The sequence below is a fragment of the Agrobacterium sp. DKPNP3 genome, from assembly GCF_052686535.1.
The window spans coordinates 57,672-114,166 of the sequence record NZ_JBQYSN010000003.1 but is presented as its reverse complement, the minus strand read 5'-3'; the positions used below and the strand labels follow the sequence as shown (position 1 = coordinate 114,166).

Here is a 56,495-nt window from a genome sequence, read left to right as displayed (position 1 = left end):
AACCGTCTGCAGTCTCCTGGATCAACCAGATCAAACCGCATATGTTCGGCCATATGCCCAGAGGTGGCGCTGAAGCATCCGACCTTGCCGAAGTCAAACAGACCATCAACCGGGAGAAAAGCTGATGCCGACACGACGCACTTTCCTCGGCGCGGCATCCAGTCTCGCCTTTTCGAATCTGTTTTCACCGGCTAAGGCCGCTGATCCCATCAAGAGCGGAGCTTCGTCCATGCATCCAGATACCATCCTTCACAATGGCCGCGTCACGACACTTGATCGTGGCAATCCGAATGCAACGGCAGTCGCGATCAAGGATGGCCTGTTTCTCGAGGTGGGAAGCGATGCCGAGGTCATGGCCCTTGCCGGGCCGGAAACGCAGATCATCGATCTCAAGGGCAAGCGCGTGCTGCCCGGTCTGATCGACAACCACACTCACGTCGTGCGTGGGGGGCTGAACTTCAATATGGAACTGCGCTGGGACGGCGTGCGCTCGCTTGCAGATGCCATGGACATGCTGAAACGCCAGGTCGCGATAACGCCAGCTCCGCAATGGGTGCGCGTCGTTGGCGGTTTTACCGAGCACCAATTCGTCGAAAAGCGTCTGCCGACCATCGAAGAGATCAATGCGGTGGCGCCGGATACGCCGGTGTTCCTTCTGCATCTCTATGACCGGGCGCTGCTGAACGGTGCCGCCCTTCGCGCTGTTGGCTACACCAGGGATACGCCGAACCCGCCCGGCGGCGAGATCACCCGCGATGCCAACGGCAATCCCACAGGCCTGCTGCTCGCCAAGCCGAATGCCGGCATTCTCTATTCGACGCTTGCCAAAGGGCCGAAGCTGCCGCTCGACTATCAGGTCAATTCCACCCGCCATTTCATGCGCGAGCTGAACCGGCTGGGTGTGACCGGCGTGATCGACGCCGGCGGCGGCTTCCAGAACTATCCTGATGATTACGAGGTAATCCAGAAGCTGTCGGATGAGAACCAGATGACAGTTCGGCTGGCCTACAACCTCTTCACGCAGAAGCCGAAACAGGAAAAGGAAGACTTCCTCAACTGGACGCAGTCGGTCAAATACAAGCAGGGCAACGATTATTTCCGGCATAATGGTGCGGGTGAAATGCTCGTCTTTTCCGCGGCCGATTTCGAGGATTTTCGTCAGCCGCGGCCCGATATGCCGCCGGAGATGGAAGGCGAGCTTGAAGATGTTGTCCGGATACTCGCGGAAAACCGCTGGCCCTGGCGTCTGCATGCCACCTATGACGAGACCATTTCGCGGGCGCTGGATGTCTTTGAAAAGGTCAATCGCGATATCCCGCTCGCAGGGCTTAACTGGTTCTTCGACCATGCTGAAACCATCTCCGATCGCTCCATCGACCGTATTTCTGCGCTTGGCGGCGGCATCGCCACCCAGCACCGCATGGCCTATCAGGGCGAATATTTCGTCGAGCGTTATGGCCAGGGGGTAGCTGAAGCCACACCACCGATCCGGCGCATGCTCGACAAGGGTGTGAACGTTTCGGCCGGAACGGACGCAACGCGGGTCGCCTCCTATAATCCGTGGGTGTCGCTGTTCTGGATGGTAACCGGCAAGACAGTCGGCGGCATGCAGCTTTATCCGCGCGCCAATTGTCTCGACCGCGAAACGGCGCTGCGCATGTGGACGGAAAACGTCACCTGGTTCTCCAACGAAGAAGGCAAGAAGGGGCGCATCGAGAAGGGCCAGTTCGCCGATCTCGTGGTGCCGGACAAGGACTTCTTCTCCTGCGCGGAAGACGAAATCTCCTTCCTCACCTCGGAACTGACCATGGTGGGTGGCAAGATCGTCTATGGCGCCGGCGACTTCAAGGCACTGGACGAAAGCAATATTCCGCCGGCCATGCCCGATTGGTCGCCAGTGCGCAAGTTCGGCGGCTATGCAGCCTGGGGTGAACCGGATGGCGCGGGCGCCCGCTCGCTGCGCCGCACGGCCATCTCCACCTGCGGCTGCGCCAGCGATTGCGGTGTCCATGGTCATGACCATGCCGGTGCCTGGACATCGAAACTGCCGATTGCCGATCTCAAAGGTTTCTTCGGTGCCTTGGGCTGCTCCTGCTGGGCAGTATAAGCCTGATCCACAAAGGAAACCCACTCATGGGCGGCACATGTGCCGCCCATGGGAAAAGACTAATAGCCAAACAAAGAGAATATTTCAGAATACGCAATTATATCGAAACTATTGATGCAATTGTTGTCGATAATCCATTGCGCCAATATCGCTCCATCAGATGAACGCAAACGCCGCTCGAACCGACCGGCCAGATCGCAGGAGCACTTTATGACCGAGCCATCTTCAACCCTTCGCCTTCGGAGCTTCCTTGCGGATATCGTTGCCGCACCCGCCACAAAAACCCTTGCGCTTCTTGCGCTTTGCTCGGCCTATATTCAGGGGCCGCTGACGAAGATTTTCGACTTTCCGGGGGCGATTGCCGAGATGAACCATTTTGGGCTCCAGCCGGCATTCGCATTCGCCGTCGTCGTCATCCTGTTCGAACTCACTGCCTCCGCTCTGGTCGTGTCGGGCTTCCTGCGCTGGGCCGGAGCCTTGGCACTCGCAGGCTTCACTCTTCTCGCCACCTTCATCGCTCTCCGCTTCTGGGAAATGGCGCCCGGCATGGATCGCATGATGGCCACCAATGCTTTCTTTGAACATCTTGGCCTTGCTGGCGCCTTCATCATTGTCGCTGCAATCGATCTCACGAAAGGAACCGGCAAATGAGCGCCGCAAAATCCTCGGCGAGCAGTTTTGCTCCGCTTGCGCAACCCGTCTTCGCGGTCCTCTGGGCCGCCACGGTACTCGGCAATACCGGCAGCTTTATGCGCGATGTCGCCAGTTCCTGGCTGATGACCGATCTATCTGCCTCTCCGGCTGCCGTCGCCATGGTGCAGGCAGCCGGAACCCTGCCGATCTTTCTTCTGGCGATCCCGGCCGGCGTGCTGACCGATATTCTCGACCGCCGCAAGTTCCTGATCGCAGTTCAGCTGTTGCTGGCCTCCGTCAGCGTCACCCTTATGGTCCTTGCGCACACCGGCCTGTTATCCGTCAGCGCCCTGATCGGTCTCACCTTCCTCGGCGGTATCGGTGCCGCCCTGATGGGGCCGACCTGGCAGGCCATCGTGCCGGAACTGGTGAAGCGCGAGGATATCAAGAGCGCCGTGGCTCTGAACTCGCTCGGCATCAATATCGCCCGTTCTATCGGTCCGGCTGCCGGCGGCATCCTGCTTGCGGCCTTCGGCGCGGCCTTTACCTATGGCGCCGATGTCGCCAGTTACTTTGTCGTCATCGCCGCCCTTCTGTGGTGGCCGCGGGTAAAGAACGCTGATGATGCCCTGGCCGAAGGTTTCCTCGGCGCATTCCGGGCCGGCCTTCGGTACACCCGTGCCAGCAAGCCATTGCATGTCGTGCTGCTGCGGGCGGCGATCTTCTTTGCTTTTGCCAGCGCCGTCTGGGCGCTGCTTCCCCTTGTTGCCCGGCAATTGCTCGGCGGAGACGCGAGCTTTTATGGCATCCTGCTCGGTGCTGTCGGCGCTGGCGCCATCGGCGGCGCGCTGGTCATGCCGAAGCTGCGCGAACGTTTCGATGCAGATGCCCTGCTTCTCGGTGCTGCCGTCATTACCGCCCTGGTCATGGCCGCGCTTTCACTCGCTCCGCCAAAGTGGCTTGCGATCATCGTCCTGCTGTTCCTCGGCGGCGCATGGATCACGGCCCTGACGACGCTGAATGGGGCAGCCCAGTCAGTTCTGCCGAACTGGGTGCGTGGCCGTGGCCTTGCTGTCTATCTGACCGTCTTCAATGGCGCAATGACAGCCGGTAGCCTTGGCTGGGGTACTGTTGGTGAAGCCACGGGCGTGCCGGGAGCATTGCTGATCGGCGCTGCGGGACTGCTGGTTGCGGGCCTTATCATGCACCGCCTCAAACTGCCTGCGGGCGATGCGGATATGGTGCCTTCCAACCACTGGCCGGAACCGCTCGTCGCCGAGCCGGTGGCCCATGATCGCGGCCCGGTTCTGATCCTGATCGAATATAATGTTGAAAAGCATCACCGCTCCGCTTTCCTGCATGCACTCGACGAACTCTCCCAGGAACGTCGCCGCGATGGCGCCTATGGGTGGGGTGTGACGGAAGACTCCGCCGATCCACAGAAGATCGTCGAATGGTTCATGGTGGAATCCTGGGCGGAACATCTTCGCCAGCACAAGCGGGTCTCCAATGCCGACGCAGATTTGCAGGGCAAGGTGCTGGCTTATCATTCCGGGCTGGAAAAACCTGTCGTGCGCCACTTCCTGACGATCAACCGTCCGGGCAAGGCGTAAGCAGAAGGGGCCGAAAGGCCCCTTCCTGTTCCTGCGGTTGTAACGATTGCTATCGCGTAATCCGCTGGAGCACGCGGCTCAATGCCTCTTTCAAGGCCTTTGAACCGCCTTTCCCGTCGAAGTCGTTGAGCACTTGTTCGTTGAGGCCGCCTTTGGTGGCGAATTCACGGCTGATCTCGTGAAAGTCCGCCTTGCTTCCGGCCAACACCGCAACCTCCGAGAGGCCGGCAAAGAGGGGGGCAAGATAGGCACGCGCCTTTTCTTCCGGCAGTCCGTTTTCGGACAACCATTCCGTTGCTGTCTGCATGATGCCGAAATAAGTAGCCATCAGAGCACTGCCGGCGGCCAGAAGGTCGTATTCGGCCTTGGTTTCACATTCCACAGCACCGCCGAGGACGTTGAAAATTGCGGCCGTATCCCTATCGACGGGATAAATGGCGGTAACGCCTTTACGGCGGGCAACGAAGGGCAGCGGGATCGCCTGGGTTAGATGCACATCCGCATCGATCCAGTCGAGAAGGGCTTCCCTGCTGGTTGCAGCCACGACGCTGATGACTTTCTGTCCGTCCCTGAACCGTAACGGCCGGACGACCTCTTCGGCGATCTGGGGACGGATTGCCAGCATGACGGTGTCGCAGCCATCGACGATAGCCTGATTGTCGCTTGAGACGATTACCTGCGAAAAATCGGCGGCCAATTCAGCCGAAACATCTGCGCTGCGCTGGGAAACCATGACATGTGGTACGGCGGCGGGTCTGGCAAGCAGGCCGCGGACCATCGCGTCGGTGATGGCGCCTGTTCCGATAAAACCGATTTTTTGGGGAAGGGGCATGAATACTCCGCTGTGGCGATTGGAACGTGAGATGATCGGTTTTTCCGGTTTCGCGCGATGCTAGATTTTCCACCGGTAAATGTCGACAGGCGGGTGGGCTATCTGTAACGCCAAGGCAGTCAGGTCGGTCGATGCTCGCGAAAAGCGGCAGCGAGTGTTCGCAACGCCTCACGCGACCTGCTGTCCGTCAGGGTCGAGAACATGATGATTTCGGTGGAAGGCAGGGAAGGCAGCCCAAAACGCTGGCTCACCTCCACGGTGCCGGGTGGGGCAAGGCGGCAGGAGAAGGCGGAAATCGCAAGTCCGGCCGAAACGGCGGCGGTTACCATGGACGATGTGCCGCCCAGGAAAACCTCCGTCCAGGCTATGCCAGCCCCGTCCAGGGCGCGGCTGGCAATATCACGCACGCCACACGCGGGAGACAGTGCCGCAAGACGCAATGGTTCACCTTGGCGATGCACGAATTGTGGAGCGGCGTACCAGCCGAAATGCTCCGGCCCGAGCACTTCGCCATCCCGCCGATCATCCTCCCGCCTGATGATGGCTGCGTCAATTTCTCCCCTGTCAAAGGCATCGAGCAGGGAACGGGAGTTATCCATCCGCACTTCAATCGTCAGGCCGGGATCGTGGTCATTGAGACGCGCAAGCAGGGCCGGAACCTCAGGTCCCGCCACATGTGCTGCAATGCCGAGGCCAAAGCGCCTGCGTGGGGCGGAAAGTCCTGCCAGCGCCCTGTCGTGCGCAGCCAGAAACTCACGGGCGGGCGCTAGAAAGACCGCCCCTTGGGCGGAGAGACGCACAGAACGCGGCGTGCGTTCGAGCAACCGATGGCCGACCCTGTCTTCCAATCGCTTGAGCTTGACGCTGATCGCGCCCTGGGTCGTACCCAGCGCTTCGGCCGCACGGGTGAAACTTTGCATCTCGGCGATCGTGACGAAGGCCTCGACCGCCTCCACATCCAGCGCGATCATATCGATCATTCCTATTTGTTGTCTCTGAAATAGCCAATCATCCAATTCAGTTATGGTCAAGCTTTGTCTAGCCTGTGGCCCTCCGCAGTTGCGGGCCCACCAAGAAAGGCTGACATATGACCATTACTATCAGCGAACGAACGACGAGCCGGAGCGCCATGGCGCTCACTGCCGTTTGTCTTTCCGCTCTGATGTTCGGACTGGAGATCTCCAGCGTTCCGGCCATCCTGCCTACACTTGAAGAGGTGTTAAAGGCGGATTTTCGTCAGCTTCAATGGATCATGAACGCCTATACGATCGGCGTGACCATGGTGCTGATGGCGACGGGCGCACTAGCCGACCGCTTCGGTCGCAAACGAGTCTTTATTTCAAGTATTGCCGCTTTTGCGCTTTCCTCCCTCGCCTGTGGAATGACAAGTAACGTATCAGTTCTGATCGGCGCCCGTTTCCTGCAGGGTTTGAGCGGCGGAGCGATGCTGGTGTGTCAGATCGCCATCCTGTCGCATCAGTTCCGTACCGCGCGGGAGCGCGGCATGGCTTTCGGCTGGTGGGGCATCATCTCAGGCGTGGGGCTGGGTTTCGGCCCAATCATCGGCGGGGCCATGGTTGCCCTTTGGAGCTGGGAATGGGTGTTCCTCGTCCATGTGGCACTCGGCATTCTAACGTGGCTGCTCGCTGCGGGCGGTGTCCGAGAATCGCGCGATCCGGAGGCGGCGCGCCTTGATCTTGCCGGAATGGCCACGCTTTCGCTCGCCGTTTTTTGTCTTGCCTTCTTCATCACGCAGGGGCCCGAGCTCGGTTTTTCGAGCCCGATGGCGCTTCTCATCCTTGGAGTCTCGGTTGCAAGCTTCATTGCCTTCGTGTTTGCTGAAAAGCGCACGCAGAGGCCGATGTTCGATTTCTCCGTGTTCCGCATCCGGTCTTTTTCCGGGGCGATCATTGGTTCTGCGGCGATGAATATCAGCTTTTGGCCGTTCATGATCTATCTGCCGATCTGGTTTCAGGCGGGTCTCGGTTATGACAGCGTCACCGCCGGCCTCGGCCTGCTTGCCTATACGCTGCCGGCGCTGGTGGTGCCACCCTTGGCGGAACGTCTGTCGTTGCGTTATCAGCCGCGCCTCGTCATTCCGGCAGGACTGTTCACCATCGGCCTGGGTTTTATGCTGATGAAATTTGGGAGCGGCATCGAACGTGCGAGCTGGCTTACAATGCTGCCCGGCTGCATCCTCGCCGGCATCGGGCTCGGCCTGACCAATACGCCGGTAACCAACACCACCACAGGCGCGGTTTCTCCCGCCCGCTCCGGCATGGCGTCCGGCATGGACATGAGCGCGCGCATGATCTCGCTTGCAATCAACATCCCCATCATGGGCTTCATTCTGGTGGAAGGCGTCCGTGCCTCGCTGCGGATCAATCTGCCCGCCGGTCTCGATACCAAAACGCTTCAGGCGGTTGCGGAACGGATCGCCGCGGGCACTGCCGGCGCCTCGGCGCAGGGCATTTCGGAGGAAGTCGTCCATCAGGCGCTTGCGGACGGTTTTGGTCTGGTCATGCTTTACGCATGCATCAGCGTCTGGATACTCGCCGCCATCAGTTACATAATCTTTGGTCCAGCGCGGAAGGATACTGCTCGTCTTGCGAGTTGGCGATAGTCGGAGACATTTGCCTGGCTTCATTCAGCCTCGATCCGGATCGATTGCGTCGAAGAAGCGGGTCAGGGCGTCCTCGCCTTCGACCGGTTCGCTCCCTGCCATGACGGCACTCGACAGGCCGATCAGGGATGACACCGGGTTATGGCTCGTTGCGCCCGCGCGAAGGTTCATCACCAATGCCGGGCACAGGAAAAGGCCGAGACGGACAACACGGCGCCAATCAGCGGGCAGCATGTTACGCGCCTTCAGCTCGGCAAGGAGCGGCCGCCACATCGCCTCGCCCTTCACGGTAAGCAGGTCGCGCCGAACTGCACTGGGCTCGTAGCTGGTGGTGATCCGCAGCATGTTGCCGTCGAGCGTGGCGCTCGCCGAATAGCTTCTGGCTGCAAGGGCTGGATCGTAGAGCCAGAACGGATGGGCGAGGATGTTGTGGAAGGTCGTCTTCACTTCCGCGAGGAGCGTCGGAATATTCTCACCGGCGAAAGCGGGGTCAAAGAAGGACAGGCGGGCGTCGCTGCCATCATCCTCATACCAGACATTGGCATTATGGGCATCGCCATGGGCGGTGACGCCGGCGGCATCGGCGAGCTTCGCTGGCTTCAGCCGTTCATGCGCCTCGTCGAAAAGCGCCGCAAGACTGTCGCGATATGCAATGCCGTTGACGCAGAAGCGAAGCCCGGAGAGGGTTTGCCAATCCAGCGTCATGTCCGGCAGATCGAACGTCTTGTCGACGTAGAAATTTGCCAGCCTGCCACCGGGATAGATGCCTGTGGGGGGATCGATCAGGCGCTCATAGAACAATCGATGAACCGGCTCGGCGGCCACTTGCGTGGGCGTGACGCCGTGCAGCGTTTCCAGATACACTTTCAGAACCGCCTCATTCAGCCTGCACTCGGCTTCCACCGCCTTTGCGCGAGCTGCCGGATCGTCCTTGAGGTCCAGCGTACGCAACACATCGGAAAAACGCGGGTCGCTGCGGCGGCGATAGACGAGGATCTGTTCACCAGGCAGCACGGACATGAGCAAAGGCTGGTCGACCGGCAAACCGGCGCGGGCAAGAATGTCAGCACGGTAATATTCACCGCTCATGGCCTCTTCGCCTTCCTCCTGATGGAACTTGAAGAAGAACTCACCCTCGCCGGTATCGAAGAAGCCATTGAGGGAATTGAGGCTGTACTGATCCTGATTGATCGCCACATTCCTTGCTTCGATGCTGAAAAGGTCACGCAGCAGGTCGGCAAGCATCTTTTCCGCTCTGCCATCGGCGGCCTTGGCGATTTTTCGGATTTCCGCGGTGCGGCTGGCGGGCTGGGTCATGGCAATTGTTCCGGATGTTGTCTTATTTGCCGCCGTGCAGATAGCGGCTTCCAAGCGAGTAGCGGCTGCCGACATAGGTCAGCGTGTTGACGGTCGCGACGATCGGACCCGTCCAGGTCTTGCGGTGCAGAACGAGGCAGCTGTCGCCGACCCGGATCTGCAACAGACGCGCATGGGCCTCGCTGGCCGGCAGGGCGCTGATCAGGTGCTCCACTTCGGTGAGCGGTGTTGCGTTCTGGAGGTAGTCGTAGGTTGCCGCCATGGTGAAGTCCTGCTCGACATAACCCGAAACGAGGCCGGGATTGACATAGCGTTCCTCGAGCTGCACCGGCAGGTCGTTTTCAAAATGAATGACGACCGAATGGTCCACGGGCCGGCTGGTCTCAAACTCGAAGGCAAGCAGGAGTTCGGGTTCTGGCCGGGCGATGCGTTCCAGCACCACAACCTCGGCGCGGTGGCGACCACCACGGGCTCTGATTTCGGTCATGATGTTGCTGATCTCGATCAGCGTCGACTGCGGTTTTGGCGGCGCGACAAAAGTGCCTACGCCCTGGATGCGGCGCAGATGCCCTTCCGACGTGAGCTCCCGAAGCGCCCGGTTGACGGTCATGCGCGAAACGCCGAGCGTCGAAACCAGCTCGTGCTCCGAAGGCAAGCGGCTGTTGCGCGCCCATTTGCCGCTGCCGATGTTGCCGAGAACGAAGTCCTTCACCTTCTCGTAGAGTGGTGAGGCGGAATCTGAAAGTGCAGTCATGGCCACTGTCTCCGCCTCCGCGTCGTCGCGCCGGCATTGTTGAAGTCAGGTGTCAGGTCTATTCCGACACGTCAATTATCGTCTTCAAAACGTTGCTTTCACCCCTCAGCAATCGGTCATAGGCGGCGGGGACATCATCGAGTGAGGGCAGCACCTCGATAAAGCGGTGAAGAGCCGGCGCGAGTTCGGTCAGAAGCGCCGTCGCCTCCGGCAGTTCGTCACAAAAGGCGTGGCAGCCGATCAGCGAAACTTCGCGCTCGACAAGAACATTGGGATCGAAATCAAGCTTGCCGTGGCTGATGCCGACAAGCGCCAGACCGCCACCACCGGAGAGCAATTCGATGGCCCGGCTTATCGCCTGAATGCTGCCGGTGGCGTCAAGCGCATAACGAAGGCGGCCACCCGAAAGCGTGGCGTCTATCGCAGCCGTGTCGAGTGTCACGAGCTTGCCGCCTGTCACGTCACTGACACGTCGGGCTCGTTCCGCATTCAGGTCGGCGAGCAGAAGCGGGCCGTTGTGCAGGCGGGAGAGGATGAGAGCGCAAAGCCCGCCGATTGTGCCGCAGCCGATGACGAGCACCGGCTCCCCTCTAGGAACAGAAAGGCGACGCACCGCATGCAGTGCCACAGCGAGCGGTTCTGCCATGGCAGCGATATGTGGCGAGAGGTGCGGATCATGGCGAACCAGGAGCTTCGCCGGCACCTGCACCTCATCGGCGAAACCGCCATCGCACACCTCGCCGACAAAGCCCAAGCTTTCACACACATTGCTGCGGCCACTCAAGCAGGCAGGGCAGAGGCCGCACCACATGCGGGAGTCCGATGAAACAACATCGCCTATGGCAAAATCAGTCACACCGTCGCCGATTGCCGTAATGCGTCCGCAGAACTCATGACCGGCGGTGGAGGGACGACGGGAGATCCATTGTCCGGTGCGGTAATTGTGCAGGTCGGAACCGCAAATGCCCGCTGCCCTGACTTGCAGATTGACAAAGCCTGCCGGCGGCGAAGATGGGGAGGCCATCTCCTCCACACGCAGGTCGTTCGCATCGTAAAGCCGCACCGCCTTCATGGAATCAGGAACCTTTTTTCAGATAGGCGTCGCGCACCGGAGAAACCGCCAGGGCATGCGAGGAAAAGCCTTCGTAAAGAGCGAGGTTACGGGAATGTCTGGCGAATTCCGGATAGGCTGGCGGCGTGACATAGCCGATCGAACTGCGCTTCACGAAGTCGGTCACCGAAAGCGGCCCGAAGGTGCGTGCCCAGCGGCTGGTCGGCAGAACGGCGTTCGGCCCGAGCGAAAAATTGGCAATGCTGACCGGCGTGTGGGTGCCCATCAGAATTTCGGAGGCTTCGGTGATATGCCCAAGGTGTATGAACGGCTCTTCCGAGAGTAATTCAAGATGTTCCGGCGCATAGGCGTTGACGAAAGCGTAGCTCTCTTCAATCGAGGACGTCAGGACGATGCCGCCGGTCTTGCCGGTGAGAACGGTCTTGGAGAAAGCGACGCGCTGCTCCGACATTTTGGCCCAGTGTTCGGGCAGGGCTGCAATCGCCTCTTCAACGACGCGCCGGCTATGGGTGACGAGATAGGCCGAAGAATCGGGGCCGTGTTCTGCTTCAATCAGCAGGTCAAGCGCGGCAAGGCCGCCATGGACCGTATCATCGGCAAGGATCATGACTTCCGAGGGACCGGCCGGCAGGCCGGTATCGATGACGCCCGACAGCGAACGCTTGGCGGCGACGACCCATGGGCTTCCCGGACCCACGATCTTGAGCGCTGGCTTGACGGTCTGCGTACCGTAGGCGACGGCGGCCACCGCTTGGGCGCCACCGACCTTGTAGACCGTATCGACGCCGGCGAGGCGCGCGGCGACGAGCGTAGCCGCATCGACCGAGCCATCGGGCGCAGGCGGTGTGACGATGGCGAGGTTCGGAACGCCGGCAACCACCGCAGGCACAGAGGTCATCATGGTAACTGACGGAAAGGAGCCCTTGCCGCGCGGAACGTAGAGCGCCACAGACTGGATTGGCGTGAAGCGGTCACCCGCAAAGGCGCCGGGACGAATTTCCTTCAGCCACATGGCTTCCGGCTTCTGCTCCTCATGGAAATGGCGGATATTGTCGATGCCGAACTGGATGGATTCGATGACACTTGCATCGACAAGCTTGAAGGCCGCATCGAATTCGGCTTCGGTAACTTTGAGATTGGCTTCGGTCACGTCGGCCTTGTCGAGTTCGCGACCGAAGCGAGCCAGTGCACTGTCGCCTTCGGTGCGAACGGCTTCGAGGATGGGGGCAACCTTTTCGATGAAGCTCGAGATGTCGCTTTCCGAACGGCGCAGCAGGGCGGCCTTCTCATCGGCATCGAGCTTGGAATAGTCATAGAAAGACACTGATGTCATCGTCTTGTCCTTGATGGCTGGCCAAACGGCCGATTGGTCACTTCGATTTCAGGAAGATGTCGAGGCCGACGAGGCGGTCGAGCAGCGCGATCGCGATCCCGGCGCAGGCGATGAAGACCACGGAAATGGCGGCCAGGTCCGGCGTGATGATCGAGCGGATGGAGTTATAGATCTGCACCGGCAGCGTGACGCTTCGCGCGTCGACCAGAAGCAGACTCACCAGGAATTCGTTCAGCGCCAGAATGAACATTAAGAGCGAACCCGTGATCACGCCCGGCAGGACGGCGGGAAGCGTGATGTAAAGGAAACGCTGCAGGGGTGGCGCGCCGCAATTTGCAGCGGCGAGCTCCAGATCCGGCGACAGGTTGCTCGCGCTTGCCGTCACTGCCCAGATCATGAAGGGCAGGTTGATCACCGAGCAGGCGATGCCGACTGGCCATAGTTTGCCGAGCACACCCATCTCTCCAAAGGCGAGCATCATGCCGATGCCAGAACCGATCAGCGGAATCGTGAAGGGAAGCAGCAGATAGATCTGGATGGAGCGGGCAAACCGCACCCGATATTTGGCGAGCGCGATACCGGCGAGCGTGCCGACGGGAATGGATACCAGGGTGCAGATCGCCGCGACGATCAGTGAGCGGAAGAAGGCTTGCCGCAGATCGGTGGCGTGGGCGATCTTGCTGTACCATTGCAAGGAAAACCCATCTGGCGGAAAGGTGATGATGTTGCCTGAGGTGAACGAGGCACCGAGAACCACGATGGTGGGTGCCGACAACATGACCAGCGCGGTCGCGACGAAGGCCCAGATGACGATGGATTTGCTGCGGCTGCCCGTCATTTGCGGTCGCCCCCCATGGCAAGCGTGCCTGCACCGAAGACCATGAAAACCACACCGACGAGAATGGAGCCGACGGCGACGAGCAGCAGCGAGAGCGTCGCGCCGAGGCCTTGGTCGGAGGTGCGGAAAAACTGGTCGTAGATCGCGTTGGCGATGAAATCCTGTGTCCCCCCGCCAAGGATGGCGGGAATGGCAAAGTCCGTGAGGGAGAGCGTGACCACGACGAGACCGGCTCCGACGAGGCCGGGGCGGGAAAGCGGCAGGACGACATGACGGAAGGTGCGAAGCCAGCTGGCGCCGAGGGAGGCGGCGGCGGCCTCGAGTTCCGCCGGAATGGCGGTCAGGGCAGGTGCCAGCATCAAAACAGCGAAGGGCAGCATATATTGAACAAGGCCGAACAGGACGGCCGGGTAGTTATAGAGAAGGCGTATCGGTGGGACACCGACCAGGCCGAGAGCCTCATTCACCATGCCCTGGTTGCCGAGGATTATCAGCCAGCCATAGGCGCGCACCACCTGACCGATGAAGAAAGGCAAGAACAGCGCAACGAGCAGGAATTTGCGCAGTGCCGAGGAGGACGTGCGCACCATGAGATAGGCGTAAGGGAAGGCGAATATCAGCGTGATGACGGTGACGATCAGCGAGCCTATCAGGCTGCGGCCGGCGACGGTGGCAAAGAATTTTTCCGTCAGCGCCCGCTGGTAATTTGCGAGCGTATAGGTCTCGGACATCAGAAACGTATTCGTGTCCAGCGTCCGAAGGCTCGTATCGCCGATCTGGATGAGGCCGAGGACCAGAAGGCCAACCAGCACGATGGCCGGCAGCAGCATCAGATAGGGCAGACCCTTCTTGAAGCTGGAAGGCCAGAAAATGGCCGCAAGTCGTTCGAGCATATCCATGACGCGCCACGCCAGGGGATATGCGACACGGGAAGCGCGCATGAATACCGATCCTCGAGCGGTCCCGGCAAAAGCTAGGGCGCATTTGCCAAAGCGACCGCGTTATCTCTTATCCTCAGGTGGAATGCCCGCCACCTGAACGAAGCGGCGGGCGTGGCAAGGTTTCAACCCTGCATGATCTCCTTGAACTTGGCGAACCACTGGCTCTCGTTTTCGACCTGGATCTTGGACGAAACCCGGATCAGGTGTTTGAACTCTTCTTCCGTCGTCGGATAGGAAGGATCGCCCACGAGGTCGGCCGGCGGTTTGACGCCCGGAATGACGCCGGGAAGGCCAAGGCCATCAAGCCAGACCTGCTGGGCTTCCTGGGTCAGGGCATGGTTGATGTACTGCTTCGCCCAGTAGAGTTCGTTCTCCGGCAGGCCCTTCGGGATCCAGAGGCCATCGGTATCGAATTTCGCGCCTTCCTCCGGAACCACCCATGCGATCTCGATGCCGTTCTTCTTGGCTTCACGCGCATTGGTTGAAATGGTGCAGGCAGCGTCAATCTCGCCTTTCTGAAACCAGGTGGTGAAATCGGGGTCTTCGCCCAGCAGCGGCTGCTGCGCCTTGATCTTCGAAATGAAGTCCCAGGCGGGCTGCATGTTCCCGGGAATGTCCTCGAGCTTGCCGCCACCTGCGACCTGCGCCGGGAAATGGAAGCCAATGCCGTCATTATAGAGCGCGATACGGCCCTTCAGCTTCGGGTCGAGAAGGTCCTTCCAGGACTTCGGCGCTCCGTTCGGGAATGCCGAAGGGCGATAGGCCAGCACATAGACATACCCATAGGTATTGACGATCGGATAGCCATCGAGACCGACGGGCTTGGCAAGATCGGTGGCGTTCTTGAGATTGGGCAGGTCCGAGAGGTCTTCGGTGACGCCACGCAGGGCCGACTTGGTGGCATTCGTCGTCGTGTCCCAGTTGATATGGATCGGCGGAACGCGCTTCTGGGCGACGGCGGCCCAGACCTTCGGCTGGATTTCGTTATCCTCGGTCAGATCGTGGCGCACCGCGATGCCGGTTGCCTTGGTGAAGCTGTCGGAGACGCCCGCTTTCAGCGCATCGACCCAACTGCCACCCCAGGCGCGAACGATGATTTCCGCTGGTTTTTCCGGCTCCTGCGCAAAGGCGCGGCTGACGCCGAGCGTGGACAGGCCGGCATAAGCGCCGGCTGCGGAGAACGACGCCAGCAACGTGCGACGGCGAAGCTGGGCTGTCAGAAATTTATCATGCGACATTGAACATTCTCCTCTGGTCCGACCTTCTGAGGGTCATTTTTGAAAGATATGCATATCCCGTGCATTCCAGCCCAGGCGAACGTCGTCGCCCGGAGCGAATTGCAGGTGTGATTCCGGATCATGATCGAACACGCGCATCACAACGCCGCCGAGAGCCTGGACCCGAATTTCATAAACCACGCGCTCGCCTTCGAAAATGCAGTCTTCGACCTTGCCGTCTACGACGGTTGACAGTCCTTCGAGGCGACCATTGGTAGGGGCGATGCGAATTTGCTCTGCGCGAACCGCCCCGGCACAGGCCGCGCCGACCGCGACATTCTCATCCGAAGCGACACCGACAAGATTGATGCCTGCCGCCGTGATAGTGACATTGGTTGGTGCGACTTCGGCAACGCTTCCTTCGATGAAGTTGGTGACGCCGATGAAGTTTGCAACAAAGGCATTCGACGGCGCGCGATAGGCTTCCACCGGCCGTGCCTTCTGCTGTATTTCGCCGTCGTTCATCACGATAACCTCGTCGGACACAACCAGTGCCTCGCGCTGGTCGTGAGTAACGTTGATAGTGGTGACGCCGAGTTCCTTCTGAATACGGCGGAACTCCAGCTGCATTTCCTCGCGCAGCTTGCGATCAAGTGCCGCGAGCGGCTCGTCGAGCAAAAGCAGATCCGGTTCGAACACCAGGGCGCGGGCAATGGCGACACGCTGTTGCTGGCCGCCCGAGAGTTCGTTGATGCGGCGATCACCGTAACCGCCGAGGCGAACGAGGTCGAGATACCGCTCGACCTTCTCAGGGATGGTGCGGGCATCATGTCGGCGCATTTTCAGGGGAAAGGCGACGTTTTCGGCGGCGGTCATGTGCGGAAAAAGCGCGAGCTTCTGGAACACCATACCGATGGCGCGCTGGTGTGGCGGCACGGCGCTGACCGGCTGTCCATTGATGAAGATTTCGCCGCTGGTCGGGCGATCAAAGCCGGCAATCATCCGCAGCAGCGTCGTCTTGCCTGAACCGGAAGGACCCAGGATGGTCAGGAAGCGGCCCTTGGGAAGATCAAAAGAGGCGTGCTTGACGGCATGAACATTGCCGAAGGACATTCCCACGTCCTTAACGGATACTGCGATGGGGTCAGCGGAAGGATCGACCGGACGAAGTGCTGCTGCCTCCATGACATTTCCCCCTGTCGCGCGTTGATGGCCGCTAATCGCCTCAAAGCTGTCTGTACGCCTTCGGCGATGTGTTGTCGCCGGGTTATATGTACTTGTATATACATATATGTACAACCTGCGTCAATTGGATTTGCGTAATTTTTCGCCTGAAATCGTGTTGCGCAATATTTGTGCAGGTGCGGAAAAGTTTATCGGTCAATTCAGCGACTTTGTTTCTCATCGCGCCGAATGGCAAGCGCCGAAGACCTCTATCCGGTACTATTTCACAGTCGTTCCAACGGGAGGTTTGTCCGCATCAGATCGAGGCCAGATAGCCGCCGTCCACCGGAATGCAATGACCTGTAATGTAGGCGGCCGCATCGCTGCAGAGAAAAACGGCAACGCCGCCAATGTCGCTCTCCTTGCCGAAGCGTCGTTGCGGGATCTTCTCCAGCATCCGCGATTGCCAATCGTCATTTTCGTAGAAAACCTTCGTCATGGCTGTGCGGAAGTAGCCCGGGGCAATCGCGTTTACCCTGATGTCATGCGCCGCCCATTCACTGGCAAGGGCGCGGGTTATGCCCAGCAGCCCGGATTTCGAAGCGCCGTAAGGAGCGGCGGTTGGAATGCCGACATAGGATGTCAGCGAGCAGAGGTTAACGATGGCGCCCCCGCCGCTTTCGGCCATGATGCGGCCGGCTGCCTGCGCGCAGAAAAATGCGCCCTTCAGGTTTGTTGAAAGGATCGACTCCCAGAGTGCTTCGTCAACATCGAACGACGCGCGAACGTTTTCGAAGCCGGCGTTGTTGATGAGGATGTCGAGGCCACCAAGTTTTTCCGCGGCTTCTGTCGTCACGCGGGTGCATGCTTCAACGTCGCGAACGTCCTGCGCGAGCGTCACGCAGTGTCGGCCAAGGTTGCTGATGCGCGCATGCGTTTCCGAGAGCGCCTCGACCGTGCGTGCGGTGATGGCGATATCGGCGCCAGCCTGCGCCAGGGCGACGGCAATGGCCTGGCCGATGCCGCGGCTTGCGCCGGTCACAAGCGCACGGCGGCCGGAGAGATCGAAGTTCGGCTGAGTCATGGCGGCCCCTTTGTTTGTTCACCCAGGATGACATCATTTTCGTCTTAAAATGTCTATACATATTTACGAATGTGATTTGCGGGCTTATGACTGGTTCATCCGCATCTCATGGAGACTGCAAAATGGAAAAGCCTTCAAGCCCCATTCGCGACGAAATCCGCGCCATTGCCCCCTACAATGCAGGTCTGACGATTGAAGAGGTGCGGGCGAAATATGGCGTTGGCACCATCGCGAAGCTGGGCTCCAACGAGAATCCGCTTGGGCCATCGCCTGCGCTACGTCACCTTTTTCCCGATATCGGCGAACTGGCGCGCCTCTATCCCGATCCGCAGGGGCGGGCCTTGTGCGGTCAGCTTGCTGCGCGGTTCGAGGTGGATGACAGCCAGATGATCCTCGGTAACGGCTCGGAGGATCTGATTGCAGTTATCTGCCGATCAATCGTTCGCCAGGGCGATATGGTCGCGACGCTTTATCCCTCTTTCCCGCTGCACGAAGACTACACCACGCTGATGGGCGGCGTGATCGACCGTGTGCCTGTGAAGTCCGATTTGACGATCGACGTCGATGCATTGCTCGCGGCCATCGCACGCAAACCGCGCATGCTGATCTTCTCGAATCCGATGAACCCCGTTGGTTCATGGCTGACGCCGGCTGAACTCGGTACGATCATCGCTGCGCTCGACAAGGACACAATAGTCGTCATCGACGAGGCCTATGCCGAATATGCGGCTGGCGAGAACTATCCATCCGCTGTCGAGATGCTGCGGGATGCGAATGTGAACTGGGTGGTCCTTCGCACTTTCTCCAAAGCCTTCGGCCTTGCGGGTCTCCGCATCGGTTATGGCATCGTCAGTAGCGGGGAGCTCTGCGATTTTCTCAACCGCGCCCGCACGCCCTTTAACACCAACGCCATCGCCCAGACTTCGGCCATTGCCGCTCTCAACGATGAAGCGCACTTGCGGAAATCCGTCGAACTGGCTCTTACGGAGCGCGGGCGTGTCGCAGGCGCACTGAAGGGGCTGGGTTACCGCATGGCGCCGTCGAAATGCAATTTCCTCTTCATCGATGTCGGGGTCAGCGCCGTGCATGTGGCGGAAAATCTGCTCCGCCTTGGCGTCATCGTGAAGCCATGGAAACAACCGGGCTTCGACACCTTCATTCGTGTCAGCATTGGCTCCCGCGAGGAGAATGATCACTTCCTCGACGCTTTCAGGCAAATCGCGGCTGGATAGGGCGCTGGAACCAGACCCTTCTGGAAGCGCATTCACCAAGTAACAAAAGGGGCAGAGATTTCCCGCTGCCCCTTCCGTTCACTCTGCGGCGATGACGACTGTCTTATTTCACCTGTGCGACGACAAGCTTGCCGTCGGCGCGTTCGGCGATGAACTCGATGTTGGCGCCTTCCTTGAGCTTGGCGAAGATGGCATCGTCCTTCACGCGGAACACCATGGTCATACCCGGCATGTCGAGGTTTTTCAGGTCTTCATGGGTGATGGTGACCTTCTTGCCGGCAACATCCACCTTCTTTACCGTACCTTTGGTGAACTCCTGGGCAAAAGCGGCGAGGGGTGCGGTGAGCAGAAGTGCTGCGGCCAGGGTGATGTTAACGATGGTTTTCATAGTCGTTATCCTTTTTGAATGGGTTACTTTGCCGAAACTTTAAGGTCGCCGCGCATGCCGGCTTCGTAATGCCCCGGTTTCAGGCAAGCGAATTCGAACATGCCGTCATTGGTGAATTTCCAGACGAGTTCGCCGCTTTCACCAGGCGCGAGGCTGATGGCGTTTGGGTTGTCGTGCTCCATCTCCGGCGCCTTTGCCATGACGGCCTTATGCTCTAGATTGGCCTTTTGCTCGTCCATGATGAATTCATGGTCCAACTCGCCGACATTTTTCACGGCAAAACGCACTGTCTTGCCCTTCTTGAATTCGAATTTGGCGGGCGTGAACATCATCTTGCCATCAGGCGTTTCCTTCATCGTCACCTGAATGGTCTGGGTCACCTTGGACTTGTCGCCGGGTTCGCCAACCGCCATCGCGTTGTCGCCGCCGGAGTGGGCGCCGCCTGCGAAAACAGGGGTGGCGAGCGCGGCGAGAAGCAGTGCAATTTTCAGTCTGGTCATTTTATGGTTTCCTTGGTTCTGGTGGGGGTGTGTAATCTGGACGATCAGCCGTGTTTCATCGGTTGCGGCGTGATCTGCGTTTTTGGGTCGGTGTTTTTTTGGCTGTCCGGCAGCTCGCCGGTCCATTCCCACGCCTGGGTGCCGGGCGGGTTTTCGTACCAGCCGGGATCGGTGTAATCGCCCGCCGAGATGCCTTCGCGAACCTTCACGACGGAGAACATGCCGCCCATTTCGATGGGGCCGTGCGGCCCCCAGCCGTTCATCATCGGAACGGTGTTCTCAGGGATTTCCATTTCCATCGCGCCCATATCGGCCATGCCGGCGGTGCCCATCGGCATATAGTCCGGCCGGACCTTGCGGATCTTTTCGGTGACGGTTTTCTTGTCGACGCCGATGAAGGTGGGAACGTCATGTCCCATGGCATTCATCGTATGGTGCGACTTGTGGCAATGGATCGCCCAGTCGCCGACATATTTGGCGTCGAATTCATAGGCCCGCATGGCGCCGACGGGGATATCGATGCTGACCTCCGGCCAGCGCGCCTCGGGTCGCACCCATCCGCCATCCGTGCAGGTCACTTCGAAATCGTAACCGTGCATATGGATCGGGTGGTTGGTCATGGTCAGGTTACCGACGCGGACACGCACCCGGTCATCCTTGGAAACCACCAGCGGATCGATGCCCGGAAACACCCGGCTGTTCCATGACCACAGATTGAAGTCCGTCATGGTCATGATCTTCGGCACATAGGAGCCGGGATTGATATCATAGGCGTTGATCAGGAACACGAAATCGCGGTCCACAGGCATGAAGGCCGGGTCTTTCGGATGGATCACGAAGAAGCCCATCATGCCCATCGCCATCTGCACCATCTCGTCCGAATGCGGGTGGTACATGAAGGTGCCCGACTTCACGAGGTCGAACTCATAGACGAAGGTCTTTCCGACGGGGATATGCGGCTGCGACAGTCCACCCACGCCGTCCATGCCCGATGGCAGGATCATGCCATGCCAGTGGATCGTCGTATGTTCCGGCAGCTTGTTGGTGACGAAAATGCGCACTCGGTCGCCTTCGACGGCCTCGATGGTCGGGCCGGGCGACTGGCCGTTGTAACCCCAGAGGCGAGCCGTCATGCCCTCGGCCATTTCGCGCTCCACCGGCTCGGCAACGAGGTGGAATTCCTTGACGCCGTTGTTCATCCGGAAGGGCAGGGTCCAGCCGTTCAAGGTGACGACCGGATTATAATCGGGACCGGTTGTGGGCTTCACCGGCGCCTGCGTTGCCGCGGTTTCCATCACTGCCGCTTCCGGCAGGCTGCTGTTGGAGGTTTTCGCCCAGGCCGCCGTGGAGACCATCGCGGCGCTGACGCCCAGAAGTTGTCTTCTATTGAACATGATGGTTCTCCTTTCTCAATGTCCACCGCCGCCGCCGGAGGCGGCGGCAACCTCGGTCTCTCCGCCAGCTGCACCCGAACCGCCCCCATAAATGGCCGGAACGAGCCCTGCTTCGGCGAGCCAGAAGTCGCGTTTGGCATCGATGGCGAGTAGATTCGAATTGACCTTTTCGCGGCTGTCGGCCAGCAACTCGAAAGTGTTGGTCAGCATGCCATTATAGGTCCGCATCGATTCTTCCTCGATCCGGTTGCGCAGCGGAACCACGCTGTTGCGGTAGTGCCGGGCGATGTCGTAGGTGGACCGATACGCCTGATAAGCGGAGCGGGCTTCCGAGCGGACATTGACCGCCTTTTCCGCCAGCAGGTTGGCGGCGCGCATATAGGCGAGTTCGGATTCCCGCATGCGGGCCTGACCGGAATCGAAGATCGGAATGACGAATTCCAGTTCGGCGCGGCCGGTCGTTTGTTTGTTTATGCGGTCTTCATCTTTTTCACGCTCGGTCTCGAAACCCGATCTGAGTGCGAGATCGCTGACGTACCGGGTCGCTTCGGTGAGCTTGAAGGAGCGGGCGGTCGCCTCCAGGTCGAGCTTGGCCATCTGCAAGTCCACCCGACGCTGCAGCGCCTCGGCCTCGATCATGTCACGCTGGGCGAGTGCCTTGGGAAGTGACGGCAGACGGGTGGGGATGCTGTATTCGATATCTGATCCCCAAAGTCCCATCAGTCGCGTCAGTTCCTCCCGGGCAAGACGGGCTTCCAGTCTTGCCTTGGCGATCTGGCCCGTCAGTTCGGCATAAAACACCTGCTCACGGGCTTGGCCTTCCTTGTTCATCGCGCCGGACTCACCGAGTTTGGTGGCGAGTTCCGAAGCGGCGGCCGCAGCGGTCTGCGCCTGAGCCAATTGGCCGACGTTTTCCGAAGCCGCCACGGCGGAAATCCATGCGCGACGTGTATCCGCAGCCAGTTGCAGCGTTCTCAACGCCGCGCCCAATTGCGCCTTGCGAAAGCCGGTATCGGCGATTTCGACATTCTTTTTGAGCGTGGCGAGTGCCATAATATTAGTGGTGAGGACGCCTTCGATTGTCTTGTAGGCCCTGAGGCCTGGCGTGCCGATACCCGTCAGCCCCAGGCCGATGCTTGGGTTGACCAACAGAGTCGATTGCCATGCGGTGGCAGCTGATTCGCCCAGATCGGCGTAAGCCGCCTGCAGGCCCTTATTGTTCAGCAGCGCGACCTGCACCGCCGTTTCGACGTCGAGCGTCTTGCTGGCCGCCATCAGCGATTTGACACGGGCCTCTGTTGCCTGTGCCTCGGCCCGGTTCTGAACCCATGCGGTCTGTTTCCCTGTCGCCTCTGTTGTCTTCGCCGAGACAGTCGTGAAACCGGCCTCCCGGGAGGCATATTGTGCGGCAGATACGCAGCCGCTGAGAAAAAGCGGCAACGACAGGATTGCCGCGAGTTTTGATGCGAGTGGGAGTGAGCGTGGCATCATGATGCACCTCCTTTCGGAGCCTGCGCATCGTTCTGGTTACGCCACGGCTTCGGATCCGCCGGCATGCGGGCGGTGTAGCCCGAGACCGGCGTCTGATAACGAAGCGGAGGGGCGCCAAGCGTCGGGTTCGCCGCGTCGTCATAGGAGGCGGCGTCGTTCATCATCGATGTGGCAGTGCAGCCGCCCAGTAACAGGGGCGCTGCAACCACGATATAAATCGGGTTCATAGGTATTGTCCGAACAGGAGATATAACGGCGCGAGGGCGCTAAAGCCGCTCACGCACGGTCATTGCCCAAAGGCGGGCTTTGCCTGTTCAGATATTTGGGGGGCGTTGAAGCAGTGGGGTTTGGCCCAGGGCTTTGTCGTCGTCAGGGAAGGTCCTGATGGTGCTGGCCACTCGCGTACCGATGGCTGAATGGCTCAACAGCACCGCCATGCCGAGGCAGAAATCGCCGCAGCATTGCGGTTTTTCGGTCTTTTTGACGTCGCCATCAGTGTCGGCCATGTTTTGGTGGTCGTGACTGGCCTTCTTCATCTCAGAGCCGCCATGATCCATCAGCTTGCCATGATCCATCATGCCGGATTGATCATGCCGCATTCCCCCTCTGTCGGGACCATGCATGGCAGCATTGACGGTGGAAACGCTGTAGCCGGCCAGTGAAAGGATCATCACCAACCTGAACAATAGAGCCAGCAATTTCGATGCTCGCAACGTTCCACGCATGTGATTAGAAAAGCTGGTGTCTGCTGATTTGTCAATGGATATACATCATAACCATTGTCGAAAGCTTCTGGTGAGCCCGTCGGCACCCTCTTGCTTGCGTGACCGCTGGCGAATGGGTCGTGCGGAATGGGCAGGTCTTCCTGTGCGAAACGCCAGGTCATCGCCCCCCTCTTTCTCTTCCTGACGTACAACTTCCAAAAAAGTGCTTGCAAAAGGGCGCGATAAAAAAATAGATAAAAATAACTTCTATCTATTTTTATTCCGGGAAAGTCATCCGATGCACTCATTCGCCCCGCAAATTTCGGAACCTATAGCGCCAAATGGAATCTCTCCATTGATTTTGTCAGTCGAAGACGCTAAAATTATCTATAATTTATCGTTCAATGATCTCTTGTTCCGCGCGCAGCAAGTTCACCGCTGTCATTTCGACGCCAATGCAATCCAGATAAGTCGTCTGTTGTCGATCAAGACCGGCGGTTGCCCTGAAGATTGCGGCTATTGCAGCCAGTCAGCCCGAAGCCCGACTGGCCTCAAGGCTTCCAAACTGATGGAGGTGGAGCGTGTGCTGGCAGAGGCGCGCAAGGCAAAGGAAGGCGGGGCGACGCGTTATTGCATGGGCGCGGCGTGGCGTAATCCCAAGGAGCGAGATATGGAGGCTGTTGTCGCCATGGTGGAAGGCGTTAAGGCGCTTGGCATGGAAACCTGCATGACACTCGGCATGCTGACCACCGAACAGTCCGAACGGCTGGCGGATGCCGGGCTCGATTATTACAATCACAACATCGACACGTCAGAGCGGTTCTATTCAGAGATCATCACCACCCGCACTTTCGAGGACCGGCTCGAAACGCTCGCCAATGTTCGCGATGCCGGCATCAAGGTCTGCGCCGGCGGCATTCTCGGGATGGGGGAAACGGTGGAAGACCGTATTTCGATGCTGGTGACACTGGCCAATCTGCCGGCCCCGCCGGAGAGCGTGCCGATCAACATGCTGATCCCGATCCCCGGCTCGAAACTGGCCAATGCCGATCCTGTCGATCCCATTGATTTCGTGCGTACCATTGCTCTTGCCCGCATTCTCATGCCGCGTTCGCACGTGCGGCTCTCGGCCGGGCGCTCGGATATGAGCGACGAGACGCAGGCGCTTTGTTTCCTCGCTGGCGCTAATTCCATCTTCATTGGCGAAACCCTGTTGACGGCGGATAATCCGGGTGAAGACCACGATGCGGCGCTTTTCCGCCGGCTGGGCCTGAAGCCAATGGAGTTACCACCCGGGGAATCGAAACCCATGGAGGTGGGAGGCTGCCGGTGAACCTCACAGTGTTTTCCCAGTACGAGGCGAAGCTCGCTGGGTTGGAGCGGAAATCGCGGCTGCGCGCACTCGCTCCCCGGCAAGGGGTCGATTTCACCTCAAACGACTATCTTGGCCTTGCATCCGCACCACGGCTGAAGGCCGCTTTTGCCGACGCGATGGAGATGGGCGTACCGGCGGGGGCCGGTGGCTCGCGGTTGCTGCGCGGAAACCACTGCGAACATGAAGCCCTTGAGCTGGAAGCAGCTGCTTTCTTTGGCGGCGAAAAAGCGATCTATTTCAACAGCGGTTTTGCCGCCAACCTTGCGCTGTTCGCCACATTGCCGCTGCGGCAGGACCTCGTCCTTTACGACGCCCTGATCCATGCCAGCGTCCATGATGGCATTACGGCCGGCAAGGCGCAGGCGATTGCCGTTCCGCATCATCAGGTTGAGGCATTCGAACGGGAAATCATCCGCTGGCGGGGGCAAGGTGGCAGGGGCCGCCCATGGATCGCCGTTGAAAGCCTGTATTCCATGGATGGGGATCGCGCGCCCCTTGTGGCGCTTGCCGATCTTGCCGAAAGACACGATGGTTTTCTCGTTGTCGATGAGGCCCACGCCACCGGCGTCTTCGGACCCGACGGACGTGGTCTGGCCGCGGAACTGGAAGGACGCCGTAATGTGCTGGCGTTGCACACCTGTGGAAAGGCGCTCGGTCTTTCCGGCGCGCTGTTAAGTCTTCCAGCGGTTTTCGCCGATTATCTCATCAATCGCGCCCGCGGTTTCATCTACTCCACCGCGCCTTCGCCTTTGATGGCAGCGGCGGTGCGCGAATCCTTGCGCATGATCGCCGATGAACCCTGGAGACGCCTGCGGCTGGCGGAACTCGTAAGTTTTGCTGGCGAGGAACTGCGGCGGCGGCTCGGCATAACGCCCAGCGGCTCGCAGATACTGCCGGTTATGATCGGCGACAATGCCCGCTCGCTCAGGATCGCCGCATGCCTGCAGCAGGGCGGTTTCGACGTGCGGGCGATCCGCCCGCCCACGGTGCCAGAGGGAACGGCGCGCCTGCGCATTGCCGTCACGCTAAACGTCGATGAAAGTGAGATCGCCGCTATGGCTGAACTGCTTGCTCTGGCGTTACGGGAGGAAGCGGCATGAGCCCTCGCTTTGTTGTTTCCGGCACCGATACTGGTATCGGCAAGACGGTTTTTGCAGCAGCGCTAACCCACGCCCTTCGAGCCCATTACTGGAAGCCCGTGCAATCCGGGCTGGAGGAGGAGACGGACAGCGAGACGGTGCAGCGGCTGGCTGGTGTACCGCAGGCACGCATCCTGCCGGAGGCTTACCGTTTGAAATTACCAGCCTCGCCCCATCTGTCTGCCCGCCTTGAGAACATCATGATCAATCCGGCTCTGCTGTTGCCCCCACAGACGGACCGACCGCTGGTTATCGAAGGGGCGGGCGGGCTTCTGGTACCGCTGACGGAACGGGTGGTCTTTGCCGATATCTTCGCGCGCTGGCAAATTCCGCTTATCCTGTGCGCAAGGACGTCGCTCGGCACCATCAACCACACACTCCTCTCCCTTGATGCGTTGCGGCACCGCGCCATTCCCGTGCACGGCGTGGTTTTTATCGGCGACGAGAACAGGGAAAGCCAGGAAATCATCGTCAGTCTCGGCGCTGTTCGGCAACTCGGTCGGTTGCCGCATCTGGAAAAGATGACTTCTCAGGCGCTGCATCAGGCATTCGCCGACCAGTTCAATCTTTCGGATTTTCGGGAGGTGCCGGCATGAGCCGTTCTCCCGTATGGCACCCTTTCACCCAGCATGGTCTGGAACCGCCGATGAAACGTATCGTATCAGCGGAAGGGGCCTTCTTGACCGATGAGGACGGCAACCGGCTGTTCGATGCCATCTCGTCCTGGTGGGTCATCACCCACGGTCACCGGCACCCGGCAATCATGGCGGCGATCCGCGCCGCCACCGAAACCTTTGATCAGGTCATTTTTGCCGAATTCTCCCACGAACCCGCCGAAACTCTGGCGCGCGGGCTGATCGAGCTTGCGCCTGCCGGACTGAGCCACGTGTTCTATTCCGATAGCGGCTCGACGGCCGTCGAGGTGGCGCTTAAAATGGCGCTTGGCTACTTCCACAATTGCGGCGAAAAGCGTGACCGTATCGTGGTTATGGAGGACGGCTATCACGGCGACACCATCGGCACCATGTCCACGGGCGAGCGTGGCGTGTTCAATGCTGCTTATGAACCGCTCCTCTTCGGTGTCGACCGGGTGGCTTTTCCGGAAGCGGGCAATAGGCAACATACGCTCGACTTGTTCGAGAGCTTCTGTCGTTCAGGTCGTATTGCCGCGCTGCTGATAGAGCCGCTGGTGCTCGGGGCGGGCGGCATGAAGATGTACAATCCGCATGTTCTCGCGGGGCTGAGAGAGATCGCCAGACGCCACGGCTGCCTCCTCATCGCCGACGAGGTGATGACGGGTTGGGGAAGAACCGGCAGCCTGTTTGCCTGCGAGCAGGCAGGCATTTCGCCGGATATCCTCTGCACCTCCAAGGGCCTGACCGGCGGTTCCCTACCGCTTGCGGCGACACTCTGCAGCGCGGCAATCTTCGATGCGCATTTTTCGACCGATCGGCGCAAGACCTTTTTTCATTCCAGTTCCTATACGGCTAACCCGATCGCCTGCGCTGCCGCGGTCGCTAATCTTGACGTCTGGCGGGATGAGCCGGTGATGCAGCGTATCGGTCAGTTGCAGCAGGCTCTCAGCGTAAATCTCAAGCGATTTGCCCATGACCGGCGTTTCACCGATGTGAGGCAAATGGGGACTATCGCTGTCCTTGACCTCGCGGTTCCTGCGGGGGGGTATCTTGCAGAGGCGGGGCCACGCATGCGGTATTTGTTCCGAGACCACGGGTTCGTCATCCGCCCGCTCGGCAATGTTCTTTATCTGATGCCGCCTTATTGTTCGACGCTGGAAGACATTGCGCACGCTTTTGACGCCATCGATGAGGTGACCGGGATCGTTACCGAAACCGCATGAAATCGCGCTCGCTCGGCACCGCGTGAAAACAGGGTGCGTCGATGTTTAGCCTGTTCCAGAACCGTCTCCGAAAGTCCTGACAATGCAGACCCGCTCTTCCCGCATGGCCGGTTTTGGTCATGCCGTTCCGTCTCGATGTGTCGACAATGCCGAGATAGAGGCGAGTCTCGGGCTGGAAGCCGGCTGGATCGAGCGGCGCACCGGCATCCGTACGCGTTATTGGGCGCAAGAGGGCGACAGTCTTAGCGGCCTTGCGGCGGGAGCCGGCCGCATGGCGCTGGAAGATGCGGAAATCGCCTCCGACGACATCGCATTGACGCTGCTTGCGACTTCCACGCCGGATCATCTTCTGCCACCCTCGGCACCGCTGCTTGCCCACGGGCTGGGCCTTGCCCGATCCGGCGCGATCGATCTCGCCGGGGCCTGTTCCGGCTTTCTTTATGCGCTCACCCTTGCTGATGGCATTGTCCGCACTCACGGCCGCTCTGTCCTCATCGTTGCTGCCAATATATTGAGCCGCCGCATCAATCCGGCGGAAAGGGCGAGCGCCGTCCTGTTCGCCGATGCCGCCGGTGCGGTCGTACTCAAGCCCTCCAGCGAGCCGCAACGCGGGCTTTTGTCGGCCGATCTCGTTGCGGATGGTGGCGGTTACGATCTAATCCAGATAGCGGCGGGAGGAAGCAGCCAGCCCTTTTCTGGCGACACATCCGCAGAAGACGCGTTGATGACGATGCGTGACGGCCGTGAGGTTTTCTCCCGCGCTGTGGCACTGATGACGCAGACCTCGCAAAAGGTGCTGCACGACGCCGCAATGGCCGCAGCCGATATCGACCGGTTTGTGCCACATCAGGCCAATGCCCGCATGTTCGACGCCGTCTGCGGCAATCTCGGCATCGACAGAAAAAAAACGGTCCACACAATCGAAACCTTTGGCAACTCTTCCGCCGCAACCATCCCGCTCTCCCTCTCCGTCACAAATGCGGAACGCGCCTTCGCAGAAGGCGAAACCCTGCTTTTGACGGCGGCTGGTGCGGGCATGACCGGGGGAGCGGCTGTCTATCGTGTTTGATCGAAAGTCATTACGATTTCATGCTGAAAAGCGTCAAATCATAAGAAGCAGATTTTGTTTGAAGAGATTGGCTGGGGAACCTGGATTCTCACATGATTTCAAAGGATTAGAAGAAAGGCCTTGAGATTCCCTCTGTTTTCCCATCGCGAGCGACCGTGGATGCCACCTTTGTGCCCTGGCTTTGGGCATCAGTCAATTGGAGGCGCGAGCGGAAATAATTTCCGCTTTCGAACCTGGGCTTTGCGGTGCCGCAGCGATGAGGCGCACGGCAGCTTTGGGCCACCCATTCGGTCGTTCGAGTCGGCCTTGAACCATCTGCAAACTGGACACTGATGATTCAATCGACGGCTTTACCATCACGGCCTGTTCGCTGGTACGGCGCACCTGTTTTCATTGATACCTACAGCAGGCTCGGCGAGTATCATTAAATGACCCGGCCATTTCCGGCTCCACTACGATCAAGGATATCAGCACGACGCACGTCTATATGGAGCCTGACCTTGCGATAAGGAGGACGCGCTCAGTCGGCTTAAGTCCGTCAACGCGACGGTTGTTTGCTATTGGCCGCCCGACAAGCTGATGGCATTCCTGCAGGCGCCGTAAGCCAGTCGCTCCCGGCCTGGCGTCCGGCAGCGCACCAAATTGCGCGGCTCAAACACAACACTTCGACGTGCTCGCTGGTCCGCAGCAGGACGATTTGGCCTGCTCCTCCGCCAGCCACCGATCCCGCGGCTTGCAGCTTGCTTGTCGAGCAGCAAGGGACACCTCGAAGGTGCCGGCGACAAGCCGCGGTGCTGACGCGCAGTAGAGGGCCATCGGCCGCTCTCCGTCACTGACCTCGAACGTGAGTTTTGCCGTTGGCTCACGCTGCACATGGTCGCAGACTTTGCGGATGATCGCGGCAAACTTGCCGGCCGGCATGTGTGTGCGGCCATCCTCGTCGATATCCCAGAGCTGCACGAAGATCTCTGTCCAGGTTTCCGGGTTGGCACCGCAATCGAGCGCCGAAAACTGCCCCGCCTTCACCTCGGTGACGTGGTAGCCAGGCCGAACGGGGTTCCCGTCATAGCTGAAGACCAGCGGGGCATCCGGCGCCACCGCAAGCGCATCGAGGAGATGGCCGAGACTGATATCTGTCGAAATTGTCTTGTCGAGCGCGTTCATGTGGGCTATCCCTCAATCCAATGATTCAAGGATTATTGAAGTATGGATGAACGTCAAGCCCTTTCCTCATTCGCGGCGCTGTCCCAGGAGACGCGCCTCGCCATCGTTCGGGCTTTGGTGGTAGCCGGCCCAGACGGTCTGGCTGCAGGCGTGATTGCCGAACGCATGGGCGTTTCGGCGACAAACGTCTCGTTCCATCTGAAAGAGTTGGAGCGGTCGGGCCTGATCTCCCAGCGGCGGGAATCCCGTTCGATCATTTACAGCGCCAGCTACGAAGCCTTGGCCGATCTCGTGAAATTCCTGATGGAGGACTGCTGCGCTGGTCATCCGATCATCCGGGAAAACGTCGAGCGGCGTGATGGTTGCTGCGCCCGGGAAGAGACCGCCGCCAATAAGGATACCATCGGTGCATAGTCGAAAGGTCCCTGCGGACATCGTTTGCGCACTCGGCCTGACCCAGATCATCGGCTACGGCACGCTCTACTATTCGTTCAGCATCCTAGCACCTGGCATCGCCAACGACCTCCGTCTGTCACTTGCGCAGGTGTTCGGGGTCTTTTCCGTCTCACTCTTCATTGGTGGCCTTTCTGCCACCTGTATCGGAAAGCAGATGGACCGGGTCGGGGCTGCAACGGTTATGACGGTCGGTTCGGCACTCGCAGGACTAACACTTGCCCTCTGTGCCTGGTCGCCCTCGATAGCAATCTTTGCCATCGCCATCATTCTGCTCGAAGTGTCGTCTGGCATGGTCCAGTATCAGGCGGCCTTCGCGGCGCTGGTGGAACACGATCCGAAATCCGCCTCTCGAAGCATCACCTACCTGACACTGATTGGCGGGTTCGCTTCCACCATTTTCTGGCCCATCTCGGCCACGTTGCTCCACGTCCTTTCCTGGCGCGAAATCTTCCTGGTCTTTGCGGCTTTGAATCTAATTCTCTGCATGCCACTGCACTTCTGGATCCGAAGCCTCGGAAAGAAGGTAGGCGAAGCATCCATCCGGCCGCGCGAGACGGTCATCGGCGCGATCCCGACGCACGCCCGGCGCCGCGCGATGGTGATCGTCTCCTTTGCCTTCGCGCTCCTAGGATTCACGCTTGCCGCGATCCTCGCGCATATGGTGCCGATGCTTGGTTCCATCGGGCTGGGAACTGCTGCCGTGGTGATCGGATCCCTGTTCGGCCCTGCACAGGTCGCAAGCCGCCTGATCAACATAGTCTTCGGAAAAAACCTGTCGCCGCCGGCACTAGCTGTGGTGTCCGCAGTGCTGATCGTGTTCGGCATCCTGATCTTGCTGGCAAGTGGAGACTGGCTGCCGGGGGCTGTCGCGTTCGCCATCTGCCTCGGGCTCGGGTCTGGCATCAACAGCATCGCGCAGGGCAGCCTGCCGCTCTATCTGTTCGGATCGGATGGATATGGCGCGATCACGGGCAAGATGGCGGCGGCTCGACTTGCGCTCGGAGCCGGGGCGCCCTTCGCGTTCTCCGCGGCCATGGAGAGTATTGGGCTCAGCATGTCGCTCGCCGCGAATGCCCTCCTTGGCGCGATCAGTATCGCGGCATTCGTCACGGTGGCGGTTTCCTGTCGACAACCCGCCACCGTCAAGGCATGATCCGTCAGATCGACTTGAGCGACACCCGTTTCTCCAACTCGGCGGCCGCTTCCTTCCGCTCGCTAAAGCGGTCGGTCAGATAATCGGAGGCGTCACGGGTGAGGATTGTGAACTTCACCAGTTCCTCGCAGACGTCGACGACGCGGTCATAGTAGGAAGATGGCTTCATTCGGCCATTAGAGTCGAATTCCTGAAACGCTTTGGCCACGCTGCTCTGGTTTGGGATGGTGATCATCCGCATCCAGCGGCCGAGGATGCGCAACTGGTTCACGGCGTTGAAGGACTGGCTGCCGCCGGAAACCTCCATCACCGCAAGAGTCTTGCCTTGGGTGGGGCGGACGGAGCCGACCGAAAGCGGAATCCAGTCGATCTGAGCCTTCATAATCCCGGTCATGGCACCGTGGCGTTCCGGGCTGATCCACACCTGGCCTTCCGACCATTGAGAGAGGTCGCGGAGTTCCTGAACCTTGGGGTGGGAGACAGGCGCCTCGTCCGGGAGCGGCAATCCGGCCGGATCGAATATGCGCACCTCGCATCCGAGACGCTCGAGAAGGCGACGGACTTCGAAAGCTAGCAGGCGACTGTATGACACTTCCCGGAGCGATCCATAGAGGATCAGGATCCGTGGCTTGTGGGTGGAGAACGCCGGGCGAAGGGACTCTGGCGAGATCGGCTGAAGATGGTCGTCGTGCAGTGCGGGAAATGTCTCAGACAATGCGCTTTCCTTCCTGATCGAGGACCTGTTCGCCGTCCTCCTTCGTGAAAGGTCCCTTGAAGGCGTCCGCCGGCAAGATGTCGAGCACGACCTCCGAGGGGCGAGCAAGCCTGGTACCGAGCGGCGTAACGACGAGCGGTCGGTTGATCAGGATCGGGGTGGCGATCATCGCGTCCAGCAACTGGTCATCAGTCAGGGCTGGATTGTCGAGGCCGAGTTCCGCATAGGGCGTGCCCTTCTCACGGATCGCTTCGCGGACAGTCAGGCCGGCATCTGCGATCATCTTCGAGAGCTGCTCGCGCGAGGGCGGGTCCTGCAGGTATTCGATGACGGTAGGTTCGATCCCGGCGGCGAGGATCAGCGCCAGCGTATTGCGAGACGTGCCGCAGGCGGGATTGTGGTAGATGGTGGCGTCCATGGTCAGGGCCTTTCGATGATGGTGTTGCGGGAAACGGCGGGCGATGCCTCGTACCAACCCTTGGAGCGGTTCACGATCCAGACGACTGACAGCATCACCGGCACCTCGATCAGTACACCGACGACGGTGGCGAGTGCCGCGCCCGACTGAAATCCGAAGAGGCTGATGACGGCGGCAACCGCGAGCTCGAAGAAGTTGCTTGCACCGATAAGGGCGGACGGCCCCGCGACGCAATGGCGCTCTCCCGACATCCGGTTGAGGAGGTAGGCAAGACCGGAGTTGAAATAGACCTGGATCAGGATCGGAACCGCGAGCAGAGCAATGATGGTTGGCTGAGCGATGATCTGCTCACCCTGGAATGCAAATAGAAGCACAAGGGTGGCAAGCAGCGCGCCCAGCGACATCGGCTGGAGCTTGCCAAGGAAGCTGTCGAGTGCTCGGGTGGTCCCGTCAGCCGTCAAGTAGCTCCGCAGCACCTGAGCGATGATGACGGGAACCACAATGTAAAGCGCGACCGACAGGGCAAGCGTCGCCCATGGCACGGTGATGGCCGAGAGACCCAGCAGCAAGCCGACGATCGGCGCAAAGGCAACCACCATGATCGCGTCGTTCAAAGCGACCTGCGACAGGGTGAACAGCGGCTCGCCTCGCGTTAGGTTTGACCAGACGAAGACCATGGCCGTGCAGGGTGCTGCGGCAAGTATGATCAGGCCTGCGATGTAGGAGTCGATCTGATCCGCTGGCAGATAGGGCCGGAAAAGCCAGCCGACGAACAGCCATCCAAGCAGAGCCATCGAGAATGGCTTGATCGCCCAGTTGATGATCAGCGTGACACCGATGCCGCGCCAGTAGGAGCCGACCTGCGTGAGCGACCGGAAATCGATCTTCAGCAGCATCGGAATGATCATCAGCCAGATCAGGATGGCGACGGGGATGTTGACCTTGGCGATCTCGGCGCCGCCGATGACCTGGAAGACGCCGGGCATCAGGTGGCCGAGGGCAACGCCGACGGCGATGCAGAGGAAGACCCAGATGGTCAGGTACCGTTCAAAGGTGGACATCAGGCTGACTTTCCTTGCGGCGATGTCGAACCCTCCATCGCGCCGATCTGGCGGAGCTTTGTCTTCAGCGACAACCGATCGATGGACGCCAGCGGCAGGTTCACGAATGCGAGGATACGGTTCTTGAGGAAGCGTGCCGCCTGAGCGAAGGCGCGCTGCTTGTCCATGTCGAGGCCGGCAACCGCGGCCGGATCCTCGACGCCCCAGTGGGCGGTCATAGGATGGCCGATCCAAACGGGGCAGGCCTCGCCGGCGGCGCTGTCGCAGACCGTGAAGATAAAGTCCATCTCCGGTGCGCCGGGTGCGGCGAATACATCCCAGCTCTTCGAGGAGAAGCCGGTTGATTGATAGCCGAGCGTCTCAAGTTCCCTTAGGGCGTGCGGATTGACTTCGCCCTTCGGCTGGCTGCCGGCGGAATAGGCCTTGAACCGGCCGCTGCCCTCTTTGTTGAGGATGGACTCGGCGAGAATAGAGCGAGCGGAATTGCCCGTGCAGAGGAACAGCACGTTATAGGTCTTGTCAGTCATGGTCGTGGTCCGTGTAAGTTCGGTGGATTCTTGCTGTTCGAGTCACCCGCCCGCGATAGTGGGCTGGTTCAACATGACCTGACCTCTGAAACGCAGCATGGTGTCAGTTCTGCAATCAAAGGCTGACAAAGTTCGGAGGTGCCGCCGCAACAGTCCTTAAGCAGGAACAGCATGAGTTCACGAAGGCCGTCGAGATCAGCGCGATAGATAATCGATCGGCTCTGCCGATCACTTTTCAGGAGACCAGCACGCGAGAGGGTCGCGAGGTGCGCGGACATCGTGTTCTGCGGGACATCGAGCATCCGCGCTAGTTCTCCGGCAGGGATGCCTTCTGGTTCACGACGCACGAGCAGGCGGAACGTCTCAAGCCGCGTAGTCTGAGCCAAGGCCGCGAGGGCCGATATCGCATATGTTTTTTCCATATATCCAGATTAATAGATGCATTTAGGAAGTCAACCTTGCACCAATCAAGATTGGCTCCTGGGACGTCTCAATCCGAATCCGAGTCAAGCCCGCGTTGAACCAAAACTTGACCGTTACACGTAAAACTGTACAGGAAAGTCGACAGACACTTCCCGGCCCCGTAAAGAACATTGCTTGCGGTCCCCAGCCGATTTTGCGAGACCCGTCTAAGCACGATGTATGAACTGAAGAACAGCAGCCAGAATTGCTCAAGTTGTTGAGAAGACGCCGCTTTTTTCTGTAAGAAACAGTCGCTGATTGTCGGCCGAAAACAGACGAAAAATTGCCTGCCTGGAGAACCTGGATTCTCACATGATTTCAATGGCTTAGCAGAATGGCCTTAAAATTCCCTCTGTTTTCCTGCCGCGAGCGACCATGGATGCCACTTTTGTGCCCTGGCTTTGGGCATCAGTCAATCAAAACCGTCAGGCGGAAATAATTTCCGCCTCAGCAACAAAAATGGCGATCAAAGGCGGGTTACATTGAGGCTTACTCCGTTCAAAATGGGGCAGTGATTTGTGCATCCGGCATCTCTTTTACGGGATATCCCTCTTCGCTGTAGTTGCGCGGAGAGTTCCCACGATCTGCTGTAATGCTGCGCTGGAAGGCGCGCTATCAGCTAACTGATCGAGTACGGGAAAATTATGAACTGCACCTAGATATCGTGTCGCAGTTACGCTGACACCAGCCTTCATCAAGGCACGCGCAGCGTCTTCACCTTCGTCGCAAAGCGGATCGTATTCTGCCGTAATGATGACAGTCGTGGGAGCTCTATCCAGATGTCGTTTCTCCGTGAAAGGCATCGGAGCCGAAGACGTCTCTTTGGTTGTCAGACTCGGATGAGCGAGCATCGCGCGCACAACGTCCATGGTGAGCCAAGGCCCCGAACCAAACCTGTCTCGTGACAAGCTGTCGCGGGCGCCTATGATCAACGGGCAGATCAGTATTAAAGCTGCCGGCTGGGAAATGCGTTTGCCATAGACTTGGAGGCACGCCAAGACCGCAAAATGTGCGCCCATGCTATCTCCGGCGAACGCATTTCGTGTTGGGTCAATACGCAAATCACCTGCATGATATTTCAACTCTCGTATCACGGCCTCAGCGCGCTCGATCCTGATCTGCATCCCACCGTCTTCTGGAAGAGCGTCGTCCAAGCTGGCTACAGCCATGCGCGCCTCTACGGCGAGTTGTCTAAGCCATCGGTCATGAGAATGTGGTTTGCGTGGCGACCATCCTCCACCATGAAAGTAGAGCAAAAGTGGCAGCGTCTCTTCCGTTCTTGGCCGAACGAGGCGGAAGGGATTTTGTGTTGCATTTTCCGATGCAGGCTGAATGAAGGTCGTATCAACGTCTGCTTCATATAGGTCTGGCATTTGCAGCCCCACTAGGTCCGAGCGAAAAGACTTGAGGTCGCTGGGTAACTGGCTGATACTTTCCACGAACCTCTGAGCATCAGCGTCGAGGGGAAAGCTTTCTGTCCCTCTTACAAGATTAAGGGGCGATGGTCCGGATTGTAGGGTCATAGTTCAAATCAACCCTTGTCTGTGGTGAAAGATTTACGCCACTGACTGGGCGACATCCCAGTAGTCTTACGGAAGATGCGTGAAAAATGTGCCTGATCACACAAGCCGCAGTCGAACGCGATGTCAGCCAAAGACGCGTTCGACGTCAGCATCAGATCCTTCGCGCGCTCAATCCGTTTAATCTGCACATGTGCAAGAGGCGATGTGCCAAAGCTTTTCTTGAATGCCTTGCAAAAGTAGCTTGGCGACAGGCGCACTTCGTCAGCAAGATCAATCAGTGTGATCCCAGTAGCCAGCTCTTTTGCAATGTAGCGTTCGATTCGCTTGATCTGCCATGGTGCCAAACCGCCAGCGGTGCAAGCTGGAGCCGATAAAAGGGCGCGGGCACGGCTGATATACTCGAACGCTGGGTTGTTGCTCCCCAGGGCAGACCGCTCGGCTTGTTCGAGCAAGACTGCGAGATCGGGGTAAACGGACTGGGAGCTAGCTTCGATGCGAACGGCAACGACGGGCGACATACCGAGGTCTGAAACGTGAATAGACATTTGATCTTCTCGCTTTTCGGTTTGGTTGTTTGCAGGTCCAAGCTAGCGAACCAAAGCGAAAGACGGTAATTAAGCGCTATTAAACGGTATTAAGATGTGTCGGCCTCGACCATCGGTTTAAGAGATTTCTGCCTAATGAACCTCCTTCCGCCCGACGTCATCTCGTTTGACAATTTTGTGCTTTCGTTGCGTGAGCGCACGCTAAGCGAGAATGGACAACCCGTGCGCATCGGATCCCGGGCGCTTGATATCCTCTTTGCTTTAGTGGAGCGAGAAGGCGAGTTGGTAACGCGTGCCGAACTGATGGCCAAGGTTTGGCCCGATACGACGGTAGATGAGAATGCACTGCGGGTGCATCTTTCTGGCCTCCGCAAGGCGCTCGGCGAGAAACCCGATACCAACCGGTTCATCCTGAACGAAGCGGGGCGCGGCTATCGCTTCATAGGTAAAATTCGGCAAATTGCCTCCTCTGAGGCTTCTGCGTCTTCTGACAATCCGCCTCAGCCGGAGGTTCATCTTCCTAAAAATCTTGGACGGGTCATTGGGCGCGAAGAGATCACTTCAGGGCTGGTGAAGCTTCTCGATGAGCGGCGCTTTCTAACCATTGTCGGACCCGGAGGCATTGGGAAGACCACCGTTGCAATTGCAGTGGCTCAAGACTACGCCGCGCGACACCGCACGTCTGCTTACTTTATCGATCTTGCGCCGCTTTCCGACCCGGCGCTCGTGACGACGGCGCTTGCGACCCAACTGGGACTTGCGGCCTCTGTTACGGGAGTGGAGCAAGCTATCTTGAATTGCCTACGCTCCGAGAAGGCGCTTTTGCTGTTCGACAATTGCGAGCATCTGGTCGAGGCCGTCGCAGCCTTGACTGAAACAATCCTGCAAGGTGCGCCGGACCTCGTGCTTTTGGTGACAAGCCGCGAACCCCTAAGAGCCGAAGCGGAATGGGTCTTTCGCCTTCCTTCCCTTGAGGCGCCGGTGGAGGATGTTAAGACTGCGCAAGACGCCATCCGCTATTCTGCTGTCCAATTATTCTGCGAAAGGGCGAAGGCCAGCTATCATGAATTCGAACTCTTGGACGCGGATGTCAGTGCCGTGAAACGCATCTGCCGGCAACTCGACGGCATTCCGTTGGCGATCGAGATGGCTGCTGCCCGCATGGACTCACTAGATGCCAGCGATATCGCCGCGCGCCTTGATGACCGGTTTTCCTTATTGACCAAGGGACGCCGGACGGCTCTGCCCCGTCAAAAGACGCTAAGGGCAACGCTGGAATGGAGCCATGATTTCCTATCCGACAGAGAGCGCTCCGTCTTTCGCAGTCTCTCGGTTTTCCGAACCTATTTCCAGTTGGATGCAGTGATTCCGGTCAGCGGCCTGCCTGAAGCAGAAGCTATGGAGACATTGACGGGGCTTGTTTCTAAATCATTGGTGACCATGGACCGAAATGGTCGCTCAAGCCTCTATCGGCTTCTGGACACCACGCGTTTTTACGCGGAAGAGAGGCTGATTGAGAGCGGCGAGGAAAGCCGGGTACGGCACGCGCACGCAGTACACACGCTGGCTCTTTTTACCGCCGACCGGGTAGCCTGGGACGGTAACGATCCAAGGCAGAGCCTTGCGCAGCATGGCTGGCGTGTAGATGACCTGCGTGCTGCGCTGGACTGGTGCTTCGCAAATGGAGGCGATGCTCGGTTGGGTGTCGAACTGGCTTCAGCTTCAGCGGCGCTCTGGTTCCATCTCTCCTTGCCGGACGAATATCTTTCGCTTCTACGCCGTGCGATCCGCGCTGTTGAAGGTACAGATATTGCGGGAACGCATGCGGAAGCGGAGGTGATGGCGGCCTATGGTCATGCACTGTGGCACATCGAGGGTCCCGGCGAAGAGATGAAGGAAGCCTTCCTACGAGCCATGGAGGTCGCCAGAGCATGTGAGGACGAACCCGGCGTTTTGCGTGCAGCATGGGGACTGTGGGCGCAAGCCATTCTGACAGGTGATTATGCGCGAAGCCTCAGCTTGGCAGAGAATTTCAAGGTCCCCGCTTATGAGACAGGCGAGGTAGCCCATATTCTCACAGCCGATCACATGCTGGCACTTTCCCATCACTTCATGGGTCATCAGGCAGAAGCACTGAAAATGCTGCATCAGGTCATTGCGGGGGATCAGACGCCGGATAGAACTAATCACACCAACCATGCGCAGGTGGATGGAAAGACTGCGGTACTCTCTCTTCTGATGCGTATCCTCTGGCTACAAGGTGCTTATGATGTGGCCGTGCAGACAGCGCTGGATTGCGCAGCCCATGTGAAAGACCTTTGCCATGATCTGACCACCTGCTATGGTCTCGCCATTGGTTGCATTCCCGTCGCAATCTGGGCCGGAAAGCCGGATCTTGCCGCCGAGTGGAATGCAATGCTTGCCGAAACGACGGCAAGAAAGGGCATGAGGCATTGGGAAATCTGGGCCGTCGGCTTTGATGCCGGGCTTGGCAAGAAACAGATGCTGCCCATCGATGCGACTGCCATGCAAATGGAAATGTTCGCCACCCTCGGTGCCCGTGTCCCGAACGACTGGCTGCATAATCGGCTGACTGGAGAGCAGGAAAGCTGGTGCGCGCCAGAGATGATGCGACTTCTTGCGCTTTCCGGGAGGGAGACTTCGAAAGCGCTCGAGGCTGCACAAGAGTTGGCGCAAACGCAAGGTGCGTCCTTCTGGGGCAGTCGGCTTGATGGCAAGTCCGAAGGCCGCAACTAGAAGGTTGCGGCCTCGACTGGTGTTTTTGGGACGTCAGCCCTTGATGAAGGCCAGCAGATCGGCATTCAACACATCGGCATTGACGGTCAGCATACCGTGAGAGAAGCCCGGATAAGTCTTCAACGTGCCGTGCTTCAACAACTTGACCGATTTGTGAGCCGAATCCGCGATTGGCACGATCTGGTCGTCTTCGCCGTGCAGGACGAGCGTCGGGACGCTGATGTTCTTCAGGTCTTCCGTCTGGTCGGTTTCCGAGAAGGCCTTAATGCCATCGTAATGGGCCTTAGCGCCGCCCATCATGCCCTGACGCCACCAGTTCTGGATCACGCCTTCATGCACGGTCGCGCCATCGCGGTTGAAGCCGTAGAACGGGCCTGCCGGAACATCGCGGAAGAACTGCGCGCGGTTGGCGGCGAGAGCGGAGCGGAAGCCGTCGAAAACTTCCATCGGCAGACCTTCAGGGTTGGCATCCGTCTTGACCATGATCGGCGGAACGGCGGAAACGAGAACCGCCTTGGCAACGCGACCGGCAGGTTCGCCATGCTTTGCCACGTAGCGGGCAACTTCGCCGCCACCGGTGGAGTGGCCGATGTGGACGGCATTCTTCAGGTCCAGCGCTTCGACGACGGCAAAGGCGTCGGAAGCGTAATGATCCATATCGTGGCCATCGGAAACCTGAGCCGAGCGACCGTGACCGCGACGATCATGCGCTACGACGCGATAGCCCTTGGAGACGAAGAACAGCATCTGCGCATCCCAGTCATCGGAAGACAGTGGCCAGCCGTGATGAAAAACGATGGGCTGAGCGTCCTTCGGACCCCAGTCCTTGTAGAAGATTTCGGTGCCGTCCTTGGTGGTTACATATGCCATCGTCATGTTTCCTTCGGTTGGGTCGGTGGTGGAAGCAGCCGTGGCTGCAGAGAAAAATGCTGGAAAAAGCGTGCTTGCAGCCGCCATCGCCGCTGTCGTGGTGAGAACGCTGCGGCGAGTCATAGGGAGAAATTCAGAGGTCATCGTCTCGGCCTTTTGAGTTGTCTTCAATCTCATCAGGCGAGGCGTGTTCGTCTGATGAAGAGATCATGCCGTAGAAGCTGCGCCGGGAGAATTGTCGTAAATGGTGCGATTTGACTGGGATTGTTGCGATGATCAGCGACGATGAGATAGGGGCGAAACCCACCAGAAACAGGAAAAACCCCGCGCTTGGAAGCGCGGGGCAAATGACATGGCCTGGTAGTGCGTGAATTCAGGCCATGCCGGGGCGCTTGATCGTCAGGAAATGCCGCACCACCGGTTTTTCCGGACCTGAATGATGGGCCAGAACCTTGCCCTGCAAATCCGCATCGGCATTGGAGACCCTCTTGTGCTGGCGCAAATGTTCGGCCCATGATTCGACCATGAACCACTCTACGATCTTTTGCGGATCGGCAGAATCTTCCGTCACACCCCACCCATAAGCCCCGTCGCGGCGGCGCTCCTCGGAGAGCTTGTCGATGGCATGGAGGAAGGCCGTGCGGTGATGATTCTCGACCGTGTACTCGATCAGGATCAGTACGGGGCCTCGATCATGGGCGACAGGCTCTGCAACCAGCGGCTCCGGCCAATGGTTTGAAGGGACCATGTCGATATCACCGGCGGGCAGCTTGACGCGATGCATCACGAACCCAGCCACGATCAGGCCAACCGCCCCGATCAACAGCGTGCCGGGCACGCCTACAGCCTCGCCTATCGCTCCCCAACCCAGGCTTCCCGCAGTCATCGCGCCGTTGAATACCGTGAGGTAAACGGCAAGTCCTCTGCCTCGCACCCAGTTCGGCAGAATTGCCTGTGCGGCACCATTCAGGGTCGTAAGCGCGGTAATCCATGCTCCACCTAGAAAGAGGAGAACGAGAATCGCGACCCACTTTGGAGGCGCGAGTGAAAGAGCAGCCATGACAAGTGCTGTCACGATGGCAGAGCCCAGAAGCAGCGCATCAGCATCGAAGTTGTTCCGAAGTCTTGGCATGATAAGCGCGCCTGCAATAGCGCCCGCGCCGACTGAGCCGAGCAAAATGCCATAGAAGCCAGCGTCTCCACCCAGCAGTTGCCGGGCAACAAGCGGGAGAAGTGCCCAAACCGCGCTGGCAAATGCAAAGAAGATGGCGGCGCGCAATAGCACCACATGCAGCGGACGGCTGGCGCGGGTATAGCGAAGACCCGCCCTAAACGCGCCGAGAAACCCTTCCGCCAAGGCCTCATCAGCATTCTTGGCGCGCGGCCACCAGATAAGCGCAGCAATGACGACGATGTAACTTGCAACGTCTGCACCATAGGTGACGCTCGCGCCAAATGCCGCCAGCAACAGGCCGCCAGCCGCTGGACCGATGGAGCGGGCGATATTGATGCCAAGCGAATTGAGTGCCACCGCACTCTTTACGTCTTCGCGCTTGACCAGTTCAGGGACGATGGCCTGCCAGGTTGGCCCCATCAGCGCTGCCCCGATACCGCCCATGAAGGTAAGGCCGATCAGTGCGCTTACCGAAAGCAAGCCTGTCTGTGCAAGCACCATCAAGGTGATACTGACGGACGCAAGCAGGACCTGCACAGCGATCAGAAATTTGCGTCGATCCAGAATATCCGTCAGCACGCCAGCAGGAATGGCGAGCAGGAAGATCGGGAGCGTTCCGGCAGCCTGCACCATGGCCACTGCCGCCGGCGACGCGGAGAGGTCGGTCATCAACCAGGAACTGGCGACATCTCGCATGAAGCTGCCGGTATTGCCCAGCACGGTTGCGGCCCAGAGCACCGCAAAGACCGGCTGGTAAAGCGGCGCGAAAGTCCCGCTTGGAGATTTGGTAGCGCTCATGACTTGGCTCCTTTGGTCAGATCAGAGATGGCAACGAGCATGAATGCACCGGCCAGTCCCAGATGTTCGAAGAAGGCGTTGGTTGCCATCATGCGGTCCATTCCGGGAACCATTTCCCAAAACCGCAGGGCAATCAGCGTGGCGATCAATGTGAAGCCTGCTAGAGCGAGTGCGGCCAGCCAACGGAAAACACCTGCAACAACCATGGCGGAGGCTGTGAGCTCGAAGCCGATAACCAGCACCGCAAGTGCAGAAGGTGGCGTAAGGCCAAAATGCTGCATCTCGGCAATGGCGCCCGGAAAGTCGGCGATCTTGGACAGTGGACCTTGGATATACGCTGCACAGAGGGCCAGCAAAGCAAGGGTTTTAACAGCAGGCTCGGACGCGCTTTGCAAAACACCGCTGCGGAGCCTGGAGAGAGACAGGGAAGACATGGCAGTTCCTCTGATCTTGAGAGCTAATATTGTTGTGATGGAGAAAGTGTGCGGCCGCTGCTGACAAACAACATTTGCAGCGATATTTACGAATTCGTTGCGCTGGGTGAAATAATAGGGCGGTCTTGCCCCGCATTAGTGGCAGCCACCGACTGCCACTCAGGTTTTCATTGGCCAAGAAAAATCAGACGGCCCAGCATGAGCAACCAAGCGCACCGAAGAAGCCCTGGAGGTCTTTGATCGGGAGCTTCGAGGTCCAGGCACCGGCATGGTCATGTCCATGGACATTGCAATCATTCGCGCAGCCGCAAGAGGTGATCGCAGTGCGGCGCAGGGACCGTGCCCCGGCACCCTCAGGCTCGCCCCAGGCCGCGTAGCCACCAAATTTACGCACTGGAGACCAGTCCGGCATGGCGGGCGGTAGAGTGTTTTCGTCGAATGCCTTGAAATCGCCAGCACCATATACAATCTTGCCGCCTACCATGGTCAGTTCCGACGTCAGGAACGAGATGTCGTCCTCGGCGCAAGCGAAGTAGTCCTTGTCAGGCACGATGAGGTCAGCAAACTGGCCCTTCTCGATGCGGCCTTTCTTACCTTCCTCGTTTGAGAACCAGGTTACCTTCTCCGTCCACATGCGAAGCGCGGTCTCTCGGTCAAGGCAGTTGGCGCGCGGATAGAGCTGCATGCCGCCGACGGTCTTTCCCGTCACCATCCAGGCAAGCGATACCCATGGATTGTATGAGGCGACGCGGGTGGCATCGGTGCCCGCCGAGACGTTGACGCCTTTGTCCAGCATCTTCCTGATGGGCGGCGTAGCTTCAGCCACTCCATGGCCGTACCGCTCGACGAAGTACTCGCCTTGATAGGCCATGCGGTGCTGGGTGGCGATGCCGCCGCCAAGGGCTGCGATCCGGTCGATCGATCGGTCGGAGATTGTCTCGGCGTGGTCGAAGAACCAGTTGAGGCCCTCCAGCGGGATATCCTTGTTGACCTTCTCGAACACGTCGAGAGACCGAGAGATCGTTTCGTCATAGGTGGCGTGCATCCGCCAGGGCCAGCGGTTCTCAGCAAGAATCCGCACGACGTCCTCGAGCTCGCCTTCCATCTCCGGGGCCATTTCCGGGCGCGGCTGGCGGAAGTCCTCGAAGTCGGCGGCAGAAAAGACCAGCATCTCGCCAGCGCCATTATGGCGGAAGTAGTCGTTGCCCTGCTTGTATTTGACCGAGGACGTCCAGTTGAGAAAGTCTTCCTTTTCCTGCTTCGGCTTTTGAGTGAAGAGGTTATAGGCCAAGCGAACGGTGAGCTGGTTCTCGTCGGACAGCTTCTGGATGACCTCATAGTCATCAGGATAATTCTGATTGCCGCCGCCCGCATCGATGACGCCGGTGATGCCGAGACGATTCAACTCTCGCATGAAGTGGCGGGTGGAATTGACCTGGTAGTCGAAAGGCAGCTTCGGGCCCTTGGCAAGCGTTGAGTAGAGTATGCCAGCGTTCGGCTTGGCAAGCAGCATGCCGGTCGGGTTGCCACTGGCATCGCGGGTGATCTCGCCGCCGGGCGGGTTGGGTGTGTCACGGGTGTACCCGACGGCACGAAGGGCGGCGCCGTTCAAAAGCGCCCTATCATAAAGATGCAACAGGAAGACGGGCGTATCGGGCGCAACCGCATTGATTTTCTCGATCGTCGGCAGGCGTTTCTCGGCGAACTGATGTTCCGTAAAGCCGCCGACGACACGCACCCATTGCGGTGCCGGTGTGATCGCCACCTGGCGTTTGAGCATGTCCATAGCGTCCACAAGTGACCGAATGCCATCCCAGCGCAGTTCCATGTTGTAGTTCAGTCCGCCACGAACAACGTGCGTGTGATTGTCGATCAGGCCCGGCAGAACACGTTTGCCCTTGAGATCGATCACTGTCGTCTCTGGCCCGGCTAGGGCTGTGATCTCGGAATCACTCCCTACCTGAAGAAAAAGGCCATCTTTAACGGCGACTGCAGTGGCTGCGGGCTTGGCACGGTCGAGAGTAGTGACGCGGCCATTGCGGAGAATGAGATCGGCAAACATGATGGCGCTCCAAAACAAGGGGTTCAAGGGGATGAGATAACCGTGAAGTTCTCTCTCCCTGCATTGCGTTCAGTTTATGCGTCTTGAGACGGCGATTGGGCTACGCTCTTTGCCCGGCTCTCAGGCAGATGGCCGAACATGTGTGGTTTGATGTGATTGAGCCAGGAAACGGCAGCAGGCTCTTTTGCCCAGAGAACCTTTGCAAATGGCACCACCTGCTCACCCAATAGAATGCCCAGCAGACCGACCAGAGCGATGATTGGCGGGGCAGGCGAGCGAACCTGCAACAGGCTGTAGATGATGCCGACCAGAAGGCCTGCGCCGAGAGACATGAGATAAAGCTTCATGGAAATCACTCCTCGCGTTGAAGGTCGGTCGCTCAACATATCTTCATATGAGGAGCGACCATTCAGGTTTTACTTTGCGGGGTTAGGGCCAATGCGCTTGCCGTGAGCAACGCGCTCGTTCGCACCGTGAACCATGGTGTAGGCGTAATCCACTCCCATCCCGTACGCGCCGGAATGCTCTTTCACCAGGGTGGTGACGGCGTCATAGGTTTCCTTACGTGCCCAATCGCGCTGCCATTCCAAAAGAACCTGCTGCCATGTGACGGGGATGACGCCAGCCTGCACCATACGGTCCATGGCGTATTTGTGGGCGTCGGCGGAGGTGCCGCCGGAGGCATCCGCGACCATGTAGATCTCATAGTCCGGCCGATCGTTCAGTGCCGAAAGCGCAAAAGTAGTGTTGCAGACCTCCGTCCAGAGGCCGGAAACAACGATCTTCTTGCGACCCTGTGCAGCGTTACGATCCAACGCATCGCGGACATTCTGGTCATCCCAGGAGTTCATCGACGTGCGCTCGAGGATGTCGTTCTCTGGGACCGCAGCCAATAGCTCCGGGAATGTGTGTCCAGAGAAGGACAGCGTTTCGACCGTCGTGATGGTGGTCGGAATATCGAAGATTTTCCCGGCCTTGGCGAGGCCAACGACGTTATTTTTCAGGACCTGACGGTCAATCGACTGCACGCCGAACGCCATCTGCGGCTGCTGGTCAATGAAAATGAGCTGGCTGTTGGCGGGGGTAAGGACTTCAAGCTTAGACATTTCTATCTCCTTGTTGACTTGGATGATGATTAGATACAGCGTTAAAAGGCGAACGGTCTTGGACACCGCCATTCAGATTTGTCTGATGTTGAGGTTGTAAGGGTTAGGGCAACGGGAAGGGACGAGCGGCGACCGGTGCGTGTTGCCGCGACGATACAAATACTAAGGGCCCGGATGATCCCCAACATGCAGATCGCACTTTGCGTCATGCAGTTTCATGGTTTCGTAACGAAGCTCTCCATCGCTGGCGTCAGGTTCGTTCTTGTGTGCAGAGAAGCTAGCGAGGTCAGTGGCTTTATGAAATTGCAATAACAGTAATTAATTAGTTGCGTTATCAGCAATGATGGCCGAGGCGTATGAGTGGGAATTAGCGCAGTTGCGCTAGCCGCCAATGACTAATTTGAGCTGAAGTTGGACCGTTCGCTATCTAATCGGCAATGCCGAACCGGGCGGTCAGATCACATTTATTTTTCAGTCATCGCTCGCGGGTCCCCAGCCAATTTTCCTAGCCGCCTCTGAACGCGACGGATGGACCAAGGAACTGCGGCCGGGATCGCCGAACTTACTGAATAGACACCAGTTTCTAAAGAGGAGATAGTCGCCAATTTAGATCGAGAAATCGGTCAAAGGCCGCCTGCCTGGGGACCTTGGATCCTCACATGATTTCAATAGCTTAGTGGGTGAGCCTTGAAATTCCCTCTGTTGTCCAATCGCGAGCGACCGTGGATGCCACCTTTGTGCCCTGGCTTTGGGCCTCAGTCAACAGGGCGCTAAAGCGGCAATTATTTCCGGATCGATGCGCTGAACTTTACGCGCAAAAGGGTGGGATATCACGCAGCACACCGAAGTTGTGCGTGTGGCGGCACGGAGCCCATCGCATGAGACCAATCCGAGTTCTGGTCTCATCAGTCCAAATTTTGGACCGACGAAGGATCTCCTCACAACAAAATCGTCAGATGAGCCAAACTCAGCGGAGAAGCTTCTGCTGCCTCAAGACTTCTCGAGGCGCCGGAGACCGCCAGATCGTCTGGAACGATTCCACCACATTTGTGGCAGTTACCGCAACGCCGGGTAGGGCTACCCAGGCTGGCGTAAGGCGACTGAGGAGGGCGGTTACCGTTGTCGAGGCGGCCGTCTGCCCCTGCCGGAATGGCTGCTGGGCGGCAATTGTTACAATTGGCCCGCCGCCCGAGAGGCTGATGGCCGCCTCCTTGCCGAGGTCGACTGTGGCGATTGGAACAGACAGGCCAGCGGAGACGAGAGCCGCGGCCGCCGCGATGGCCGGCGTATCCCAGACCACGAACAGCCCTTTTAGGTCCGGAAGCTTTTTTGCTAACGCCGAAGCCGTCGCGCCCGCCTCCGTGAGGGAAGGGAATCGGGCGACATGCAGGTGGTGGCGCGGTCGGTTGATACGCATCCATTTCACAAAGGCGATCTCGCGCTCGTTGGTCGCGAAGAAATCCGATTCGTATCCGAGCACACCGACCTCGGCTTCCTCGCCGAGATAGGGCGCGAGGCCTTCTGCCGCCATCTTGCCGAGACCGAAGTTATCTGCTGAAATCAGCGATACGTAATCCTTGCCCGGCAGTAGACCAGTCGGGACATTATCAAGCAGCACGAGCTTGATTCCGGCGGCGGAAACGCGTGCATGGGCGGCGGCGACCTTGGCATTGGCGACCGGGAGCGAAATTATGGCGTCCGGTGCTTCGCGGATCAGACGGTCCAGCGCCTCGATCTGCACCTCGGGCGTGAAACCGCAGTCGACGACATCGATAACTGCCACACCGCAGTCGCCGAGCGTTCCGACGATACCGGCCAGTTGCTGCTTGGCCCAGTCGCTCGCCAGCGTATGCAGGACGATGGCAATGCGTAAGCCCGCAGCCCGTGCCCGTGCCTTGTCCTCAGGAAGAAGCAAGACCCGCTCTGGTGCGTATGCGCGTTCGCCATGGGGACCAAGTCCTTCAATCACCATCGACACGCCTCAAGTTTTGGGCGGCGGCATGACCGCTGCAACGGCTGCGGTCTGCGCCTCTAATCGGCCGCGAACGGCCTCGAATTGTGGATGCGCCTGCGGGCGCCCTGCCATAATCCAGTCGCGGAGTACGGCTGGCGAGAACAGGCTTTCCGTCGCCACGATAGCAGCCCCGACGAGGCCGGAGGAACTGCCCATCTGTGAGCGGATGATCTGTAGGTCGCGACTGACCAGCGGGTGGGATGCGCCATAGATGGCCTCGCGAGCGGCTGCCAGCAGTATATCGTTGCTCTGAGCGATCGACCCGGAGAGCACGATCAGTTCCGGGTTCAGCATGTTTGCAAGCGTCGCCACGACCTGGCCGATCATACGCCCGCTTTGCGAGAGGATATCGATGGCCGCCGCGTCGCCCATATGCGCCGCCTGCGCCACTTCGACCGCCGTGATCTCGGCGCCGCGCCGGGCATGCTCGGCGAGGATCGGGCTCAAGCCCTTCTCCGCCTGTATCCGGCCGTCACGAATTATCGCCTCCGAGCCGGCCATGGTCTCTAGGGTACCGTGCCTATCACCCGAACTCACCGGCACGGAGCCGATCAAGCCGACCGCGCCTTGTGCGCCCCGGAACAGCGCACCGTCGCTGACCAGCCCGGCGCCGATACGTTTACCGATCTTGACGAACAGCATCGCCCGGTGGCCGACGCCAGCGCCGGAGTGAAATTCACCCATGGTCATGGTCTCGACGCTGGACCGCAGCCAGACGGGAACGTCGAATCCCTCGACCAGTTTCTCGACCAGCGGAAAGCTCTCCCATCCCGGCAGCACCGGGGGCGTGCCATTCTGAAAAAAGCTTTCGCCAGCGTCGGTCACGACGCCAGGCACCGAGATGGAAATGCCCCATAGCTCGCCGGCGTCCGGCTGCATATCGAGGATCCAGCGAAACAGCATGGTGAGCCGGTCGAGCAGCGTAGAGACAGGTTGCGTCAGGTCCGCTGCCTCGTGATGTTCCATCCTCAGATGGCCGCCGAGATCGGCAAGGCCGACGCCAAGTGCAGTCTGGTCAAGGGTGGCGACGAGGATGCTGCCGCGATTTGCGGAAAACTGCACAAGCCGCGGCGCCCGACCGCCTGTAGCCGTCCCAAGCTCGCTCTCATCAACGAGCCGGAGTTCGGCGAGCGTCCCCAGGCGATCTGCCACCACGGCGCGGCCGAGTTCGCTTTCACGCTCCAGTTCCTGACGGGTCGTAGCCTTTTCCGTGCGCACCAGGTTGAGAATTTCCACAAGGCTGGGCGCAGCCGTTTCCGCCGTGCGCGGGCGCCCCTTTCGTCGCGGGTGCATATCGGCGTCCATCTTCGCCGTAGCAGGCATATCTATTCCTTTCACCCGAACCAAGCGGATAAGCCTTGATAAATCCTCACCTTGAGACGTGCAACAACAAACTTTTGTATTAAAACAGCATAAGTATGCCGATAAATGCATTTTAAATGTTGACGTGAGTGGTTTAAAGGCGCAATCAAGCCGATATAAGGTGGAAATGTCTTGAGGAGGAGATGACCATGGAGCGTTGCAAGCTGGCTTATCATGCCAATTGCTGGGGGGAGCTCGGCGGAAGTGCCGTTGGCGTCACCTCGATTACACAGCTCTCTTACCGGACCTTCGGTGACATGAGGCGTGCCTTCGCCGATATTGCAGCGGCAGGATATGAAGGCGTGGAGCTTTTCGATGGCAACCTGCTCGATTTCTCCACGGCGGATATGCGTGCCCTGTTGTCCGACAATGGTTTGAGCATTGTCGCCGCATATGCTGGCGGAAACTTCATCTTCGACGATATCCTTCCGGAGGAGTTGGCCCGCGTGACGCGCGCCGCGGAACGGGCCGCCGAACTCGGTGCTCCGCATCTCGTTGTCGGCGGCGGCGCAAAGCGTTTCGACGGAACGCGGGAGGCGGATTTTCACAAGCTCGCGGCAGCGCTTGATCGGGTAGGGGAAATTGCGAACGCACACGGTTTGCGCGGCCATTATCATCCCCACCTCTCCACAATCGTGGAGGGACCGGAGGAGGTCGCAAAGATCTTCGGCCTGACGGGTATCGATTTCTGCCCGGACACGGCGCATCTCGCAGCAGCAGGCGGCGATCCTGCGCAGCTTATACGCGATCACGCGTCCCGTATTTCCTATGTCCACCTGAAGGGCCTGCAGCGCGAGCCGTTTGCCTTCACGCCTCTTGATCGTGGTGACGTGCCGACCGACGGCATTATTGCCGCCTTGCGCGAGATCGGCTTTGCCGGCTGGATCTGCGCGGAACTCGATGCCTGGACCGATCCGCTGGAGGGCGCTCGTGCCAGTATGACTTATCTGAAATCGGCCGATCTCAAGAAGGATTGAAGGCCACCGGGGCTATGCCCCATCCACGGGAGGAAACCATGATTACCAGACGCATTCTTTTGTGCTCCGCGGCCATCGCGGCAGTGCTGTCCGTTGCTGCGCCTACATTCGCTGCCGATCCCGATGCCGCGCTTGCCAAGCTGCAGGAGTCGGTCCTGTCGAAGGGGCCGTCGGGTGAAGACCCGTCACCTGCCTCCGGCGTCTCGCTGACTGCAGAGGAACTCGCCAAGATCAAGGCGATGGGCGCCACGGCTGCCATCGTCATGCATTATGGCGGCAACGACTGGTCTCGCGCCCAGATCAACGGCTTGCAGACGCAGTTCGCGGCTATGGGCATAAAGGTCATTGCGGTGACCGATGCCGGCTTCAAGCCCGAGAAGCAGGTGGCCGACCTCGAAACCATCATGGCGCAGAAGCCGAATATCATCGTTTCCATCCCAACTGATCCGACTTCGACGGCCTCGGCCTACAAGGCCGCAGCGGATGCTGGCACAAAGCTTGTGTTCATGGATAATGTGCCTGCCGGCTTCAAGGCTGGCAAGGATTATGTCTCCGTCGTCTCCGCCGACAATTACGGTAATGGCGTTGCCTCCGCCCATCTGATGGCAAAGGCACTCGGTGGAAAGGGCGATATCGGCCTGGTGTTCCACGCTGCGGATTTCTTCGTTACCAAGCAGCGCTATGACGCCTTCAAGAAAACCATCGCGTCGGACTATCCCGATATCAAAGTCGTAGCCGAGCAGGGCATCGGCGGCCCGGATTTCTCCGGTGACGCAGAAAAGGCCGCCGGCGCAATTCTGACGTCCAACCCGAACGTCAAGGGCATCTGGGCGGTCTGGGACGTGCCCGCCGAAGGCGTCATCGCCGCAGCGCGAAATGCCGGACGGGATGACCTGATCATCACCACGATCGACCTCGGCGAAAACGTGGCGATCTCGATGGCGCAGAACGGTTTCGTCAAGGGCCTCGGCGCCCAACGTCCCTATGATGCGGGCGTCGTGGAAGCCAAACTTGCCGGCTATGCCCTTCTGGGCAAGACGGCCCCAGCCTTTGTCGCCCTGCCGGCTCTGCCTGTCACCCGCGACAGCCTCCTAGATGCGTGGAAGACGGTCTATTCGACCGAAGCGACCGCCAACGTCAAGTCCAGCCTCGGCAACTAAATCGCTTATAGCGCGCGGTGCGGAAAAACCGCGCCGCGCCAGGAGAGCCCCGGTAAGGCGATCGCTGATCCTGCCGGCATGTTGAGCAGCGTGTGGCTGCACCAAATTAGGAGATACCTCGATGACGAAAGTGATGAACGTCGCCATGATTGGCGGCGGCTTCATGGGCAAGGCGCATGCCATGGCCTATGCCGCTATGCCGATGTTCTTTTGGCCGGCTCCGGCGATCCCGCACCGCAAGGTGGTAGTGGATGTGACGGACGGCATGGCCGAGGAAGCCCGCCAACGCTTCGGTTTCGAGGAAGCTTCCTCGGATTGGCGCGCCACGGTCAACCGGCCGGATGTTGACGTTGTCGATATCTGCACGCCGAACAATGTCCACGCTGAGATCGCCATAGAGGCGGCAAAGGCCGGCAAGCATATCATCTGCGAGAAGCCGTTGGCTCGCACCGTGGAAGAAGCCCGCGCCATGGCCGAAGCGGTCAAACAAGCCGGCGTGATCAACATGGTGGCCTTCAACTACCGTCGCACCCCAGCCGTTGCTCTGGCGAAGAAGTACATCGATGAGGGTCGGATCGGTCGCATCCTCAATTTCCGTGGCACCTATCTGCAGGACTGGTCGGCGGATCCGGATTCACCGCTTTCCTGGCGCTTCCAGAAGAAGATCGCAGGCTCGGGCGCGGTCGGCGATATCGGCACCCATGTGGTCGATCTCGCGCACTATCTGGTAGGGCCGATTGCGGAGGTCATCGCGCTGACCACGACTTACAACAAGACCCGTCCGCTTCAACAGGGCGGTATCGACAAACTTGGTGCGGCGGAAAAAGCGGCCGACGCTGAACGTGGCGACGTGGATGTGGACGACGAAGTCGTATCCATGCTGAAATTTGCCAATGGTGCGATCGGTAGCCTTGAGGCGACCCGCAATGCCTATGGGCGCAACAATTTCATCACGCTCGAAATCCACGGTACAAAGGGCTCGATCCACTTCAACTACGAACGCCGTGACGAGTTGCAGGTCATGTTTGCGGACGACCCGGCTGATGCGCGCGGCTTCCGCACCGTGTATACCGGTCCGGCGCACCCCTATGGTGGCGGTCTCTGGCCGATCCCCGGCCTTGGCATCGGATATTCGGAAACGAAGATCGTCGAGTGCTACGACTTCTTCCAGGCGATCGCGAAGGGCAAGCAGCCGAGCCCCCATTTTGAAGACGGCCTGCTGACCGAACTTGTCGCGGATGCTTTCATCCGCTCCGGTGAGTCGGGTGTATGGGAGAAGGTGGGATGAACGACAGCGCCGCAGCCGTTCGGATGACAGGCATTTCGAAATCCTTCGGGGGCGTCCGCGCCCTTGAAGGCGTCGATCTCGAGGTGTTGCCCGGCGAGGTTCATGCCCTGTTGGGCGGCAACGGCGCTGGCAAATCCACGATCCTGAAGATACTGAACGGGGTTCATCGGCCTGATCAGGGCACGATCGTCGTCGCCAGACGCGCATTGACGGCTCACACGCCGGAAGAATCACGTGACGCCCGCATTGCCATGAACTACCAGGAAATGAGCCTTATCCCGACGCTGACGGTGGCGCAGAACGTGTTCCTGACGCGTGAAAGCCGCACCGGCACCGGATTGATCGACGATGCGGACGCGGAGCGCCGCGCCGCTGAACTTTTTGCGCGGCTTGAGGTCTCGGTCGATCCCCGCGCCCTGGTCGGCGATCTCGGTGCTGGCCAGAAGCAGTTAACCGAGATCGCCAAGGCGATTTCGCAGGATGCGAAGGTTCTCGTTTTGGACGAGCCCTCGACGGCGCTCGCGGTCTCCGACGTCGAACGCCTCTTTGTCTTCCTTCAAAAGCTTAAGGCCGAGGGTGTCGCAATCATCTATGTCAGCCACCGCATGGACGAGATCGCCCGCATCGCCGACCGCGCCACCATTCTGCGTGACGGCCGGCACGTCGTCACCGCGCCGCTTTCCGAGCTGCCGATCGACACCATGATCGAGCATATCGTCGGCAAGCGCTCGAAAGGACTTTCGGACGTCGTGCGCGGCGCTTCCGTTAGGGGAAAGGTCCTGCTGGAGGTCAGCAATCTCAGCGGTGCACACAAGCCTGAGCATGTGTCCTTCGCGCTCCACGCCGGCGAAGTCCTCGGCCTGGCCGGGCTTCTGGGTTCTGGACGGTCTTCGCTTGCGCGGCTGCTCGCCGGTATCGATCCTGCTGAAAGCGGCACGATCAGCATCAAGGGCAGGGAGGTCTCGATCCGTAAGCCCGTTGATGCGATCGACAACGGCATGGCGCTGGTTCCAGAGGCGCGGGCCACCCAGGGCATCATTCCTGCGCATTCGGTGGCATCGAACATGGTGCTCTCGGTCATCGAACGGCTGTCGCGTGCCGGTGTGGTCGACCGCAAGGCCGTGGTCGACCTCACGGACAGGCAGATTGCGCGGCTTTCGATCAAAACGGCGAGCCGCGACCACGCCGTGGCCACGCTATCCGGCGGCAACCAGCAGAAGGTGGTGATCGGCAAGTGGCTGGCCACAGATCCCGACATACTCATTCTCGACGAACCGACAGCCGGAATCGACATCGGCTCAAAGTCGGAGATCATTCGTCTGGTGCGGGATCTTGCCGCCTCCGGCAAGGCCATCATCATGATCTCCTCGGAGCTTTCGGAACTGCTGACCGCTTGCGACCGCATTCTCGTCATGGCGGATGGACGCGTTCACTCGGACCTTCCCCGCGAGGCTTTCGACGATCCGGCAATGGCGGTGGACGACCCGGCGCATCGCCTGCAGGCAGCGGAGCAAAAGCTCCAGACCGAAATACAGCGGGCGCTCGCAGCCCAGGAGACGATCAATGCTTAAGGCTTTCGCCGCCAACTGGCGCCAGAACATCATCTATATCGGCTTCATCGCCATCTTCGTCGTGTTCGCAGTGACGCTGAACGGCAAAGGCTTCCTGACAGCCAACAATCTTCTCAACATCGTGCGCCAGACGGCGATGATCGCCGTCATGGCGATAGCCATCACCTTCGTGCTGTCGGCGGGCGAGATCGATCTCTCGGTCGGCGCGGTGGCGGGCCTGACGACGGTAACCGTCGCCATGGCGATAGCCGTCGGCGGACCTTTTGCAGGCGTGCTGGCAGGGATTGCCACAGGCCTTGCCGTCGGGTCCTTCAACGGCTGGCTGACCACGCGCATCGGTATTCCATCCTTTCTCACGACGCTGGCGATGATGGGCATCGCCAAGGGCGTCGCCATGTGGATTTCCGCGACCGCTGCGGTTCCGATCCTTTCGCCCGGCTATTCGTGGCTGTTCGGAGGTGGCAATCTTGGTCGGATTCCCGTGCTGCTAGTGTGGATGCTCGTGCTTGGCGTCATCGGCCATATGGTGCTGCGGCGCACAGGATTTGGTCGCCGTGTGCTCGCGACCGGCGGCGGCGAAACCGCTGCACGCTATTCCGGTATCGATACCCGCAATATCAAATTCAAGGTTCTGGTAATGTCGTCCTGTGCGGCGGCTCTGGCAGGCATGCTGTATGCAGGGCGTCTGCAATCAGGCCGCTTCCAGCTTGGCGAGGGTGACGAACTCTCGGTCATCGCAGCGGCGGTGCTTGGTGGCACCAGCCTGTTCGGTGGGAAGGGCACCGTGGTCGGTACCATCGTCGGGGCCTTGATGATCGGGCTTATCAACAACGGCCTCATTCTGATGGGTCTGGAATTCAGCCAGCAGTTGATCGCCCGCGGCGGCATCATCATCCTGGCCGTCGCCCTCAGTCAGAAGAAGTCGGCATCATGACCGTCACCGCAAGAGCGGCGATAATTTCCGCTCTTGCGAAGAAAGTTACAGTGCCCGGATGGCCGCTCCGCGCCAATAGCGGTCATTGCCCCATTTAAACGTCAACGTCCCGTCAGAACCTCGTATTCGCATGGACTGCTGACCCACCTCTTCTAATTGAATACGCCGGAGACCTGTTCTATTGATTCGCTTGGGCGAGGGAATCAGATGCGAATATCTTCGATAGGAATCAGCAACTTTAAAGCTATCGCATCGGCTAATCTGGAGCTGTCTGACTTCAATGTTATAGTCGGTGCGAATGGCTCTGGTAAGAGTTCGATCCTCCAGGCAATGCACTGGATGTTCCAATCAGGAAGACATCCTGTCGTCTATGCCCGTTCCAATCCCAAGGATGGTGTGACGCTATCCGAAAAGAACGCCACCTACATGCCGTCGCCCGATTACAGGAATGCAGGAAATTCGGCGGAGTACGGCAACAAGACTGGTTCTCCACAGCTTGATATGCTGGTTTCTGCCAGGATGGACGATACGAGCGAAGTAACGGCGGAACTTTGGATAAAATCGGCGCGTAACGAGGGTTTGCTGGTACACATTCCTAGCAACAACAGCTTTGTGGCTAGGCTGCGTGACCAAAGCAGAGAGTTCAGCGCGTACATCCCTGGACTTGCAGGTATCCCGTTGAGCGAGGAGAAACGCAGCCAAGCGATTGTACATCGACTTGCTGCGGCAGGTGATGCCAACACAGTTCTGCGGAACATTCTCCTCCTTCTCAAAGGTCGAGAAATACAAGGAAAGAACGGTCTCAATCTCCTTGAAGACTACGTCGCGCAGGTGATGGGAAAAATCTCCCTTGATGTATCCTTTGCCGATGAACGTGACTCTACGATAACGGCACGATTCCAAACTGCTGATATGCTAGCGGGTGAGAAGCGCTGGAAAGCCCTTGAACTCGCAGGAATCGGCTATCTGCAGGTCATTCAGATATTCGCGTATCTGATTTATTTCCGGCCTGCGATGTTGCTAGTGGATGAACCGGACGCGCACCTCCACCCTACCACGCAGGAGCGGCTCGTGCCGGTATTGGTGGCAGCGTCGAAGGATACAGATACTCAGATTGTCTTGACTACTCATAGCCCGTCAGTTGTTCGAGCTTTGCCTAGCGACGCCAACGTAATTTGGATGAAGGACGGCAAAGTCCAGGCGAACGGCAATACCGAAGGCCGTCAGATGATGGGTTGGGGCTTACTGGATAGAAAAATTCTGATGCTGACTGAAGACAAAGATTC

General features: G+C 59.2%; 53 protein-coding genes (2 of these 53 cut by a window edge). 20 read left to right on the top strand and 33 right to left on the bottom strand.

The features are described 5' to 3' along the window. The 4 genes from ACUTJJ_RS01875 to ACUTJJ_RS01860 form a co-directional block, all read left to right on the top strand. On the top strand, positions 1–125 hold the 3' end of the coding sequence (locus ACUTJJ_RS01875; RefSeq protein ID WP_063947065.1) for a XapX domain-containing protein. The gene continues 166 nt to the left of window position 1, outside the view; 125 of the gene's 291 nt are visible here — the last part of the coding sequence; its start codon lies off the left edge, out of view; the stop codon is at positions 123–125. Beyond that, positions 125–2,107, top strand: a complete 1,983-nt coding sequence (locus ACUTJJ_RS01870; RefSeq protein WP_063947066.1) for an amidohydrolase — start codon at positions 125–127, stop codon at positions 2,105–2,107. Before ACUTJJ_RS01875 ends, ACUTJJ_RS01870 begins: the two co-directional genes overlap by 1 nt. Before the next feature lie 210 nt (positions 2,108–2,317). Beyond that, positions 2,318–2,758, top strand: a complete 441-nt coding sequence (locus ACUTJJ_RS01865; RefSeq protein WP_063947067.1) for a DoxX family protein — start codon at positions 2,318–2,320, stop codon at positions 2,756–2,758. Then, a complete protein-coding gene (locus ACUTJJ_RS01860; RefSeq protein ID WP_063947068.1) occupies positions 2,755–4,353 on the top strand; it encodes an MFS transporter in 1,599 nt (532 codons plus the stop codon). The genes ACUTJJ_RS01865 and ACUTJJ_RS01860 overlap by 4 nt, the downstream gene beginning before the upstream one ends. Positions 4,354–4,402: 49 nt before the next feature. Here ACUTJJ_RS01860 and ACUTJJ_RS01855 read toward each other — a convergent pair whose 3' ends face one another. Together ACUTJJ_RS01855 and ACUTJJ_RS01850 are read right to left on the bottom strand one after the other, a co-directional pair. Beyond that, positions 4,403–5,185: a pyrroline-5-carboxylate reductase gene (locus tag ACUTJJ_RS01855; RefSeq protein WP_063947069.1), complete on the bottom strand. Its 783-nt coding sequence runs from the start codon at positions 5,183–5,185 to the stop codon at positions 4,403–4,405. Between the two features lie 119 nt (positions 5,186–5,304). Continuing rightward, entirely contained in the window at positions 5,305–6,156 is an 852-nt protein-coding gene (locus ACUTJJ_RS01850) for a LysR family transcriptional regulator (RefSeq protein WP_063947247.1), read from the bottom strand. Positions 6,157–6,314: 158 nt separating this feature from the next. Here ACUTJJ_RS01850 and ACUTJJ_RS01845 point away from each other — a divergent pair, with 158 nt between their 5' ends. Further along, complete coding sequence (locus tag ACUTJJ_RS01845; protein ID WP_425292757.1) at positions 6,315–7,808, top strand: MFS transporter; 1,494 nt, start codon at positions 6,315–6,317, stop codon at positions 7,806–7,808. Between the two features lie 24 nt (positions 7,809–7,832). Here the strand turns inward: ACUTJJ_RS01845 and ACUTJJ_RS01840 are convergent, their stop codons facing one another. The 9 genes from ACUTJJ_RS01840 to ACUTJJ_RS01800 form a co-directional block, all read right to left on the bottom strand. Further along, positions 7,833–9,125, bottom strand: a complete 1,293-nt coding sequence (locus ACUTJJ_RS01840; protein ID WP_445541099.1) for a hypothetical protein — start codon at positions 9,123–9,125, stop codon at positions 7,833–7,835. Between the two features lie 22 nt (positions 9,126–9,147). Then, a complete protein-coding gene (gene hutC / locus ACUTJJ_RS01835) occupies positions 9,148–9,879 on the bottom strand; it encodes a histidine utilization repressor (RefSeq protein WP_063947072.1) in 732 nt (243 codons plus the stop codon). Between the two features lie 58 nt (positions 9,880–9,937). Further along, complete coding sequence (locus ACUTJJ_RS01830; RefSeq protein WP_063947073.1) at positions 9,938–10,951, bottom strand: zinc-dependent alcohol dehydrogenase; 1,014 nt, start codon at positions 10,949–10,951, stop codon at positions 9,938–9,940. Between the two features lie 4 nt (positions 10,952–10,955). Continuing rightward, positions 10,956–12,284, bottom strand: a complete 1,329-nt coding sequence (gene hisD / locus ACUTJJ_RS01825) for a histidinol dehydrogenase (RefSeq protein ID WP_063947074.1) — start codon at positions 12,282–12,284, stop codon at positions 10,956–10,958. Between the two features lie 37 nt (positions 12,285–12,321). After that, complete coding sequence (locus tag ACUTJJ_RS01820; RefSeq protein WP_063947075.1) at positions 12,322–13,122, bottom strand: ABC transporter permease; 801 nt, start codon at positions 13,120–13,122, stop codon at positions 12,322–12,324. After that, positions 13,119–14,063 (bottom strand): ABC transporter permease, encoded by a 945-nt coding sequence (locus tag ACUTJJ_RS01815; RefSeq protein ID WP_063947076.1) that lies wholly within the window; start codon positions 14,061–14,063, stop codon positions 13,119–13,121. Before ACUTJJ_RS01815 ends, ACUTJJ_RS01820 begins: the two co-directional genes overlap by 4 nt. A gap of 122 nt (positions 14,064–14,185) precedes the next feature. Beyond that, positions 14,186–15,301 carry an ABC transporter substrate-binding protein gene (locus tag ACUTJJ_RS01810; protein ID WP_063947077.1) on the bottom strand — a complete coding sequence of 372 codons (1,116 nt, stop codon included), beginning with the start codon at positions 15,299–15,301 and terminating at the stop codon, positions 14,186–14,188. A 33-nt stretch (positions 15,302–15,334) separates the two neighbouring features. Then, positions 15,335–16,465 (bottom strand): ABC transporter ATP-binding protein, encoded by a 1,131-nt coding sequence (locus tag ACUTJJ_RS01805; protein WP_063947078.1) that lies wholly within the window; start codon positions 16,463–16,465, stop codon positions 15,335–15,337. Positions 16,466–16,760: 295 nt separating this feature from the next. After that, positions 16,761–17,528, bottom strand: a complete 768-nt coding sequence (locus ACUTJJ_RS01800) for an SDR family NAD(P)-dependent oxidoreductase (protein ID WP_209090359.1) — start codon at positions 17,526–17,528, stop codon at positions 16,761–16,763. 122 nt (positions 17,529–17,650) lie between these two features. On the opposite strand from ACUTJJ_RS01800, the gene ACUTJJ_RS01795 reads away from it, so the two are divergent. Further along, positions 17,651–18,760 (top strand): histidinol-phosphate transaminase, encoded by a 1,110-nt coding sequence (locus tag ACUTJJ_RS01795; protein WP_063947080.1) that lies wholly within the window; start codon positions 17,651–17,653, stop codon positions 18,758–18,760. Positions 18,761–18,863: 103 nt separating this feature from the next. Here ACUTJJ_RS01795 and ACUTJJ_RS01790 read toward each other — a convergent pair whose 3' ends face one another. The 6 genes from ACUTJJ_RS01790 to ACUTJJ_RS01765 all read right to left on the bottom strand — a co-directional run bounded on the left by ACUTJJ_RS01790 (position 18,864) and on the right by ACUTJJ_RS01765 (position 23,258). Next, positions 18,864–19,148: a copper-binding protein gene (locus tag ACUTJJ_RS01790; protein ID WP_063947081.1), complete on the bottom strand. Its 285-nt coding sequence runs from the start codon at positions 19,146–19,148 to the stop codon at positions 18,864–18,866. Between the two features lie 23 nt (positions 19,149–19,171). Next, the gene (locus tag ACUTJJ_RS01785) at positions 19,172–19,648 is read right to left on the bottom strand and encodes a cupredoxin domain-containing protein (RefSeq protein ID WP_063947082.1); all 477 of its coding nucleotides are present in this window, start codon (positions 19,646–19,648) and stop codon (positions 19,172–19,174) included. A 44-nt stretch (positions 19,649–19,692) separates the two neighbouring features. After that, complete coding sequence (locus ACUTJJ_RS01780) at positions 19,693–21,042, bottom strand: multicopper oxidase family protein (RefSeq protein ID WP_063947083.1); 1,350 nt, start codon at positions 21,040–21,042, stop codon at positions 19,693–19,695. A 15-nt stretch (positions 21,043–21,057) separates the two neighbouring features. Beyond that, positions 21,058–22,533: a TolC family protein gene (locus ACUTJJ_RS01775; RefSeq protein ID WP_445541098.1), complete on the bottom strand. Its 1,476-nt coding sequence runs from the start codon at positions 22,531–22,533 to the stop codon at positions 21,058–21,060. After that, positions 22,530–22,760 carry a hypothetical protein gene (locus ACUTJJ_RS01770; RefSeq protein ID WP_063947085.1) on the bottom strand — a complete coding sequence of 77 codons (231 nt, stop codon included), beginning with the start codon at positions 22,758–22,760 and terminating at the stop codon, positions 22,530–22,532. The genes ACUTJJ_RS01775 and ACUTJJ_RS01770 overlap by 4 nt, the downstream gene beginning before the upstream one ends. 87 nt (positions 22,761–22,847) lie before the next feature. Further along, positions 22,848–23,258 carry a hypothetical protein gene (locus ACUTJJ_RS01765; protein WP_063947086.1) on the bottom strand — a complete coding sequence of 137 codons (411 nt, stop codon included), beginning with the start codon at positions 23,256–23,258 and terminating at the stop codon, positions 22,848–22,850. A 277-nt stretch (positions 23,259–23,535) separates the two neighbouring features. Here ACUTJJ_RS01765 and bioB point away from each other — a divergent pair, with 277 nt between their 5' ends. The 5 genes from bioB to ACUTJJ_RS01740 all read left to right on the top strand — a co-directional run bounded on the left by bioB (position 23,536) and on the right by ACUTJJ_RS01740 (position 28,678). Further along, a complete protein-coding gene (gene bioB, locus ACUTJJ_RS01760; RefSeq protein ID WP_445541097.1) occupies positions 23,536–24,570 on the top strand; it encodes a biotin synthase BioB in 1,035 nt (344 codons plus the stop codon). Next, positions 24,561–25,712 (top strand): 8-amino-7-oxononanoate synthase, encoded by a 1,152-nt coding sequence (locus tag ACUTJJ_RS01755; protein WP_425292756.1) that lies wholly within the window; start codon positions 24,561–24,563, stop codon positions 25,710–25,712. Before bioB ends, ACUTJJ_RS01755 begins: the two co-directional genes overlap by 10 nt. After that, a complete protein-coding gene (gene bioD / locus ACUTJJ_RS01750) occupies positions 25,709–26,347 on the top strand; it encodes a dethiobiotin synthase (RefSeq protein WP_209090355.1) in 639 nt (212 codons plus the stop codon). Before ACUTJJ_RS01755 ends, bioD begins: the two co-directional genes overlap by 4 nt. Continuing rightward, positions 26,344–27,609 carry an adenosylmethionine--8-amino-7-oxononanoate transaminase gene (locus ACUTJJ_RS01745; protein WP_445541096.1) on the top strand — a complete coding sequence of 422 codons (1,266 nt, stop codon included), beginning with the start codon at positions 26,344–26,346 and terminating at the stop codon, positions 27,607–27,609. Before bioD ends, ACUTJJ_RS01745 begins: the two co-directional genes overlap by 4 nt. Before the next feature lie 82 nt (positions 27,610–27,691). Next, positions 27,692–28,678 (top strand): beta-ketoacyl-ACP synthase III, encoded by a 987-nt coding sequence (locus tag ACUTJJ_RS01740; protein WP_209090353.1) that lies wholly within the window; start codon positions 27,692–27,694, stop codon positions 28,676–28,678. Between the two features lie 651 nt (positions 28,679–29,329). Here ACUTJJ_RS01740 and ACUTJJ_RS01735 read toward each other — a convergent pair. Beyond that, positions 29,330–29,842, bottom strand: a complete 513-nt coding sequence (locus ACUTJJ_RS01735; RefSeq protein ID WP_445541095.1) for a DUF6428 family protein — start codon at positions 29,840–29,842, stop codon at positions 29,330–29,332. A 42-nt stretch (positions 29,843–29,884) separates the two neighbouring features. Here ACUTJJ_RS01735 and ACUTJJ_RS01730 point away from each other — a divergent pair, with 42 nt between their 5' ends. Further along, on the top strand, positions 29,885–30,256 hold the full coding sequence (locus ACUTJJ_RS01730) for an ArsR/SmtB family transcription factor (RefSeq protein ID WP_313554762.1): 372 nt from the start codon (positions 29,885–29,887) through the stop codon (positions 30,254–30,256). Beyond that, positions 30,249–31,451, top strand: coding sequence for an arsenite efflux MFS transporter ArsK (gene arsK, locus ACUTJJ_RS01725; protein WP_445541094.1), 1,203 nt, complete (start codon positions 30,249–30,251; stop codon positions 31,449–31,451). Before ACUTJJ_RS01730 ends, arsK begins: the two co-directional genes overlap by 8 nt. Positions 31,452–31,455: 4 nt before the next feature. Here the strand turns inward: arsK and arsH are convergent, their stop codons facing one another. The 7 genes from arsH to ACUTJJ_RS01690 all read right to left on the bottom strand — a co-directional run bounded on the left by arsH (position 31,456) and on the right by ACUTJJ_RS01690 (position 36,702). After that, positions 31,456–32,184 carry an arsenical resistance protein ArsH gene (gene arsH / locus ACUTJJ_RS01720; protein ID WP_313554898.1) on the bottom strand — a complete coding sequence of 243 codons (729 nt, stop codon included), beginning with the start codon at positions 32,182–32,184 and terminating at the stop codon, positions 31,456–31,458. Beyond that, positions 32,159–32,584, bottom strand: a complete 426-nt coding sequence (arsC, locus tag ACUTJJ_RS01715; RefSeq protein ID WP_313554757.1) for an arsenate reductase (glutaredoxin) — start codon at positions 32,582–32,584, stop codon at positions 32,159–32,161. The genes arsH and arsC overlap by 26 nt, the downstream gene beginning before the upstream one ends. A 2-nt stretch (positions 32,585–32,586) precedes the next feature. Then, a complete protein-coding gene (gene arsB / locus ACUTJJ_RS01710; protein WP_445541093.1) occupies positions 32,587–33,645 on the bottom strand; it encodes an ACR3 family arsenite efflux transporter in 1,059 nt (352 codons plus the stop codon). After that, positions 33,645–34,172, bottom strand: coding sequence for an arsenate reductase ArsC (locus tag ACUTJJ_RS01705; RefSeq protein ID WP_445541092.1), 528 nt, complete (start codon positions 34,170–34,172; stop codon positions 33,645–33,647). Before ACUTJJ_RS01705 ends, arsB begins: the two co-directional genes overlap by 1 nt. Positions 34,173–34,240: 68 nt before the next feature. Further along, positions 34,241–34,594 (bottom strand): ArsR/SmtB family transcription factor, encoded by a 354-nt coding sequence (locus tag ACUTJJ_RS01700; protein WP_313554750.1) that lies wholly within the window; start codon positions 34,592–34,594, stop codon positions 34,241–34,243. Positions 34,595–35,170: 576 nt separating this feature from the next. Next, the gene (locus tag ACUTJJ_RS01695; RefSeq protein WP_445541091.1) at positions 35,171–36,007 is read right to left on the bottom strand and encodes an alpha/beta hydrolase; all 837 of its coding nucleotides are present in this window, start codon (positions 36,005–36,007) and stop codon (positions 35,171–35,173) included. Positions 36,008–36,165: 158 nt separating this feature from the next. Next, positions 36,166–36,702, bottom strand: a complete 537-nt coding sequence (locus ACUTJJ_RS01690; protein ID WP_445541090.1) for a helix-turn-helix domain-containing protein — start codon at positions 36,700–36,702, stop codon at positions 36,166–36,168. Positions 36,703–36,837: 135 nt separating this feature from the next. On the opposite strand from ACUTJJ_RS01690, the gene ACUTJJ_RS01685 reads away from it, so the two are divergent. Beyond that, on the top strand, positions 36,838–39,459 hold the full coding sequence (locus ACUTJJ_RS01685) for an ATP-binding protein (protein WP_445541089.1): 2,622 nt from the start codon (positions 36,838–36,840) through the stop codon (positions 39,457–39,459). 33 nt (positions 39,460–39,492) lie between these two features. Here ACUTJJ_RS01685 and ACUTJJ_RS01680 read toward each other — a convergent pair whose 3' ends face one another. From ACUTJJ_RS01680 to ACUTJJ_RS01645, 8 genes are all read right to left on the bottom strand, one after another. Further along, a complete protein-coding gene (locus tag ACUTJJ_RS01680; RefSeq protein ID WP_445541088.1) occupies positions 39,493–40,329 on the bottom strand; it encodes an alpha/beta fold hydrolase in 837 nt (278 codons plus the stop codon). Between the two features lie 373 nt (positions 40,330–40,702). After that, positions 40,703–42,301: an MFS transporter gene (locus ACUTJJ_RS01675; protein ID WP_445541087.1), complete on the bottom strand. Its 1,599-nt coding sequence runs from the start codon at positions 42,299–42,301 to the stop codon at positions 40,703–40,705. Next, on the bottom strand, positions 42,298–42,735 hold the full coding sequence (locus ACUTJJ_RS01670) for a DoxX family protein (protein WP_445541086.1): 438 nt from the start codon (positions 42,733–42,735) through the stop codon (positions 42,298–42,300). Before ACUTJJ_RS01670 ends, ACUTJJ_RS01675 begins: the two co-directional genes overlap by 4 nt. A gap of 184 nt (positions 42,736–42,919) precedes the next feature. Then, positions 42,920–44,797: an amidohydrolase gene (locus ACUTJJ_RS01665; protein ID WP_445541085.1), complete on the bottom strand. Its 1,878-nt coding sequence runs from the start codon at positions 44,795–44,797 to the stop codon at positions 42,920–42,922. A gap of 74 nt (positions 44,798–44,871) precedes the next feature. After that, complete coding sequence (locus ACUTJJ_RS01660) at positions 44,872–45,144, bottom strand: XapX domain-containing protein (RefSeq protein WP_445541084.1); 273 nt, start codon at positions 45,142–45,144, stop codon at positions 44,872–44,874. Positions 45,145–45,213: 69 nt separating this feature from the next. After that, entirely contained in the window at positions 45,214–45,903 is a 690-nt protein-coding gene (locus tag ACUTJJ_RS01655; protein WP_445541083.1) for a hydrolase, read from the bottom strand. A gap of 967 nt (positions 45,904–46,870) precedes the next feature. Beyond that, a complete protein-coding gene (locus tag ACUTJJ_RS01650; protein WP_445541082.1) occupies positions 46,871–47,875 on the bottom strand; it encodes a substrate-binding domain-containing protein in 1,005 nt (334 codons plus the stop codon). Between the two features lie 9 nt (positions 47,876–47,884). Then, positions 47,885–49,240 carry an ROK family protein gene (locus ACUTJJ_RS01645; RefSeq protein ID WP_445541081.1) on the bottom strand — a complete coding sequence of 452 codons (1,356 nt, stop codon included), beginning with the start codon at positions 49,238–49,240 and terminating at the stop codon, positions 47,885–47,887. Between the two features lie 188 nt (positions 49,241–49,428). Between ACUTJJ_RS01645 and ACUTJJ_RS01640 the strand changes: the two genes are divergently transcribed. From ACUTJJ_RS01640 to ACUTJJ_RS01615, 6 genes are all read left to right on the top strand, one after another. Further along, entirely contained in the window at positions 49,429–50,256 is an 828-nt protein-coding gene (locus ACUTJJ_RS01640) for a sugar phosphate isomerase/epimerase family protein (RefSeq protein WP_296039251.1), read from the top strand. A 38-nt stretch (positions 50,257–50,294) separates the two neighbouring features. Then, positions 50,295–51,416 carry a substrate-binding domain-containing protein gene (locus ACUTJJ_RS01635; RefSeq protein ID WP_445541080.1) on the top strand — a complete coding sequence of 374 codons (1,122 nt, stop codon included), beginning with the start codon at positions 50,295–50,297 and terminating at the stop codon, positions 51,414–51,416. A gap of 121 nt (positions 51,417–51,537) precedes the next feature. Next, a complete protein-coding gene (locus tag ACUTJJ_RS01630; RefSeq protein WP_445541079.1) occupies positions 51,538–52,704 on the top strand; it encodes a Gfo/Idh/MocA family protein in 1,167 nt (388 codons plus the stop codon). Further along, the gene (locus ACUTJJ_RS01625; protein ID WP_445541078.1) at positions 52,701–54,275 is read left to right on the top strand and encodes a sugar ABC transporter ATP-binding protein; all 1,575 of its coding nucleotides are present in this window, start codon (positions 52,701–52,703) and stop codon (positions 54,273–54,275) included. Before ACUTJJ_RS01630 ends, ACUTJJ_RS01625 begins: the two co-directional genes overlap by 4 nt. Beyond that, positions 54,268–55,209, top strand: a complete 942-nt coding sequence (locus ACUTJJ_RS01620) for an ABC transporter permease (protein WP_445541077.1) — start codon at positions 54,268–54,270, stop codon at positions 55,207–55,209. The genes ACUTJJ_RS01625 and ACUTJJ_RS01620 overlap by 8 nt, the downstream gene beginning before the upstream one ends. Before the next feature lie 207 nt (positions 55,210–55,416). Next, on the top strand, positions 55,417–56,495 hold the 5' portion of the coding sequence (locus tag ACUTJJ_RS01615; protein WP_445541076.1) for an ATP-dependent nuclease. It continues 643 nt past the right edge of the window; 1,079 of the gene's 1,722 nt are visible here — the first part of the coding sequence; the start codon lies at positions 55,417–55,419; its stop codon lies off the right edge, out of view.

Excerpts from the sequence above, each read along its gene's own strand:
- hutC (WP_063947072.1), bottom strand. The coding sequence starts at position 9,879 with ATGACTGCACTTTCAGATTCCGCCTCACCACTCTACGAGAAGGTGAAG.
- ACUTJJ_RS01735 (WP_445541095.1), bottom strand. The coding sequence starts at position 29,842 with ATGAACGCGCTCGACAAGACAATTTCGACAGATATCAGTCTCGGCCAT.
- bioB (WP_445541097.1), top strand. The coding sequence starts at position 23,536 with ATGCACTCATTCGCCCCGCAAATTTCGGAACCTATAGCGCCAAATGGA.
- ACUTJJ_RS01705 (WP_445541092.1), bottom strand. The coding sequence starts at position 34,172 with ATGACTGACAAGACCTATAACGTGCTGTTCCTCTGCACGGGCAATTCC.
- ACUTJJ_RS01860 (WP_063947068.1), top strand. The coding sequence starts at position 2,755 with ATGAGCGCCGCAAAATCCTCGGCGAGCAGTTTTGCTCCGCTTGCGCAA.
- ACUTJJ_RS01650 (WP_445541082.1), bottom strand. The coding sequence starts at position 47,875 with ATGGTGATTGAAGGACTTGGTCCCCATGGCGAACGCGCATACGCACCA.
- ACUTJJ_RS01645 (WP_445541081.1), bottom strand. The coding sequence starts at position 49,240 with ATGCCTGCTACGGCGAAGATGGACGCCGATATGCACCCGCGACGAAAG.
- ACUTJJ_RS01665 (WP_445541085.1), bottom strand. The coding sequence starts at position 44,797 with ATGTTTGCCGATCTCATTCTCCGCAATGGCCGCGTCACTACTCTCGAC.
- ACUTJJ_RS01660 (WP_445541084.1), bottom strand. The coding sequence starts at position 45,144 with ATGAAGCTTTATCTCATGTCTCTCGGCGCAGGCCTTCTGGTCGGCATC.
- ACUTJJ_RS01730 (WP_313554762.1), top strand. The coding sequence starts at position 29,885 with ATGGATGAACGTCAAGCCCTTTCCTCATTCGCGGCGCTGTCCCAGGAG.
- ACUTJJ_RS01815 (WP_063947076.1), bottom strand. The coding sequence starts at position 14,063 with ATGCGCGCTTCCCGTGTCGCATATCCCCTGGCGTGGCGCGTCATGGAT.
- ACUTJJ_RS01765 (WP_063947086.1), bottom strand. The coding sequence starts at position 23,258 with ATGCGTGGAACGTTGCGAGCATCGAAATTGCTGGCTCTATTGTTCAGG.
- ACUTJJ_RS01790 (WP_063947081.1), bottom strand. The coding sequence starts at position 19,148 with ATGAAAACCATCGTTAACATCACCCTGGCCGCAGCACTTCTGCTCACC.
- ACUTJJ_RS01780 (WP_063947083.1), bottom strand. The coding sequence starts at position 21,042 with ATGTTCAATAGAAGACAACTTCTGGGCGTCAGCGCCGCGATGGTCTCC.
- ACUTJJ_RS01690 (WP_445541090.1), bottom strand. The coding sequence starts at position 36,702 with ATGTCTATTCACGTTTCAGACCTCGGTATGTCGCCCGTCGTTGCCGTT.
- ACUTJJ_RS01845 (WP_425292757.1), top strand. The coding sequence starts at position 6,315 with ATGGCGCTCACTGCCGTTTGTCTTTCCGCTCTGATGTTCGGACTGGAG.
- ACUTJJ_RS01680 (WP_445541088.1), bottom strand. The coding sequence starts at position 40,329 with ATGGCATATGTAACCACCAAGGACGGCACCGAAATCTTCTACAAGGAC.
- ACUTJJ_RS01635 (WP_445541080.1), top strand. The coding sequence starts at position 50,295 with ATGATTACCAGACGCATTCTTTTGTGCTCCGCGGCCATCGCGGCAGTG.
- ACUTJJ_RS01620 (WP_445541077.1), top strand. The coding sequence starts at position 54,268 with ATGCTTAAGGCTTTCGCCGCCAACTGGCGCCAGAACATCATCTATATC.
- ACUTJJ_RS01775 (WP_445541098.1), bottom strand. The coding sequence starts at position 22,533 with ATGATGCCACGCTCACTCCCACTCGCATCAAAACTCGCGGCAATCCTG.
- ACUTJJ_RS01630 (WP_445541079.1), top strand. The coding sequence starts at position 51,538 with ATGACGAAAGTGATGAACGTCGCCATGATTGGCGGCGGCTTCATGGGC.
- hisD (WP_063947074.1), bottom strand. The coding sequence starts at position 12,284 with ATGACATCAGTGTCTTTCTATGACTATTCCAAGCTCGATGCCGATGAG.
- arsB (WP_445541093.1), bottom strand. The coding sequence starts at position 33,645 with ATGTCCACCTTTGAACGGTACCTGACCATCTGGGTCTTCCTCTGCATC.
- ACUTJJ_RS01695 (WP_445541091.1), bottom strand. The coding sequence starts at position 36,007 with ATGCCAGACCTATATGAAGCAGACGTTGATACGACCTTCATTCAGCCT.
- ACUTJJ_RS01855 (WP_063947069.1), bottom strand. The coding sequence starts at position 5,185 with ATGCCCCTTCCCCAAAAAATCGGTTTTATCGGAACAGGCGCCATCACC.
- ACUTJJ_RS01870 (WP_063947066.1), top strand. The coding sequence starts at position 125 with ATGCCGACACGACGCACTTTCCTCGGCGCGGCATCCAGTCTCGCCTTT.
- ACUTJJ_RS01820 (WP_063947075.1), bottom strand. The coding sequence starts at position 13,122 with ATGACGGGCAGCCGCAGCAAATCCATCGTCATCTGGGCCTTCGTCGCG.
- ACUTJJ_RS01655 (WP_445541083.1), bottom strand. The coding sequence starts at position 45,903 with ATGTCTAAGCTTGAAGTCCTTACCCCCGCCAACAGCCAGCTCATTTTC.
- ACUTJJ_RS01770 (WP_063947085.1), bottom strand. The coding sequence starts at position 22,760 with ATGAACCCGATTTATATCGTGGTTGCAGCGCCCCTGTTACTGGGCGGC.
- ACUTJJ_RS01700 (WP_313554750.1), bottom strand. The coding sequence starts at position 34,594 with ATGGAAAAAACATATGCGATATCGGCCCTCGCGGCCTTGGCTCAGACT.
- ACUTJJ_RS01830 (WP_063947073.1), bottom strand. The coding sequence starts at position 10,951 with ATGAAGGCGGTGCGGCTTTACGATGCGAACGACCTGCGTGTGGAGGAG.
- ACUTJJ_RS01670 (WP_445541086.1), bottom strand. The coding sequence starts at position 42,735 with ATGTCTTCCCTGTCTCTCTCCAGGCTCCGCAGCGGTGTTTTGCAAAGC.
- ACUTJJ_RS01625 (WP_445541078.1), top strand. The coding sequence starts at position 52,701 with ATGAACGACAGCGCCGCAGCCGTTCGGATGACAGGCATTTCGAAATCC.
- ACUTJJ_RS01785 (WP_063947082.1), bottom strand. The coding sequence starts at position 19,648 with ATGACCAGACTGAAAATTGCACTGCTTCTCGCCGCGCTCGCCACCCCT.
- ACUTJJ_RS01865 (WP_063947067.1), top strand. The coding sequence starts at position 2,318 with ATGACCGAGCCATCTTCAACCCTTCGCCTTCGGAGCTTCCTTGCGGAT.
- ACUTJJ_RS01675 (WP_445541087.1), bottom strand. The coding sequence starts at position 42,301 with ATGAGCGCTACCAAATCTCCAAGCGGGACTTTCGCGCCGCTTTACCAG.
- ACUTJJ_RS01685 (WP_445541089.1), top strand. The coding sequence starts at position 36,838 with ATGAACCTCCTTCCGCCCGACGTCATCTCGTTTGACAATTTTGTGCTT.
- ACUTJJ_RS01805 (WP_063947078.1), bottom strand. The coding sequence starts at position 16,465 with ATGGAGGCAGCAGCACTTCGTCCGGTCGATCCTTCCGCTGACCCCATC.
- bioD (WP_209090355.1), top strand. The coding sequence starts at position 25,709 with ATGAGCCCTCGCTTTGTTGTTTCCGGCACCGATACTGGTATCGGCAAG.
- ACUTJJ_RS01800 (WP_209090359.1), bottom strand. The coding sequence starts at position 17,528 with ATGACTCAGCCGAACTTCGATCTCTCCGGCCGCCGTGCGCTTGTGACC.
- ACUTJJ_RS01810 (WP_063947077.1), bottom strand. The coding sequence starts at position 15,301 with ATGTCGCATGATAAATTTCTGACAGCCCAGCTTCGCCGTCGCACGTTG.
- ACUTJJ_RS01745 (WP_445541096.1), top strand. The coding sequence starts at position 26,344 with ATGAGCCGTTCTCCCGTATGGCACCCTTTCACCCAGCATGGTCTGGAA.
- arsC (WP_313554757.1), bottom strand. The coding sequence starts at position 32,584 with ATGGACGCCACCATCTACCACAATCCCGCCTGCGGCACGTCTCGCAAT.
- ACUTJJ_RS01850 (WP_063947247.1), bottom strand. The coding sequence starts at position 6,156 with ATGATCGCGCTGGATGTGGAGGCGGTCGAGGCCTTCGTCACGATCGCC.
- ACUTJJ_RS01795 (WP_063947080.1), top strand. The coding sequence starts at position 17,651 with ATGGAAAAGCCTTCAAGCCCCATTCGCGACGAAATCCGCGCCATTGCC.
- ACUTJJ_RS01740 (WP_209090353.1), top strand. The coding sequence starts at position 27,692 with ATGCAGACCCGCTCTTCCCGCATGGCCGGTTTTGGTCATGCCGTTCCG.
- ACUTJJ_RS01640 (WP_296039251.1), top strand. The coding sequence starts at position 49,429 with ATGGAGCGTTGCAAGCTGGCTTATCATGCCAATTGCTGGGGGGAGCTC.
- ACUTJJ_RS01840 (WP_445541099.1), bottom strand. The coding sequence starts at position 9,125 with ATGACCCAGCCCGCCAGCCGCACCGCGGAAATCCGAAAAATCGCCAAG.